This window comes from Jatrophihabitans sp. (genome assembly GCA_036389035.1).
Lineage (GTDB): Bacteria > Actinomycetota > Actinomycetes > Mycobacteriales > Jatrophihabitantaceae > Jatrophihabitans_A.
The window spans coordinates 57074-99834 of sequence record DASVQQ010000015.1 but is presented as its reverse complement, the minus strand read 5'-3'; the positions used below and the strand labels follow the sequence as shown (position 1 = coordinate 99834).

Below are 42761 nucleotides of genomic sequence, written 5' to 3'. Positions count from 1 at the left end.
GGACGTCGTCCTGCGGCGCGCCGAAGGATTTCAGGCCCTTGGGCGTCGTGATGACGTCCAGCACCACCCGCAGCCTGTCCTCGGGCACCCGCCGGTCCAGGCCCAACGCCACGGTGACGTCCAGGCCGTGAATCACGTCATGGGTCAACGAACCCGTGAGCCCGACGCCCAGCGGCGTGCGTGCCGACTCCGCACCCTCAGCCATCACCAACAACAGCTCGTGCGGCGAGGCCGAGCCGTCCTGCCGGGCGCGGCGGTCGGCCATCCGATCGAACCGCCCGCCGGACCTGGCCAGCTCGGCCAGGAACCGCGCCGTCGAGTACCGGTAGAGCATCTCCATGTGCGCGACCACCTCACGCACCCGCCAGCCGGCGCACAGTGTCGGAGCGTTCCAGGACTCCTCCGGCAGGCCGCTCAGCACGGCGGCCAGCTCCCGACGCTCAGCGGTGATCATGTTCCGCAGCCGGGAGTCGGTCATCGGCGCTCCGTAGCGCTCGAGCTCAGCCATCGGAAGGCCGGGCGTCATCAACGCCGGACTGGCGGGTCCCGGCACCCGCGGTGAGGGACGCCAGGTAGCCGGCGAACTTGTCCAGCGATGAGGTGAAACCGACCTGGGCCTGCGGGCTTCGAAACGCCTCGGGGACGTTCGCCTGGTGGATCCGCACCTCGGTTCGGGAGCCGCCGAGGTCGCGGAAGGTCGACGTGGTCGTCACGCCGCTGTTCGACTCGCTCCACACCAGCCGCTCGGGCTCCACGATCTCGACGAAGACACCGCGGGTCGGGTACTGGCTGCCGTCGGAGTCGTTGACCATGATGGTCTCGAACACCCCGCCCGGGCGGGCGTCGACCGTGATGGTGCTCAGCGGCGTGCTCATTCCGACCGGGCCCCAGAAGTGGGTGAGGTGCTCCGGTTCGATCATGCAGCGAAAGACCAGCTCCCTGGGCGCCTCGAAGACTCGGGTGTAGACAAGTTCAGCGGTGTCGGATCGGACGTCGTTCATGGGTCATTCCTTTTCTTGTGCGGGCGTTTCTTGGGCGGTCGGGTGCTGGAGGCGGTGCAGGTGCTCCTCAAGCCTGTCGAAGCGCTCTGTCCAGATCCGCCGGTTCTGCTCGATCCAGCCCAGCGCGGAGTCCAGCGCCTCGCGCTCGAGGTGGCAGGGCCTGAACTGGGCCTGCCGGGTGCGTGAGATGAGCCCGCAGCGCTCAAGCACCTTGAGGTGCTTGGAGATCGCCGGCAGGCTCAGGTCGAACGGCTCGGCCAGCTCGTTGACGGTGGCATCGGCTCTGGCCAGCCGGGCCACCATCGCCCGGCGGGTCGGGTCGGCCAGGGCGGTGAAGGTGGCGTCGAGCTGGTCCTCTGTCACGGTCATGTCTGGCTCCCCTGGCTGGCCTGAGCATTATTTAGCCAGATGGTTATTTAGCTGTCAAGCTAAGTAAGGTAAGGTGGCGCCCGAGTGGTGGACAGTCGACGGGCGCCCCCTATCGGTCCTTACCCGCTCGTCCTAAGGAGGTTCTCGTGCACTCGGTCACCTGCCAGCTCTCGGTGTCACTGGACGGCTTCATCGCCGGGCCGAACCAGAGCCTGGAGAACCCGCTCGGCGAGGGCGGGATGCGCCTGCACGAGTGGGCGTTCTCCAACGCCAGCTGGCGTGCCCAACACGGCCTGGACGGCGGCGAGCGCAACGCCGACTCCGAGGTCATCGAGGAAGCCACCCAAGGGGTCGGCGCCTACCTCATGGGCCGCAAGATGTTCGGCGGCGGCGACGGGCCCTGGGATGAGAACTGGACCGGCTGGTGGGGCGATGAGCCGCCCTATCACGCGCCGGCCTTCGTGCTGAGCCGCCATCCGCGGGAGCCGCTGCGGCTGCAGGGCACCACGTTCACCTTCGTCAATGACGGCATCCACTCCGCGCTCGAACAGGCCCGGGCTGCCGCAGGCGACCAGGACGTCGCGATCGCCGGTGGCGCCAAGACCGTCCAGCAGTACCTGGCGGCCGGCCTGCTCGACGAGCTGCACCTGCACGTGGTCCCGGTTCTCCTCGGCAGCGGCGAGCGGCTGCTGGTCGACGCCGGCAACCCGATGCTGCAACCGGTGCAGGTGGTCGCCGCGCCGACCGTCACGCACCTGAAGTACCGCGTTCTGCACTAGCTTCTAGCGATGGCCCCCACCCGCCGGACGGCGCTGCTCGGTGGCCTCGGCGTGCTGGGCGCCGCGGTCGCGGGACTGGGCGGCGGCCTGGCATCGGGGTTGCTGCCCGGACGTGACCGGCTCGGCCGGCTGGGCGGGGTCACCGACACGGTGCCGGCCGGCGTCCCGGCGCGTGAGCCCGGCCGGCTGGTCACCGGCAGTTTCGTCTCGGCGGCGCGGCGGGGAACGCCGACGTCCTGGAGCCTGGCCTACCCGCCCGGGCATGACCGGGTAGGGCTGTCGGTGCTGATCTCGCTGCACGGGCGCGGCGGTGACCACCGGGACACGTTCGCGGGAAGCCTGCACCTGGACCGGTTCCTGGCCGAGGTGGTGGCGCAGGGCAGCGCGCCGTTCGCCATCGCCTCGGTCGACGGCGGTGATCACGAGTACTGGCACCCGCGGCGCGACACCGACCCGGCCGCCATGGTGATCGATGAGTTCCTGCCGCTGCTGAGCAAGCGCGGGGTGGACACCACCCGGATCGGGTTGCTCGGCTGGTCGATGGGCGGCTACGGCGCGCTGTACCTGGCCGGGCGGCTGGGCCCGCGACGCGCCGCGGTGGCCATCGCCGAGAGTCCCGCGCTGTGGCGCCAGGCCGGCCACAGTGCCGAAGGGGCGTTCGACGACGCCGAGGACTTCGACAAGCACGCGATCTTCGGACGGACCAGCCTGCTCGAGGGCATCGCGCTGCGGGTGGACTGCGGCGCCGAGGACGGGTTCGCCCCGGTCACCCGCGACCTGCGGGCGGCGCTGTCGCCGGTTCCGGCGGGTGGCATCGAGCCGGGCGGCCACGACGCCGGGTACTGGCGCAGCCAGGCTGCGGCGCAACTGCGCTTCGCCGCCACCCACCTTGCCTGACCTGCCCCGCGGCGGCTCTGGCAACCTGGACGCCGTGACCGCCGATCCGCTGTTCGAGCGACTGCTTGCCGAGGCCGAGGCGGCGCCGGTGCAGGGTTGGGACTTCTCCTGGTTCGACGGGCGGGCCAGCGAGCAGCGCCCGTCCTGGGGCTACGCCGAGCTGATGGGACGGCAGCTGGCGGCGGCCCGCTCCGCGCTGGACCTGCAGACCGGTGGCGGCGAGGTGCTGGCCGGCATCCCGACGCCACCGGCGATGCTGTGCGCGACCGAGTCCTGGCCGCCGAACGTCCGGATCGCCCGCCGCAACCTGGCTCCGCTGGGCGGCCGGGTCGTCCAGGCCGCGGACGGGCAGCCGCTGCCGTTTCGGCGCGAGAGCTTCGACCTGGTGGTGAGCCGGCACCCGACCGTGGTGCTGTGGGACGAGATCGCCCGGGTGCTGCGCCCCGGCGGCCGTTACCTGTCCCAGCAGATCGGCATCGGCTCCAACCGGGAGCTGTATGAGTACCTGATGGGGCCGCAGCCGCACCCGGAGGGCAACGGCAGTGAGCGGGTTCTGGCCGCGCTGGCCGCTGCCGGCCTGGTCGCCGAGGACGTCCGGCACGAGTCGTTGGAGGTCCGCTTCGACGACATCGCCGCCGTGGTGGTGTTCCTGCGCAAGGTGATCTGGACCGTGCCGGACTTCTCGGTGCCGCGTTACCGGGATCAGCTCGCTGAGCTGCACGAGCAGATCCAGCGCGACGGGCCGTTCACCTCGCACTCCCAGCGACTGCTGGTGCAGGCTCGCAAACCCGCCGGCTGAAGGAGATTCAGCAGTCCACCGGCGGCAGGTCGCTCAGCGTGACCCTGCTCAGCCCGGCCGCGCCCGACTTCGTGCTGCCGGTACCGAAAATCACCTCGTTGCCGACCACCGCCTGCAGCCTGACGTCCTCGGGCAGGCGAATGCGTGCCCCGCTACGCAGGTCCAACAGGCTGTACTGCGTGTTCACCTCGGTCGCGAGGAGCGGAGAGATCGCCGCCTCGGCAAAGGGGCCCTTCGCGGGATAGCCGGTGAGCTCCAGGGAGCCGCTATCGACCGAAAGAGTGTAGAAAATAGTCCTGCCACTCTCTTCTCGCACGTAGGACAGCTTGCCGCGGCCGTCGAAGCCGAAGTTGTTACCGACGAGCATGCTGGAAATCGTCGGTAAGGACGAGAGCGGCGCGCCGGCGCCATGGATGAGGGCGGCGTCTAATTCCCTGTGGTGGATCAGCGCCACGCCGATGCCGTAGGAGACCAGCCCGGTCGCGCCGGCGGCATGAACCGAGGCGCTGGCCGAGTTCCGAGCGAGGTCCCAGGACTCCAGGGTGGTGGTCTCGGGCTCGGTGGGGACCGTAGCCAGCCAGTACACCTTGCCGGCTGCGATAACCGGCGCTCCCAGCACGCTCTTTCCTTGAGCATTGTGCTGTTGCGGCAGCTCGGCCAGCGTCCGGATGACGTCGGCGCCGCGGTCGTAGAGCAGCACCTTGTAGCTGTAGTCCAAATTCTGCGGACGCGCGACGGCGAAGGTGACCCAGTCGGCTGTGATGGCGCCGGTCGGATCGGCATGGGGGATGTCGCTGCCTTCCGGGGTGTAGATGGGCACGCCCCTGCTGCCCCGGAACAGCGCCACCTCGAGGTCGGAGTAGATCGCTGAGGTCTGGCCCGTGGGTTCATTGCCCTGGAGGGCCAGGTAATCGCCGGTGTCGCCGTTGACGCTGACCACCTGGTTGAGGCTGGGATTCACCTGAACCACGCCGGCCCTGATCGCCTGCAGCCACCGGTCCGGAGCAAGGGCCGTGCACGATGGCATCCCCGCACGCCCTCCGGGGCCGCTCCTCCCGACATTGCTCATAGCCATATCAGTACGACCATTCTGATCTTGCTGATCCTGGTCGGACAGGCTTGCTTGAATTCCGAGGACGGTGCCGGCGATCACGGCGAACACCACCACCGCCGCCGCCAGCAATCCGAAGTTCTCCCGGTACCGGCGTGATCGGCCCGGCCTGCGACCGGCCGCTGTCCGGTTGCCCTTACCGGAGCCGAGATCGAGGGGTGGCGGCTGGGTCACGGTTGCCGCCCGTTGCTCGAACAGCTCGGTCAGCCGGCGTTCGAGGTCATCGCCTCGTGGCGCGTTCATCGGTTGGTCCTGTCAGTGGTGGGGCATAGCAGGGAGACCTCGTTCGAGGTCCGCAGGTCGGCCAGTGCCCGTGACGCCAGGCTGCGGACGGTCCCGCGCCGGCAGCCGAGGGTCTTGGCTATGTCTTCGTCGCTGTAGCCGAGGTAGTAACGCATGACCAGCACGACCCGTTGGCGGTGCGGCAATCCCGCCAGTAGGTGCCACAACTCGTCACCGGACCCCGGATCCGGGTCGGTGACCGGCCGGTCCACATCGGTGGCGGTGAGCACCTCGGTGTTGAATCGGCGGCGACTCCAGCTGATGTTGGCGTTGACGATCGCCCGCCGGGCGTAGGCCAAGGGCTGGTCGATGTCGAGCCGGGCGCCGAAGCGCCGGTGCATGGCCAGCAACACGTCCTGGACGAGGTCATCGGCGCGATCGCGGTCACCGCTGACGAGGTAGGCGAACCGGGTCAGTTCCAGCCCGTGCCGGCGCGCGAAGTCTTCCACACTCTGGCCGGCTGCAGCGTCGAAGCTGAGTTCAGGCATCGTCACCTCCACCCCGGACACCTGACGGGCGGCTGACAGCCGACTCCGCCTCAACTGCATCACCGGGTAAACGGTGACCTGTGTCGTCATACCCCTCAAACGTGAACCGAACCGGAACTGTTGCACATTCAGCGCGCCTATCTGCGCGACAAGGCTGCAGTGCTGGTCGGATGCGGCGCTGGTTGACCATCTCTCCAGCCGGGCGGGACCTTTCCGCATTTACCCCAATCGGTTCCTCTTAGGTCCAGAATGACCGGGTGAGCAACCGTGACCATGAGCCGGGAGGAGTCGACTGGCTCGACCTCGGGCCAGACCCGGACGAAGGCAAGCCGCCGGCCACTCCCCGGCGGCGGTACCTGTGGTACGGCGGGGCGGCCGCGCTCGTTGCGGTAGCGCTGTTGCTCACCCGGACCCAGAACGGCGCCAACGAGGCGGCCACCTCAGCCAACTCACCGTCGCAGGCCGTCTCGTCGAGCTCGCCGTCACGTGCCGTCCCATCGAGTTCCGGCTCGTCAGGCTCGTTCGTGAACCCGACCGAGCTGCCCACCGGCGCGGCGAGCTTGCCGTCCAGGCCCCCGACCCAGATCACCAGCCTCGGGCGTCCGCTGCTCGACGCGCCCACCGACTGGGAGCTGTTCGCCCACGGCCCGGGCGTCGTCTTCCGCATCCAACTCGCGCTCGGACGGATCACCGCCACCGCGGTGCCGGTACCCGTCCACGACACGTCGACGATGTTCTTCGTCGGCTCCGACCGGGCCATCGTCCGCGCGCTGGACGACTCGCCCGGTTATGTGGTGCGCGACGGGAAGCCGGCCGCGGAGCTGCCGCTGTCCTTGACCCGCAGGCTGGTGATGTTGCCGAGCCGGGACCAGCGGCATCTGTGGACGGAAGCGTCTGCCGGCGACCAGACCAGGTTGGCCCTGGTGAAGCTGGACGGCGCCCCGACCGGTGTCACGATCGACATCCCGCAGAACGCCTTCGTGCAGGGTTCCGATGGCGCCGGGAACGTGCTGTTGACGGGCATCGGCGGCTGGTACTACGCCCGGTCCGGCAGCGTGCACCGGATCACCGGCGGCCTGCTGGTGGCCAGCGGCCCCACCCGCTGGCTCACCGTCGAATGCGATGACAGCCTCTCCTGCGCCCATGTCGTCACCGACCGGGCCAGCGGCGCCCGCCGCACCCTGAACACACCGGTCGACCACGGCGAGCAGCCCGGGATGATCTCACCGGATGGCAAGACCGCGGCGCTGCTGAAATATGTCGGCGACGGCGGCATCCACCTACTCGATCTCGGCTCCGGCTTGCAACGCTCGGTCGCGGCGACCACCAGCGAGACGGACTTCCAGAGCGGGGTCCCGTTCGTCTGGTCGCCTGACAGCCGCTGGCTCTTCGTCATCGATGGCGCCAACCGGGTGCTGATCGTCAACCGCGACACCGGTCGGGCCACCCCGCTCGGGACGAAGCTGACGCCAGTCAGCCACCTTGCCCTGCGGCACGGTTCGGGCTGAGGCGCCAACGCCCTGCTTGCTAGCCATACATTGTCATGACCTATCATCGGCCGCCTGGTCGGAACTTGTGCGGACGGGGCTGGCCTAGCCAGGATCTCACTTTCCGGGCCTGGCCGGTGGAGCATGATGGCATGGTGAGCGAACGCGACTCCGATCCGGATCCGGTGCACTGGCTCGACCTCGGCCCCGATCCTGATCTGGACAGCAACCGCAGGCAGCCCCGACGCTGGCGGTGGTGGAGCGCGCTGGCGGTCGCGATGGTGGCGGCGCTGTTGCTTGCCCAGAACCAGCAGGGCGATCAGTCACCGGCCGGGGCCGATCGGGCGGCCGGCGGCGCTCGGACCATCCCGGCCTCATCAGGCTCCGCGCCGGCCGGCCGGCCGGTGCCGGAGTCGCACTCCATGCCACCGGGCTCCGGGTTACCGGGCTCACCCCTGCCCGGAGTGCCGATGGGCGGCGCAGCCGCCGCGGGGCAGGCCGGCGCGAGCACGGTGACGATGACCGACCTCGGCCGGCCGTTGCTCGACGTGCCCGATGACTGGGAGCTGTTCGGCCAGGGCGAGGGCGTTGTGGTGCGGATGGAGTTAGGGCGCGGCCGGATCACCCGCACGTCGATGCCGGTGCTGGGCAGCGCGAGCCCGATCCACTTCGTGGTCGGGCAGGACCGGGCGATCGTCCATCCGATGGACTGGGTGCCCGGTTATGTCGTACACGATTCGAAGCCGGCCACCCTGCTGCCGCCGGCTCTCAGCCAGGCCGCCTCGACGCTGCCCGGACCTGATCCCTGGCATCTGTGGGCCGAGACCGAGGCCGGCACCGGATCGGCGTTGACGCTGCTCACCCTGGACGGCCGCCCGGCCGGCGTGCAGATCCCCATCCCGCCTGACGCGACCGTGCAGGCCTCTGACCGGGCCGGCAACGTGTTGCTGTTCGGCGTCGGCGGCATGTATGACGCCCGGCCGGACGGCATGCACCGGATCACCAGCGGAACGCTGCTGGCGGTCGGGCCCACCCACTGGCTGGCGCTGGAATGCGATGAGCGCTACCGCTGCGCCGGCGCCGTGATCGACCGGGACAGCGGGGCCAGGCGCGCCCTGAAAACCCCGCTGGACTCCTACGAGCAGAACGCCGGCGCCGTCTCACCGGACGGCCGGATGGCCGCGTTGCTGCAGCCCAACGGCGTCCGGGGCAGCAACGTGCACCTGCTCGACCTGGCCACCGGCGCGGATCGGGTGACCGGCGTGCGGACAAGGTCGCACCAGACCCAGGGAGGCCGCGCGTTGGTCTGGTCGCCCGACAGCCGCTGGCTGTTCGTCACCGACGGCGACGGCCAGGTGCTGGCGGTCGATCGCGCGGGCAGGTCGGTCGTGCTCGACGCGCAGGTGGGCCGGCTCGACCAGCTCGCCCTGCGGACCGCCCACCCGTTGAAGCGGTGACCGCGGCTCAGCTGAGCGTGCTGTTGGCGTAGCAGGCCATCGCGTCCCGGTAGTACTCGGCCAGGCCGCCGGCGATCCGGTCGTAGGTGGCCTTGAAGCGCTCGTCCTCGACGTACATCCGGCCCAGGTTTCTGAAGGCGTCGGCGTCCGGGGTCCAGAACCGGCAGACACCCTGGTAGGCGAGGCCGACCTCGGCCTGCACGGCGTCGTCGTCGACCGGCGTGCCGGCGGCCATCAACTCCGCCATCCGGATCATGGCCGCCGTCATCTCGCGCTGCATCCGCTCGATGTCCTGCGGCGTCAGGGTGGCGGTGAACCTGGCGGCCTGCTCCCACTCCTGCGGCCAGCGTTCGCGGGCCTCGTCGTCGTAGACGGACGGGTCGAATCCCTCGAACAGGTTCTCCGGTCGGTTGATCTCGGTCATCGCGGCGTTTCCTTCCGCTTGCGGCTGGTCAGTGGCTTGCGGTTGGTCAGTGGCTTGCAGTTGGTCAATGGTTCGGGCGACAGTGCGGGCGAGCACCCCGAGCCGGTCCCGCTCGCGCAGCAACCGCTGATAGTGCTCGCGCAGGGCCTGGACCGGGTCGAGCTGGCTGTCGAGGATGCCCCTGATCTCGGCCAGCCCCAGGCCCAGCTCGCGCAGCAGCAGGATCTGCTGCAGCCGCAGCAGCTCGGCCTGCTCGTAGTAGCGGTAGCCGTTGGTGCCGATCCGCGCCGGTGGCAGCAGCCCGATCTCGTCGTAATGCCGTAGCGCCCGCGAGCTGACCCCGGACATCCGGGCCACCTCGACGATCGACCAGGACACGCCGCCACCTCCTCTCGGTACTCACCGGCGCCTTGTGGTTCTCACCGACGCCTTGTCGGTATTCACCGGCGCCTTGTCGGTCTGACCGGTGCTCACGTGCTCACGTGCTCACGTGCTCATCGCCGACGGTAAAGGTTGACGCTGGGCGAAGGTCAAGCCAGCTCAGCCGGCAGACCTCACGGTGCGCACCACCGGCACCAGCCGGCCGTCCTGGCTCACCACGGCGATGTCACCCTGCTGGTCGGTGCGGGCCACCGGCACCCCCAGCCGCGCCAGCTCGGCCAGCAGCAGCGGTGACGGGTGCCCGTAGTCGTTGTCCACGCCGGCCGAGATCAGCGCCAGGTCGGCCTGGGCAGCGTGCAGGAACGCCGGATCGGAATACGCGCTGCCGTGGTGCGGAACCTTGAGGATGTCGGCGCGCAGATCCGCGCCGGTGCTGAGCAGGTCGTCCTGGGCCTCGACCTCGGCGTCGCCGGGCAGCAGGATCCGCACGCCGGCCACCGTCGCCCGCAGCACCACCGAGGTGTTGTTCGGGTCCGAGCGTGAGCCGAGGAACACGTGGCTCGGGCCGAGCACGTCGAGCCGGCTCTGACCGGCGTCGATGCGCTGGCCCGCGACGGCGGGCTCGAGCCGCAGCCGGTGGCCGGCCAGCACCGACAGCATCAGCCGGTGACCGCCGGCCGGCTCAGGAAGGGGTGAGCTGAGCACCCGGTCGACCTGGCGTTGATGCAGCACGCCGGACAGGCCACCGACGTGGTCGAGATGATCGTGGCTCAGCACCAGCACCGCGATCCTGCTGACGCCCAGCTCGCGCAGGCAGCGGTCCACCGACACCGGGTCAGGGCCGGCGTCGACGACGACCGCGCTGCCCTGCCCCGCGTTGAGCACCAGCGCGTCACCCTGGCCCACGTCACAGGCCACCACGATCCAGCCGGGTGGCGGCCAGCCCACCAGCACCGCCCGGCCCGGAATCTGGATCAGCACCCCGAGCGCGGTCGCGACCCCCAGCAGCACCCGGGCGGCCGGGCGGCGGCAGAGCAGCACCACCGCGGCGCTCAACGCGGCGAGCAGCAACCCACCCCGGACGCCGGACGGCCAGGGCAGCGAGGCGCCGGGCAGCGAACCGAAGTACTCCGCCACCCACACCAGCCACCGGCAAGGCCAGCCGGCCAGTTGCGCCAGCAGCACCGCCAGCGGCAGCCACAGCACCGAGCTGAGCGCCGCCAGCAACCCGAGGATGGTGGCGGCGGCGACCACCGGCTCGGCCAGCACGTTCGCCGGGATCGCCACCAGGCTGACCCGGCCGCTGATGCCGGCGATGATCGGCACCGTGACCAGGTGGGCCGCGGCGGCGACCGCCAGCGCTTCGGCCAACCCGGCCGGCACCCGCCGCCGGCGCAGCGCCAGCGCCCAACCTGGCGCCACCAGCAGCAACGCCGCGGTCGCGACGACCGAGAGCGCGAAGCCGAAGTCGACCGCCAGGCCCGGCTGCCACAGCAGCAGCCCGAACATGGTGGCGGCCAGCACCGGTAACGCCGCGCGTTGCCGTCCGGTGGCCAGCGCGATGAGCGCGATGCCCGCCATCACCGCCGCCCGCAGCACGCTCGCCGACGGGCGCGCGAGCACCACGAAGCCGACCAGCACCACCATGCTGACCAGCGCGATCACCATCGGTGAAGCCCGCAGCCGCCTCAGCAGCAGCGCCACCGCGCCCACCACCAGCGACAGGTTGGTGCCGCTGACGGCAGTCAGGTGCGAGAGACCGGCCACCCGGAACCGCTCCTCCAGCACCGGATCGAGCCGGCTGGTGTCACCCACCACCAGGCCTGGCAGCAGCCCGCGAGGCAGCTCGGGAAGCCCGGCGGCTGAGCGCTGCAGGCCCGCGCGCAGCTGACCGGCGCCGCGCTGCCACCACGGCGGGCGGCCGAGCAGCTCGGGCTCCGAACGCGCCAGGACGGTGGCCGCCAGCAGGTTGTCCGGCAGGGGCGGGCTCAACCGAGCGCTCAGCCGGACCCGCTGGCCGGGCAGCACCCCGCGCCAGGCGCCGGAGGGTCCCAGCACCAGCACCGCGCCGGACAGCTCGGTGCGCCGGCCTTCGACCGTGACCGCCCGCACCTCGGCGTCGACGGCCATCCGCGGCGAGCCGGCCGCTCCGCCGGAACCCAGCGGCCGCGGGTCACCGCGCACCAGCAGCTCGACGCTGACCTCACCACCGGCGCGGGCCAGGGTGGCCAGCTCACCGTCATGGGCGAGGTGCAGCCGGACGGCCAGCGGGGCCAGCAGCGCGGCCGAGCAGCAGGCGGCGAACGCCCCGATCAGTAGCACCGGCTGCCAGCGGCCGGCGAAGGCCAGCACCGCCGCCGTCAGCAGCGCGACGAGGACCGCCAGGGCGACCGCGACCGCGCTGTGCCCGAGCGCCCAGAGCACCGCCGCCCAGCCGGCCAGCGCGCCGAGCCCCAGTCGCAGGTCCAACGGCTCGTTCATCCGATGCTCACGAGCGACTTCAGGTCGGCGTACTTGCTGTCGCCGATCCCGGAGACGCCGCGTAACTGGTCGACGGAGTCGAAGCGGCCGTGCTCGGTCCGCCAGTCCAGGATGCGTTGCGCCAGCACCGGGCCGACGCCGGGCAGGCCGTCGAGCTGCGACAGGGTGGCCGAGTTGAGGTCGAGCGGTCCGGACGTCGAGGCGTCCGGACCGGCCGGCGCGCCGCCGCCTGCCCCACTACCGCCGCCGGCACTGCCGCCGCCGGCACTTCCGCCGCCTGCCGCGACCAGCCCGACCAGCAGTTGCTCACCATCGGCCAGCTTGCGGGCCAGGTTCACCAGCACCGGGTCCACCCCGCTCAGCAGGCCACCGGCCGCCCGCACCGCGTCATCGACCCGGGAGCCGGCCGGCAACCGGTAGACGCCGGGCTTGCGCACCTTGCCGGCCACGTCCACCACCACCGGTGGTTGCGAGCCGGTGGCAGTCGCCGCCGGACTGCCGCGGCCGCCCAGCGGGGACTTCAGCGAACCGCCCGGCGCCATCGGAGCCGGTGCCGGTGACGGCCCGGCGGGCTCGGACGATGTCGTGTCGGCGGCCAGCATCGGGCGCGGTTGCGCCGCCAGCACCCAACCGCCGGCCACCAGCACGGTCACGGCGGTGACCACCGCCATCGCCAGGACGCCCCGGCGACCGGGGTTGCACCGCGCTCCGGCCAGTGACGAACCGGCCGGGTCCAGCACGCCGAGCCGGGCCGCCACCGGACTGCCAAGCAGCCGGCCGGCAAGTTCGGCCAGCCTGCCGCCCACTCCGCGCCCCTCGTGACCCCGTTGCACCCGGACGACGTTAGGCAGCCGGCGCCGGCCCGAACCGGCACGCGGGGCATCTGTGGGAAAAGCACATAGTTGTGGATGGGAGACTGCCCGATGTGCCTGTGAAGTCCATGCCCACCGCGTCGGCCGTCCCGCCGTCCGGCTCGTCATGGCACCCGGTCAGCTTTGCCAGGCGGCTGTGGAACTCGGGGTACCGGCCGGCCCTGATCGCCACCGCGTTCGCCGCCCTGCTGGCCTGGGGCTTCCTGCTGCTGCCGCCGATGAACACCGACCTGGCCGCCCAGCTGGCCCGCGCCGACTTCGCCGCCGAGTACCCCGTCTCGATCATCGACTTCCGCTGGTTCGGCGGCACCGTCGAGTACGGCTACACGCTGTGGGCCTCGACCCTGATGGCCTACATCGGCACCAAGGTCACCGGCGCGCTGGCCGCGGTGATCGGCACCTGGTACACCACCCGGCTGCTGCACCGGCTGCGCCCGACCCGTCCGATCCTGGGCGGCCTGGCGGCGGCGGTGACCCAGGTGGCCAACGTGGTCGAGGGCCGGATCACCTTTGCCTGCGGGCTGACCTGCGGGCTGATCGCGATCACCCTGTTCACCACCAACCGGATCCCGCGCTGGCTGGCGGTGCCGCTGGCAGTGCTGTTCAGCCTGCTCTGCGGTGGTGCCAGCCCGGTGGCCGGCCTGCTGCTCTGGGTGGCCGGCGGGGTGGCGTTGCTGATGCGGCGGCCGGTCGCGGCGGCGGTGCTGATCGTGCCGTCCGGGCTGGCCATGATGGTCATCTCGGTGATCTTCGGGGACGGCGGCCGCCAGCCGTTCACCTTCCTGGACTTCCTGAAGTCGTTGATCGCGCTGGCCATCGTGCTGGCCGCCGTGCCCCGCCGCTGTCACCCGATCCGGCTCGGCGCCGGCATCGGGATCGTGATGCTGATCGCGGCCTTCACGCTGCCCACCCCGGTCGGCTCGAACTCGACCCGGCTCAGCCTGCTGTTCGCGCTGCCGATCGCGGCCTCGTTCGTGCACTGGCGAACCCGGACGCTGACCGCGCTGGCGCTGGTGGCGATCCTGGCGGTGCAGCTGCCGGTCAACCCCGGGACCATCGCCAGCACCGGCCGGGTCAGTGGCTACAGCGCCTACTACAACGCCCTGATCGAGGGCATCCGGTCCCAAGGCCCGCTCACCGGGCGGGTGGAGGTGCCCGAGCTCGCCGGTCACTGGGACTCGGTGTACCTGGCCCGTGGCGTGCCGCTGGCCCGAGGCTGGCTGCGCCAGACCGACGTCCGGCTCAACGATGCCGTGTTCTACAAGCAGAAGCCGACCGCGGAGTCCTACCGCAAGTTCCTCACCGACAACGCGGTGCAGTACGTCGCGGTGCCCGACGCCGAGCTGACCCGGTTCGGCAAGAACGAGCTGGCGCTGATCCAGACGAACCTGCCCTACCTCACGCCGGTCTGGACCAATGCTCACTGGACGCTGTACGAGGTGCTGGACTTCGCGCCGCTGGTCGACCCGCCGGCCCAGGTGCTCAGCCAGCAGCCGGACGCGATCGTGGTGTCGGCGCCGGCGAACAGCTCCGTCCGGGTGCGGCTGCGGTGGTACCGCTGGCTGGGCATGGAGAGCCAGGACAAGCAGGCCTGCATCGCGCAGGAGGGCCTGTACGTCACCCTGAACACCGGACGCGGCGGCAACTACACGTTCAACTCTCGGTTCCCCATCGGCACCGGGCACTGCCCGAAAGGCTGACGCAGCCCTGGGCGGTGTCCGCAGAGGCGCTCCCGAGCAGGACGGGGCGATCATCGACACGGCGCTCGGTGGTGAGTGCCAGCTGGATCGGGCAGGCACGATGGCACGATGGCGCGGTGAGCAAGCGACGGAAGCAGCGGGAGCAGCCCGCCCCGCCGGGCGAGGCCGCCGAGCCGAGCGCTTGCGACGGTGGCACGGTCGAGTGGCCGTCACCGATTCGCGACGGCGAGTGGGTGGACGCCGCCGGGACGCGATGGCGGCTCCGCGGCGGGCGGTGGCAGGCCCCGGCCAAGCGTGTGGAGCACCTGCTGCGGACACCGGAGGCCAGGGTCCTGCTGTTCTACGCGCCCGACGCGCCGACCGAAGTCGCGCCGGGCGACCGGGATGCGCTGTGGCAGCGGATGCGCCCCTACCTCCGCGAGTCCGTGGTCCGCGCCCCGGGCGACTTCACCGACTTCCAGGTCGGGGAGTTCCGGGACGACGAGCGGCGCCTGCTGCTCATCATCGAGGAGTCGTGCTGACTGGTCGAGACGGTGAGTCCGAACTCAGCGCTTGGTGACCACGACCCCGAGCAGCCCCGGCCCGACGTGCGCGCCGACCACCGCGCCGACCTCGGACTCGTACAGCTGGCCCAGGTTGGGCAACGCCTCTTTGAGCAGGCCGGCGACCTCTGCGGCCCGCTCCGGCGCGGCCAGGTGCTGCACCGCGATGTCCACCGGGTCCGAGCCCGCCTTCTGCACCGTCAGCTGGACCAGCCGAGCGATCGCCTTGGACGCGGTCCGCACCTTCTCCAGCGGCATGATCCGGCCGTCGGACAGGTGCAGCAGCGGCTTGACCGACAGCGCGGTGCCGAACCTTGCCGCTGCCGAGCCGATCCGGCCGCCGCGATGCAGCCACTCCAGCGAGTCGACGTAGAACAGCGCCGACGTCCGGCCCAGGGCGGTGCGGGCCGCCTGCTCCACGTCCTGCGGCTCGGCGCCGGTGGCGGCGGTCCGGGCCGCGGCCAGCACCGCGAATCCCAGTGCCATCGCCGCCGAGCGCGAGTCGATCACCCGGATCACGTCCGGCTCGAACTCGGCCGCCGCCAGCCGTGCCGAGTCGCAGGTGCCCGACAGCTCCGCGGACAGGTGCAGCGAGACCACCGTGGCGGCGCCGGCGTCCAGCGCGGAGCGGTAGACCTCGACGAACTCGGCAGGCGTGGGGCGTGAGGTGGTCACCGCCGTCCGGACCCGCAGCGCGGCGCACACGTCGGCCGGGGTGACGTCCTGGCCCTCCAGGCCGGTCCGCCCGCCCAGTTGCACCTGCAGCGGGACCACCTGCACGCCCAGCTCCTCGGCCAGCCCGGTGGGCAGGTAGGAGGTCGAGTCGGTGACCACCGTGACCTGCTGCTGGACCGCCATCTGTCGAACGTTAGACGACGAAGTTGATCAACCTGCCCGGGACCGTGATAACTCGCCTGCTGGGTCGTCCCTGCAGGGCCGCGACGACCTTCTCATCGGCCCGGGCGGCGTCCTCCATGGCGGCGGAATCGGCGTCGGGGGCGACCGAGATCACCGAGCGGACCTTGCCGTTGACCTGCACCGGCACCTCGATCCGCTCCTCCACCAGCATCGCCTCGTCGACCTCGGGAAAGTCGTGCCAGGCCAGGGACTGCTGGTGGCCCAGCTTGGCCCACAGCTCCTCGGCGGCGTGCGGAGCCAGCGGGGCCAGCATCAGGGCCAGCGCCTCGGCCACCACCCGCGGGGTGCCGCCGTCCGGATAGGCCTGGGTGACGGCGTTGTTCAGCTCGGTGATCCGGGCGATCGAGGTGTTGAACCGCAGCGTCTCATAGCCTTCCCGGACGGCGGCGATCGTCCGGTGCAGCAGCCGGTTGAGCTCGGCCGGCACCTCGACGTCGGCCACGTGCGGCTGGCCGGTCTGCTCGTCCAGCACCACCCGCCAGATGCGCTGCAGCAGCCGGTACGGCCCGACGATGGCCTTGGCGTCCCACGGCCGGGATTGATCCAGCGGACCGGAGAACATCTCGAACAGCCGGAAGGTGTCGGTGCCGTAGCCGGCTGTGAACTCGTCCGGGGTGACCACGTTCTTCAGGCTCTTGCCGATCTTGCCGAACTCCCGGTTGACCGGCTGGCCGTTGTGGAAGAAACCGCCGTCGCGCTCGATCACCTCGGCCGCCTCGACGTAGAAGCCGTCGGCGTTGGTGTAGGCCGGCAGCTGCAGCATCCCCTGGTTGACCAGCCGGTGATAGGGCTCGCGGCTGGAGACGTGGCCCAGGTCGAAGAGCACCTTGTGCCAGAACCGCGCGTACAGCAGGTGCAGCACGGCATGCTCGACGCCGCCGACGTACAGATCGACACCGCCCAGCGGGCGCTGCGGCGAGGGGCCCATCCAGTACCGCTCCACCGCCGGGTCCACCGGCGCCGTGGAGTTCTCCGGATCCAGGTAGCGCAGCTCGTACCAGCAGGAGCCGGCCCAGTTGGGCATGGTGTTGGTCTCGCGGCGGTAGGTCTTGACGCCTACGCCCAGGTCCAGTTCGACGGTGACCCAGTCGGTCAGCCGGCCCAGCGGCGGCTCGGGATCTGAGTCGGCGTCATCGGCCGGGTAGGACTTCGGGGTGAAGTCGTTGGTCTCGGGCAGCAGCAGCGGCAGCATCTCAGCCGGCAGCGCGACCGGCTGGTCGTTGGAGTCATAGACGATCGGGAACGGCTCACCCCAGTAGCGCTGCCGGCTGAACAGCCAGTCGCGCAGCCGGTAGGTGGTGGCGCCGCGGCCGGCGCCGGTGCGCTCCAGGTAGGCGATCGTGGCGGCCTTGGCCTCGGCCACGCCCAGGCCGTTGAGATCCAGCTCGCCGTTGGCCGAGTTGATCGCCGGCCCGTCGCCGGTAAAGGCCTTGCCGGCGAAGCCCTCGCTGGGCTGCACCGTGCGCACGATCGGCAGGCCGAAGGACTCCGCGAAGTCCCAGTCCCGCTCGTCCTGGCCGGGCACCGCCATGATCGCTCCGGTGCCGTACCCCATCAGGACGTAGTCGGCGACAAAGATCGGCAGCTGGGCGCCAGTTACCGGGTTGGTCGAGAATGCCCCGGTGAACACGCCTGATTTGACCTTGGCGTCGGCGCCCTGCCGGTCTGCCTGACGATCCAGGTCGGTCTTGGCGGCGGCTTGCGCCTGGTAGGCGGTGACTGCCTCGGCCGGCGTGGCATAGCCGCCCGTCCACTGCGCGGGGGTGCCGTCGGGCCAGGCCGGCGGGGTCAGCTCGGCGACCAGCGGGTGTTCCGGAGCCAGCACCAGGTAGGTGGCTCCGAACAGCGTGTCCGGACGGGTGGTGAACACCGTCAGCTCAGCGGCCGGGGTGCTGAACCGGACGTGCGCGCCGATCGAGCGGCCGATCCAGTTCTTCTGCATCGTGCGGACCTTCTCGGGCCAGTCGATGTGGTCCAGGTCAGCCAGCAGCCGGTCGGCGTAGGCGGTGATCCGCAGCATCCACTGGGCCAGCGGCTTGCGGAACACCGGAAAGTTGCCGCGCTCGGAGCGCCCGTCCGCGGTCACCTCCTCGTTCGCCAGCACGGTGCCCAGGCCCGGGCACCAGTTGACCGGCAGCTTGGCGACGTAGGCCAGCCGGTGCCGGTCCACGACGTCGCGGCGTTCGACGTCGTTCAGCTCGGACCAGGGCTTGCCGTGCTCGTTGCTGCCGGCCGCCGGCTCCCGGGTGCCGGCATCGAGCTCGGCGATCAGCTCGGTGATCGGCCGGGCCCGACCGGCGCCGCCGTCGGCCTCGTGGTCATAGAACGAGTTGAAGATCTGCAGGAAGATCCACTGCGTCCAGCGGTAGAACTGCGGATCGGTGGTGGCGACCACCCGGCGCTGGTCATGGCCCATCCCCAGCGCGCGCAGCTGCCGGCGGAAGGTGACGATGTTGTTGTCGGTGGTGGTCGCCGGATGCTGGCCGGTCTGCAGCGCGTACTGCTCGGCCGGCAGGCCGAAGGCGTCGAAGCCCATGGTGTGCAGGACGTTCTCGCCGCACATCCGCCGGTAGCGGGCGTAGACGTCGGTGCCGATGTAGCCCAGCGGGTGCCCGACGTGCAGCCCGGCGCCCGAGGGGTAGGGGAACATGTCCAGGATGTAGGTGTGCGGCTTGTCGGCGACCCGCTCGAAGCCCTCGCTCAGCTCACCGCACGGGTTGGGGGCGTCGAAGGTGCCGCGGTCGGCCCACTCCTGCTGCCACTGGGACTCGATCCGGTTGGCCAGGGCAGCGGTGTACCGGAACGGCGGGGCGTCGGTGTCGCTGGGCTGCGCGGTGTCGCTGGGCTGCGCGGTGCTCGCGGTCATGGTGGGGGACTCTCCCGATCTGGTGCATCGTGGGTGCTGGGCCGGCCGCGGCGGGCCCCGGACAGACGAAGAGCCCCTGCGGAAAAGCAGAGGCTCGAGCCGCACTGGTCGTCGGAGAGGACTCAGCGCGGCTCGATAAGAAGCAGGTTCGTGCCCATGGCGGCCATACTACCCGGCGGCCGCTCAAGCCTCAGGCGTCGGCGTCGGAGTGCTCGCCCTCCGGTGCCAGCAACGGGATGACGGGTCCGGGCGGGCCGGCGTTGTGCGCGCGCAGCGTCCAGCCGTCGCCGCTGTCGCGCAGCTCGGTCCAGTGACAGTTGGCCAGCGGGCCGAGGATGGAGGGGGTCTGGGGCAGCCCGAGCAGCGCCGCGGCCAGGCACATCGAGGTGGCGCCGTGGCTGACCAGCACCGTGAGCCCGACCTCCGGCAGTTCGTCGAGCGCCTTCACGGCCCGGGTGGCGACCTCTTGCCGGCTCTCACCGCCCCGGCGGGTCACGTCCCGCCCGGCCAGCCAGTCGGCGAACTCCTCGGGATAGCGGGCCTGAACCTCGTCGCGGGTCAGTCCCTGCCAGTGACCCAGGTGGCGCTCGCGCAACCGCGGGTCATACACCAGCTGCTGACCGGTCAGCGCCACGATCTTCCGGGCGGTCTGCTCGGCCCGCAGCAGGTCGGAGGAGACCACCAGATCGGGGCTCATCGCCGCGACCAGCGCCGCGGACTCCAACGCCTGCGCCTGCCCGACCAGGTCCAGCGGCGGGTCCTCCTGCCCCTGGTACCGGCGCTCGGCGTTCCAGGCGGTCCGGCCGTGCCTCAGGATGACCAGCCGGCGCAGCACTAGGCCTCGTCTGCCTGGCTGGCTCCGGCACCTTGGCTGGCTCCGGCGCCTTGACTGGCTCCGGCGCCTTGGCTGGCTCCGGCGCCCTGCGGGCGGCCGTCACCCTGCGGGCGGCCGTCATCGAACTCGATCTGCGGGCAGTCCTTCCAGAGCCGTTCGAGTGAGTAGAAGACCCGCTCCTCGGCATGTTGGACGTGCACCACGATCTCGGCGTAGTCCAGCAGCACCCACCGGCCGTCGCGCTTGCCCTCGCGGCGCAGCGGCTTGGTGCCGGCCAGCCGCAGCTTGTCCTCGACCTCGTCGACGATCGCCTCGACCTGGCGCTCGTTGCTGCCGGTGACGATCACGAAGACGTCTGTGATGGCCAGCCGGTCGCTCACGTCGATCAGGACGATGTCGGTGGCGAGTTTGTCCGCGGCAGCGTGCCCGGCGATGCGCGCGAGCTCGATGGCGGTGTCGGTGGCGGTCACGATCGCCCAGAATACCGGGCGATCGGGACCGCCTTTACCGCGTTGACGGGCACCGGTTCATCCCGCTCAGTCGACGAGCCGGATTACCCCGTAGTCATAACCCTTTCGCCGGTACACGACGCTGGGATGCCCGCCGTCGGCGTCGGAGAAGAGGTAGAAGTCGTGACCCACCAGCTCCATCTCGAACAGGGCCTGGTCGATGGTCATCGGCTTGGCGGGGTGCTCCTTCTCACGGACCACCCGCCCGGGGCCGTCGGGCAGCTCGTCCTCGGTTGCCGGGCTCTCGGGCTCGGCGACGCTGGGCAGCCGCTCGTGCTCGATCAGCGCGCCGGTGGCGGCGGCGACCGAGGTGGGCGTGTGCCGGCCGTGGTGCACCCGGCGGCGGTCGGCGGCCTGCCGGAACTTGCGTGCCAGCCTCTCGACGGCGAGGTCGAGGGCCTTGTAGAAGTCAGCTGCGCAGGCTTCGACCCGCACCACCGGGCCGCGGACCCGGCAGGTTATCTCGACTCGCTGGCAGATCTCGGACTGCCTGGGATTCTTCTCGTGGAGGAGTTCGACGTCCGCCCGGATTATCCGGTTGTCAAATCGCTCGACTTTCGCCAGTTTCTCAGCTACATGCTGCCGGTAATGATCGGGCACCTCGACGTTTCGGCCCCTCACGACAATATCCACGCGACCTCCTGGCTGCTCGGGCGTCGCGAGCGGTGCCGGCTGGCGGCCTTTCCCTTCCGGCTGGCCCGCCAATCCCTGCTCGCTGCCTATTTCGGTAGGTCATGTAAACGCTAGTCCTTCGTCGTGCGTCTGCCCAGTTGAAACGTGCCGATGAACGCCGTTCGATGAGGCGGGCGGCGTTGCCCGGGCCCGGCGAAGCTTGGTGGCGGCGATCACCGAAGCGCCGCACACCTGCCAGCCGGCCGCCTGAAGCGCCCGCGACGCCTCGGACAGGGTCGCTCCGGTGGTGACGATGTCATCGACGAGCAGCACCGGCCGGTCGGTGGTGGCCGGAGCCGCGCGCATCCGGTTGGCCAGGTTCGCCGCCCGGTCGCCCGCCGACAACCCAACCGAGTCGCGGCCGCGACCGGCCAACCGCAGCACCGGCAGCACCTCCAAGCCGTTCTGCGGGGCGACCTCGGCGACCAGCCGCAGCAGGTGGTCACCACCGCGCTGGCGCGCCGCTGCCCGGGTGGAGGGAACCGGCACCAGGATCGCGCAGCCTGCCGGGCCGCCCAGCCGGCCGCACGCGACGTCGACGGCGTCGCTGAGGTAGGCCGCCAGCGGTCCCACCAAGACTCGCTGGTTGCGCTCCTTGAAGGCCAGCAGCGCGCTGCGCAGGCCCCCGCCGTACTCACCGGCGGCCACTACCGAGGTCGAGCCCGCCAGCGCGACCTGCTCAGGCTCGGACTTCGGCTGGCAACCTGGGCACCACACCCGCCCGGCCAGGCCGCAGCACACGCAACTCGACGGCAGCACCAGATCCATCAAGTCGGGCAAAAACCTCATAAAACAAGCTTGCCTGACGCGGGGTGGCAATAGTGGCCGCAGAGGCGAAAATGTGGACGAACTGCTCTGGTTGTGGACAGCTACCCGGCCCGCCCCTGCGTTCCGGTGCGGCTTGCTCCGGTCAGGTCGTCATGTGGACGCGTAGCGGTTTCGCACGCCCCGGCGAGCGCGACCGCTACGGGTTAGGGGGCGTAGATCGGGTTGGCGCCCGGCGTCGGGGTATTGCCCGGGAACGAGGTCCAGGAGCTTCCCTGCTGGGTCCAGATCGAGTCACTGGCCGAGACCAGCGGTGACTGCTGGGGGGCGGCGGCGATGGAGGTGGGCGGTCCCGGCAACCCGATGTTGGTCAGCCCGCCGAGCGCCGAGCCGTCCGACATCACCTGCCACACCCGGGCCTCGTCGTTCGGCGCCTGGGCCACCAGCAGCAGCTTGGTGGCATCGGCCCAGGCCAGGTCGCGGACCGCCAGGCCCGCCGGGGTCAGCGGCTCGAACGAGTCGATCCGGACGTCGCTGGACGAGGTGACCACCGAGCCGATCCAGGCCGTCATGGCTCCGCCGGCCGCCCGCAGCACCGCGGCCAGCCGTACCCCGTCCGAGCTGAACCGCAGCGCCAGCACCTGGCCCGGCGGCAGGCCGGCGACCGGCGAGGTGATCGAGACCTGCTTGGGAACCCCGTCCGGACTGATCCGATAGATCGCGCCCCGGGGGCCGACCCCGACCCAGACGTCGGCGGCGTGCGGTCGCCATTCCGGCCGACTCAACGCCCCGGCGGGCAGCCTGACCCTGGCCAGCCTGGCGGTGGACCCCATCTGGAGCACGTTGCGCGCCACCGCGGCGACCTGCAGCTCACCGGCGGCGTTGCGGCGCAGCGCCACCGAGCTCAGGCCGCGGCCGGCCTGGCCGAGCGCGCCGGTGACCGGCTTGTTGTCGATGCCGTCGATCACCGCGCCGTCGCGCACGAAATAGGACCGGGCGCCGGGGGTCACGCTGTCCGGCCCGTCGGCGGAGAAGTTCACCACCGCGAAGGTCGTGCCCTGGGCAGCCGGAATGTTCACCGAGCGTCCGGAGTCGGTCAGCCTGAGCTGGGCGCCGGGCACGAACCGGATCTGGGTCAGGGTGTAGGCCAGTTGGGCGGCCAGCCGGTTGCGCCCGCCGGCGTCCAGCTGGTTGGTGCCCGGCATCTCCACGACGATCGGATCGCTGTCCACCACGGTGGGCCGTCCGGCCTGGTCGGGCGCCTCGTTGATCACCGCCTGGGCCAGCTCCGGACGCGGCCCGGCCAGCAGGGCGGCGAGCAGCCAGTTGCCCAGCGCCTGCCCGCTCAGCGCGCAGTAGCGCAGGTCAGGCACCAGGGTGGTCTCGGCCAGGTCGTAGAAATACAGCTTGCGGGGCAGGTAGGACCGCTCGAAGGACGACTGCTTGATCAGCACCCCGGGCTGCAGCTGGTCGATCCGCCACTGCCCGTCCACCTGGATCAGGTCGAAGGTGAAGGTCTCCGGGTCCCCGATGCCGGTGCCCTTCAGCGACGGGCTGAACACGCCGCTAGCATCGAGCTGGCCGACCCGGCGGCCCGAGACCTCCACGGTGGCGCCCGCGCCGGTCTTGGTGGCCACCCCGACGGTGGTCTCGTCGACCACGGTGACGGTGCTGTCCTGCCACTTGCGCGCCGCGGCGTTGGTCAGGAACTGCCTGGCCTGTGAGTGCCCGGCATCGGCGGCCACGGCTGCCGACAGGAAGCCGTCGACGATGTCGCGCTCGTCACCGCCGGGCTTCGGGGTGATGTTGGCCTGTGACACGCCGGGGCCGTCCCGGTCCAGGGTGCGCACCACCAGCGGCGCGGAGTCGGTCGGGACGCCGGTGCAGCCGGCCACCAGCCCGAGAGCCAGCAGCAGGCCGATCAGCCCCCTCTTCATGCCAGCACCTCCGGCTCCGGCTCGGGCTCCAACGGCAGCGGCGAGCTGTCCAGGGGGCCACCGGCGACCCGCGGCAACGTCATCCGGAACACCGCGCCGCGGCCACGCGCGCCCCAGGCCTGCAGCCAACCATGGTGCAGCCGGACATCCTCCAGGCTGATCGCCAGACCCAGCCCGGTGCCACCGGTCAGCCGGCTGCGCGACGGGTCCCCGCGCCAGAACCGGTTGAACACCAGGGCCGCCTCACCCGGACGCAGGCCGACGCCCTCATCGCGCACGGTCACCGCCACCGAGGCGGCGTCGGCGCCGACCCGGACGGTCACCGGCCGGCTCTCAGCGTGGTCCAGGGCGTTGCCCAGCAGGTTGCGCAGCACCCGCTCGACCCGCCGGGCGTCCACCTCGGCGATCACCGGCTCATCGCCCAGGTCGGCCCGCAGCTGCACCCCGTGCCGCAGGGCCAGTGGCTCGGCCGAGAGCACCGCTCGCTCCACGATGCCGCGGATGTCGATCTGCTCGGTCTCCAGGTGCGCCGCGCCGGCGTCGTAGCGCGAGATCTCCAGCAGGTCGGCCAGCAGGCTCTCAAACCGGTCCAGCTCGTTGGTCAGCAGCTCGACCGAGCGGGCCAGCTCGGGGGCGAAGTCCTCCCGGCTGCCGTAGAGCAGCTCGGCGGCCATCCGGATGGTGGTCAGGGGGGTGCGCAGCTCGTGCGAGACGTCGGAGGTGAACCGCTGCTGCAGCCGGGACAGGTTCTCCAGCCGCTGGATCTGCTGCTGCAGGCTGTTGGCCATGTCGTTGAACGACTCGCCCAGCAACGCGATGTCGTCCTCGCCCCTGACCGTGATCCGCTCGGACAGCTGGCCGCCGGCCAGCCGGCCGGCGGTCTGGGCGGCCACCCGGACCGGCCGCACCACCTGGCGGGTGACCAGGGCAGCGATCGCGGCCACCAGCAGCACCAGTGCCAGTCCGGCCAGCAGGACGGTCCGCTGCACCAGGCTCAGCGTCCGCTGCTCGGCGCTCAGCGGGAACAGGTAGTACAGCTCGAAGGCGCCGGCCTGGGTGTTCACCGGCTGGCCGACGATCAGGCCGGCCACCTCGCCGGGGTGGTTCGGGATCCGGATCGGCGCGTACTGCACGGCCAGGGCGCCGCGGTCGACCTCGCGGCGCAGCTCGTCCGGAATCGGCTGGCCGCCGGGCAGCTGCCGGTTGACGGCCTGGTCGGTCGAGCGGACCACCTTGGTGAACAGGTCCGCGCCCAGCGTGCCGGTGGACCTGGTGGGGTCGGAGGTGATCTGGTCGACCGCCTGCCGGATGCCGTTCAGGTCACCCGGGGTGAGCCCTTCGAACTGCGCCACCGCCGCTTCCAGGCCGAGCGAGGCCTGGCTGATCGAGGCGGCCCGCTTGGCCTTCAACACGCCCTTGCCGATCTGGTCCACCAGGAACACCCCGATCAGCAACACGATCAGGCCGGTGACGATGGCGGTGGTGGCCGCCACCCGCAGCTGCAGCGAGCGCCGCCAGGTCGTCAGCAGTCGTGACACGCCCGGGCGCGACCGGCGGCTCAGCCAGCCGGTGGCTGTGTGCAGTCGCTGGCTCAACCGGGCCGGCATGGCGTCGAGCCCGCCGGAAATCCAGCCTGGGGCGGCTGGGCTCACGGCGGCCCCGCTTTGTAACCGACGCCGCGGACGGTCAACACCACCTCGGGACGCTCGGGATCGCGCTCGACCTTGGACCGCAGCCGCTGCACGTGGACGTTGACCAGCCGGGTGTCAGCGGCGTGCCGGTAGCCCCAGACCTGCTCGAGCAGCACCTCGCGGGTGAAGACCTGCCGGGGCTTGCGGGCCAGCGCCACCAGCAGGTCGAACTCCAGCGGGGTCAGCGAGATCTGCACGCCGTCGCGGACCACCTGGTGGGCCTGCACGTCGATGCTCACCGCCGAGTCGGGCGGGCCGATCAGCAGCGTCTCGCCGCCGGCCTCGTCGTAGCGGCGCAGCCGGGCCCGCATCCGGGCCGTGAGCTCCTTGGGCTTGAACGGCTTGACCACGTAGTCATCGGCGCCGGACTCCAGGCCCAGCACGATGTCGACCGTGTCGGTCTTGGCGGTCAGCATGATGATCGGGGTGCCGGACTCGGAGCGGATGGCGCGGCAGACGTCGATCCCGCTCATGCCGGGCAGCATCAGGTCCAGCAGCACGATGTCGGGCTTGACCTCGCGAAAGGCTGCCAACGCTCGCGAGCCGTCGGGCACGAACGCGGGCTCGAAACCTTCCGAGCGCAGCACGATGCCGAGCATCTCTGCGAGTGAGGAGTCATCGTCGACTACCAGTACGCGAGGCTTCATGGTCCCTATCGTGGCGCCTAGGTTGCTTGACCGCTGGCAGGACGCCCCACGGCCGCAGCCGTCTCTATTTTAAGCGCGGATCACAAGTTGGTGTTCGCCACGAAGACCTGCCCGTTGCCCGACACGGCGCAGGCCGCCTCTCCGGGGGCGACGTAGACCGATTCCCAGCGCCGGAGCGTCCGGCTCTGCGGGCCGCAGTCCACGGTGACCGGGCCCTGGCCGCTGAGCACCAGGTGCGGGCCGTCGGCGGGCAGCAGCCGCACCGGCCCCGCGGCAAGATCCAGCACCGTCAGCCGGAAGTCGGGCACCGGCACCTGAAAGACCCGCCGGCCCTCGGCGGGAAGCTCCGGCTGCCAGCGCGGCTCGGCCAGGCTGGAAAAGTCGGCGACCCGCAGCAGTTCCGGGATGTCGACGTGCTTGGGGGTCAGGCCGCAGCGCAGCACGTTGTCGCTGCTGGCCAGGATCTCGATGCACATGCCGCGCAGGTAGGCGTGCACGTTGCCCGCGCCCAGGTAGATCGCCTCGCCCGGGGCCAGCCGGACGTAGTTGAGCAGCAGCGCCAGCACCGCGCCGATGTCGCCGGGAAAGTCCTGCGCGGCCAGCACCGAGGCCCGGGCCGCGCCGCCCCAGGGACCGTCCTGCTCGGCGAGGCGCCGGCAGCCCTCGACGGTGGCCTCGACCAGCCGTTCCCGGGGTTGGCCGCTCAGGCTCAACAGGGTGGTGAAGGTCGCCCGCAGGCCGTCCCGGCCGGCCAGCAGCGGCAGGTAGCCGGCCAGCTCCGGCACGTCCAGGGCCTCGAGCAGCTCCAGGGTGGCCGGCACCGGACGGAACCCGCAGAAGGCCTCGAACTCGGACAGGGCGTAGGCCAGCTCAGGTTTGTGGTTGGCATCGCAGTAGTTGCGCCCCGCCGAGCCGCGCGGGGCGCCGGTGGCCTCCTCCGCCGCGAAGCCGGCCTCGGCCTGGGCCCGGCTGGGGTGCACCTGCATCGACAGCGCCCGGTCGGCGGCCAGCACCTTCATCAGGAACGGCAACCGGGGACCGAAGGCCGCCAGGTTCGCCTCACCCAGCCACCGTCGCGGGTCTCCGGCGATCAGCTCGTCCAGCGCCGGCCGGTCGGGGTGCTCGGCCCACCGCGACGGCTCGGCCGGGTGCGCGCCCATCCACAGCTCGGCAGCCGGACGCCCGGTCGGCGGGATGCCGAGCAGCGCCGGAATCGCCTCGACCGAGCCCCAGGCGTACTCCCGGATCGCGTTGTCCAGCGCGATCACCCGCGGCTGCCCAGCCACCGAGCCCGCCGAGCCCGCCGAACCCGCCGAGCTCACCGAGCTCACCTGGCTGGGCTGGCCGTGCCCTCGACCAGTTCGGGCTGATAGAGGTCCGGCTCCAGGTAGATCACCCGCGCTGTCGGCTCGGCCGCCCTGATCCGGGCTTCGGCGGCGTTGATGGCCGCGGCGCACTCGGCCATCGAGCTGCCGGCCGCCATCGACACCTTCGCGGCCACCAGCACCTCCTCCGGGCCGAGGTGCAGGGTCCGGGAGTGGATCACCCGCTCGATGCCCTCGCCGACCAGGGCCGCCTCGATCCGTGAGATCGCGGCCGGGCTGGCCGACTCGCCGAGCAGCAGGCTCTTGGTCTCGATGATCAGGATCACCGCGACCGTGATCAGCAACACCCCGATGGAAACCGTGCCGATGCCGTCCCAGATCGGCTCGTCCGTCAGCATGGTCAACCCGACGCCGCCCAGCGCGAGGAAAAGCCCGACCAGGGCCGCCAGGTCCTCCAGCAGCACCACCGGCAGCTCGGGGACCTTGGCCCGCCGGATGAACTGCGGCCAGCTGGCGTCGCCCTTGACCTTGCGCGACTCGTGGATGGCGGTGCGGAACGACCAGGTCTCCAGGCCGATCGCTCCCACGAGCACCGCGATGGCGATCAGCGGCGAGTCCAGCTCATGCGGGTCGGTGATCTTGTGGATGCCCTCGTACAGCGCGAACATGCCCCCGATGGTGAACAGCACCAGGGCCACCAGGAATCCGTACACGTAGCGGTCGCGACCGAAGCCGAACGGGTGCTCGGCGGTCGCCTGCCGCCGGGATCGCCGGCCGCCGACCAGCAGCAGCCCCTGGTTGCCGGAGTCGGCCACCGAGTGGACCGACTCGGCCAGCATCGACGACGACCCGGTGATCAGGAACGCGATGAACTTCATGACGGCGATGCCCGCGTTGGCCAGCAGGGCGGCGACGACCGCCTTGGTGCCGCTGGCGGCGCTCATGTCCGTACTCCGCGGCCGAGGCGGCGGGCTTCAACAGCAGCACAGCGGTTCAATGTGGCAACTCCCCTAATCTCGGTGCGGACGGATCGATTCCACGGGCCAATGCCAGGTAGGTCGCGGCGAAGTCGCCGGTGGCCGAGGCGGCGGCGAACCGGACCAGCGGCGGCGCGTCCGGCACCAGGATCCGGGAGCTGCCGATGCCCCGGCTGGCGGCCAGCCCCGCCAGCGCCGACCCGGCCTTGCGGCCGGCGTCATCGCCCAGGCCGTCCCACTGGGTGTCCTGCGGCTCGCCATAACGGTCATCGTCGCCGATCAGCACCAGCCGCGGGCGCACGCTCGGCTCGGAGATCCGGTCGGCGAAGAAGTCGGCCTCGGTGGTGGCGAACTCCAGCAGCGAGCCGATCCGGGCCACGTCGTCGGGCAGCGCCGCGGCCATCGCGGTGGAACCGCCGATCAGCTGGACGGCGCCGGCGAACCGCCGGGCGGCCACGGTCGCGGCCTGGCCGATGCCGGCGATCACCGGCACCGACTCGGCCAGCTCGGCGGCCAGCAACTTGGCCGGCCCGGTGTAGGCGGAGGAGTCCGGCCGGTCGGTCTCGGCGACGCCGTCCAGGCTGTCGGCGACGCTGGCCAGCAAATGGGCCGTGGCGGCCAGTCCCAGGGCGTCCAGGGCCTGCAACGCCGGCGTGGCCAGCGCCCACCAGGCCGCTCGCGGCGGCACCGAGGCCAGGTGGCTGACATCGGCGACCGGATGCCGGGCCGCCGCGGCCGCCACCGGGGATCGGACCGGAGCGGCCACCGCGATCACCATTCCGCGCCGGTCGGCCTGGGCGATCAGCTCGGCGAGCCGGGGATGCCGGCCGTCGGCCGAGACCACCAGCAGCGCGTCGGCCGGCCCGGCCCAGCGGGGCAGCGCGGGGTTGCGCCAGTCGATCACCGGCGCCTCGGCCGAAGCCAGCGCGGCCAGCAGGCTGGACAGGTACGGGGCGGCGGCGTCCGGAGCCACCAGGACGGCGCGCGGTGGCGTCGAGCCGCGCAGCCGGTCGACGCCGAACTCGCCGGCGGTGTCGATGCCGCGGCGCACCTGGGCCCCGGCCCCGGCCAGCGCGCGCAGCAGGCCGCCGCGATCGGCCCGGATCAGCGCCTGCGGGTCATCGAGCAGCTCCTGCTGGAAGGAGTTCACCCGGCGGTCCCGTCATCGGCCGCCTCGTCCTCGGCCCTCTGATCAGCTGCCGTGCCGTCGGTGGCGGGCACTCCGAGGCCACGCGGGCCGGGCACCGCCTCGTCGGCCAGCAGCACCGCGATGCCGTCGGACACCGGGAACCGGCTCAGGCAGGACGTGCAGACCAGCTGCTCCAGCCCGCTGCCGGTGGTCTCCAGCCGCAGCGGGGCATGGTCAGCGCTCGGGCAGGCCAGGATCGAGAGCAGGTCAGCCGAAATAGACACCCTGGGCCTCCTAGGACCGGATCACGGCCAGCGCCTCGTCGCGGACTGCGTCCAGCGTGGCACTGGTGGGAGCTTCGACGTTGAGCCGGAGCAAGGGTTCGGTGTTGGAGGCCCGGACGTTGAGCCAGGAGCCGTCGGCCAGGTCGATGGTCAGCCCGTCCAGGGTGTCGGTGGCCACCGTCCGGTCGGCGAACCGCTCGCGCACGGCGGCCACCTTCTCGTCCTGGTCGACCACCTTGGAGTTGATCTCACCGGAGGCGTGGTAGCGCTGGTAGCCCGCGGTCAGCGCGGCCAGCGTGCCGTCCTGCTCGCCCAGGGCTGCCAGCACGTGCATCGCCGCGAGCATGCCGGTGTCGGCGCGCCAGAAATCGCGGAAGTAGTAGTGCGCCGAGTGCTCGCCGCCGAACACCGCGTCGGTGACGGCCATCTCGGCCTTGATGTAGGAGTGCCCGACCCGGGTCCGGATCGGCCGGCCACCGTGGGCGGCGATGATCTCGGGGACCGCCTTGGAGGTGATCAGGTTGTGGATGACCGCCGAGCCCGGCGCCTTGGCCAGCTCCCGGACCGCGACCAGCGCGGTGATCGCGCTGGGCGAGACCGGGTTGCCGTCGGCGTCGATGACGAAGCACCGGTCGGCGTCGCCGTCGAAGGCCAACCCGATGTCGGCGCCCTCCTCGACGACCCGGCGTTGCAGGTCGACCAGGTTGGCCGGTTCCAACGGGTTGGCCTCGTGGTTGGGAAAGCTGCCGTCGAGTTCGAAGTACAGCGGCACGATCCGCAGCGGCAACGGCTCGAGCACCGCGTCGCCGAGCACCGCCGGAACGGTGTAGCCGCCCATGCCGTTGCCGGCGTCCACCACGACCTTGAGCGGCCGCGACGTCGACAGGTCCACCAGCCCGCGCAGGTAGCGGGCGTAGTCGGCCAGTAGCTCACGGCTGCTGACGGTCCCCGGCTCGGCCGCCGGCGCCGGCAGGCCGTCGGCGAGGTAGCCCTGGGCGGTGGTGCGGACCTGCACCAACCCGGAGTCCTGCCCGACCGGCTGGGCGCCGGGCAGGCACAGCTTGATGCCGTTGTAGCGCGCCGGGTTGTGGCTGGCGGTGAACATCGCGCCGGCCAGTCCCAGCTGCCCGCTGGCGTAGTAGAGCAGGTCGGTCGAGGCCAGTCCGATGTTGAGCACGCTGGCGCCCTGGCTGGTGGCGCCGTCGGCGAAAGCGGCCAGCAGCTCGGGCCCGGACTCGCGCATGTCATGACCGGCGGCCAGCTCGCGAACGCCGGTGACCGTCACGAAGGCAGCGCCCAGCGCGCGGGCGACCTCGGGGTTCAGCTGGTCTGGAACGATGCCCCGGACGTCGTAGGCCTTCACGATGTCGGAAAGGTTGATCACCTTGCAGACGCCTCTCCTGGAGGTGGTCGGAAGCTGAGCAGCGGCTTGCTCAGCGCGTGGAGCAGGCGGTTCGGGCTCCGTCGCGGGGTCGTGATCTGCCAGCCTAGGCGAGCGGCCGGCGAGGCCGCAGACCGGTGGTGACTCAGACCGGCGGTGGCACCACGCGCAGATGGCCCCGCCGGCCGGTCAGGCCGTTCTCGTCGGTGACGGCCACCTGGCGCGGCGTCTCGATCCGGGCTGCCTCCCGGACGGCGTCGGCCAGCGCCTCGAGGTCATCGGCGTGCGGGATCGGTGACGGGAACTCACCGGCGTGCCGGACCACCTCCCAGCCTCGGGGCACCGTCAGCCGGACGGCGTGCTCCTCGCACAGGTCATAGGAGTGCGGCTCGGCGAAGGCGGCCAGCGGGCCGACCACTGCCATCGAGTCGGAATAGATGTAGGTCAACGTCGCGACGGCAGACTGACTGCAGCCAGTGCGGGTACAGCGACGGACATGCCTCACAACGGCCGACACTAGCCCCCGGCCCAGGCTTTGCCGGTGAGCGCCGATCGCCGCCGCGTGTCGCAGGCCGTACCGCACTAGGCTCGCCAGGCATGGGCACCGATCCGAAGTCGCCGGCCGCACGACGTCCGGCCCGCCGCCGGGACCGGCACGGTCGCGGCCTGCGCGGAATGCTGGCGCCCAGGCCGGTGCCGATCGCGCACAGCCGGGGTGACGCCTTCGACGCGATGGTGCTGCACGCGGTCGATCACCTGCAGCCGCGGCTGGCCGAGCAGCTGGCCCAGGTCGAGTTCGCGGTGGAGGACGTGCCCGACGTCAGCCACCGCGGAACCGCCGACTTCGACTTCGACGAGGACATCCTCGATGACAACGCGGTGCCGCTGTCACGGCTGTACCGCAACGGGGTGGCCGGCATCTCGGCCCCGGTGATCGTGGTCTATCGACGGCCGCTGGAGAGCCGGGCGGCGCAGAGCGAGGACCTGGCCGACCTGGTGCACGACGTGGTGGTGGAGCAGCTGGCCAGGCTGCTGGGCCGATCGACTGATGAGATCGACCCGCCTACAGCTGAGTGAGCTGGTGTGTTTCAGCTGGCGCGGCGCTTGACCCGGCGGCGCTCCCGCTCGCTGAGGCCACCCCAGATGCCGAAGCGCTCGTCGTGCTCGAGGGCGTACTCCAGGCATTCGCCCCGCACCTCGCAGCCGACGCAGATCTTCTTGGCCTCTCGGGTCGAGCCGCCCTTCTCGGGGAAGAACGCCTCGGGATCGGTCTGGGAGCACAGGGCGCGCTCCTGCCAGCTCTGCTCTTCGGGAAGCCCGAAGATGTCCGACAGGTCCGCTTCTGCCAGGTGCGTGGTTTCGGTCACGGTGCTCTCCTACTACAGATTGATTAAGGACCTGCCTGCGGGCTCAGAGTCCGTATCGGCTCACGTGATGGGCGCATAAGCCGTACGACACACTTGGAATTACACCCGTGTCGTTACCCATTAGTCAAGCTGAAGTCTGCTACTTGAGCAGATTGATGCCGCCGCAACCGTTACCGGGCGGCTTTTAGGACGATTCGGCTAGCTTTAGGAAGGCGAGGGAAGCCGGCCGTAGGAGGTGCTGCGCTGCCTGGCGGGGCGGCCGGCGAGCGCGGCGACCGCTTCGAGTTCGGCGACCGAACGTCGCGATCCGTGCTCGGAACCGGCCATCCGCGAGATGGTCTCCTCCATCAACGTCCCACCCAGGTCATTGGCCCCGCCGCGCAGCATCTCGGCCGCGCCGGCCTCACCGAGCTTGACCCAGCTGGTCTGGATGTTGGCGATCTTGCCGTGCAGCATGATCCGCGCCATCGCGTGCACCGCCTTCACCTCGCGCTGCGAGGCGCCGGCCCGGGCCAGGCCCGCCAGGTAGATCGGCGACTGGTTGTGGACGAAGGGCAGCGGCACGAACTCGGTGAAACCGCCGGTCTCGTCCTGCAGCCGGCCGAGCAGCCGCAGGTGCGCCACCCAGTGCCGGGGGTGATCGACGTGACCGAACATCATCGTCGAGGTGGTGGGGATGCCGAGCCGGTGGGCGGTGGTGATGACCTCGACCCACGCCGAGGTGGGCAGCTTGCCCTTGGTGAGCACCCAGCGCACCTCGTCGTCGAGGATCTCGGCCGCGGTGCCGGGCAGCGAGTCGACCCCGGCCTCCCGGACCCCGATCAGGAACTCCTCGATCGACAGGTTGGCCCGGGCGGCGCCGTTGACGATCTCCATCGGGCTGAAGGCGTGCAGGTGCATCGAGGGCACCGCCCGCTTCACCGCCCGGGCCAGTTCGAAGTAACCGCTGGCAGGGAGCTTGGGGTCGATGCCGCCCTGCATGCAGATCTCGGTGGCGCCGTCGGCGTGCGCCTGGCGCACCCGGTCGGAGATCTCCGCGGTGGACAGGGTGTAGGCGTCGGCGTCGGTTGCCCGCTGGGCGAACGCGCAGAACCGGCAGCCGGTGTAACAGATGTTGGTGAAGTTGATATTGCGGTTGACGACGTAGGTGACGTACTCGCCCACCGTGTCGCGCCGCAGGTCATCGGCCAGCGCGGCGACCGCCGCCAGCCCGGCCCCGTCGGCCTGCATCAGGGTCAGCGCCTGCTCGTCGGACAACCCGGCCGGATCGCGCTCGGCGGCGCGCAGCGCCTGGGCCACCTCGGAGTCCAGCGCGCTCGATCCGGGTGAGAAGACCCGGTCGCGCAGGGCGTTCCAGTCGCCGTAGACCTCGCTGAAGTCACTGCGCCGGTCGCTGCTGCGGCCGTCGGTGTCGACCGCGGCGTGCAGGTCCACCCGGCCGCTGGACTCCCAGGCCGAGTCCGGCTCCTGCCAGGGCAGGCCGGTCGGGCTCAGCACGCCGCCGTCCGGCCGGGTCCGGGCCAGTCCGGTGGCCGGGTCGGCCAGCGCCCGGACGTGCGGCAGCACCCGGGGATCCAGCCACGGCGCCTCGGCCAGCACGTAGGACGGCTGCGCGGTCAGCCGCTCGGTGAGCGCGAAGCCACGCCCGGCCAGCAGGTCGGTGAGCTTGTCCAGCTCGGGCCACGGCCGTTCCGGATTGACATGGTCGGGGGTGAGCGGCGAGACGCCGCCGAAGTCGTCCACCCCGGCGTCGAGCAGCAGCAGGCACTCGGTCAGGTCGACCAGGTTCGGCGGGGCCTGCACCCGGAGCTTCGGCCCGAGCACCAGCCGCGACACCGCCAGGGTGGCCAGGTACTCGTCGAGGTCGAGGTCGGGGTCTTTGCGCATCGCGGTGTCGTCCTTGGCGCGGAAGTTCTGCACGATCACCTCTTGGATCGCGCCGAACTCCCGGGCGCTGGACCGGATCGCGAACAGCGACTCGGCCCGTTCCTGCCGGGTCTCGCCGATGCCCACCAGGATGCCGGTGGTGAAGGCCACGTTGAGCCGGCCGGCGTCGGTCAGCACCCGCAGCCGCACCTCGGGGTCCTTGTCAGGGCTGCCGAAGTGCGGCGCGCCGGGCTCGGTGAACAGCCGCCGGGCGGTGGTCTCCAGCATCATCCCCATGCTCGGCGCCACCGGCTTGAGCCGCTGCAGCTCGTCCCAGCTCAGCACCCCCGGATTGAGGTGCGGCAGCAGCCCGGTGCGCTCGAGCACCGCGATCGCCGCCGCCCGGACGTAGTCCAGCGTGGAGTCATAGCCCCGCTCGCCCAGCCATTCGCGGGCCTGTGGCCAGCGGTCCTCGGGCCGGTCGCCCAGGGTGAACAGCGCCTCCTTGCAGCCCAGCGCCGCGCCCTGCTCGGCGATCGCCAGCACCTCCTCGATCTCGAGGTAGGCGGCCGGCAGCCGGTGCGGCACGGTGGCGAAGGTGCAGTAGTGGCAGCGGTCCCGGCACAGCCGGGTCAGCGGGATGAAGACCTTGCGCGAGTAGGTGATCACGCCGGGGCGCCCGGCGGCGACCAGGCCGGCGTCGCGCACTCCGGCGGCGATCGCCATCAGCTCGCTCAGCTGGCTGCCGCGCACCGACATCAGCACCGCCGCTTCGACGGCATCCAGCGCGGCGCCGTCGCGGGCTCGCCGAAGCGCCCGGCGGATGGCCGACTCGGACGGCTGCTGCTGGCTCACGCCTTTGAGCCTAGCCACCAGGGCCAGCGGCGTTCGCCAGGTGCGGTGCGCGGGCAGCCCGCCGAAAGTCGCCGGGCGCGCCTAAGCTGGCCATCGTGCCAGTGACGTCCAGATGTGCGGGCAGGTCCCGGTGACCACGCTGCCCGGCGACACCGAGCAACTGGCCCTGGCAGTGTGCCGGCTGGCCCTGAACCCAGCCCGTGGCCGGTTGCGCCACCCGCACCATGTCGGCATCGCCGTCCGGGCGGCGCTGTTCACCGAACTGGCCGGCTCCGGCCGGCTGATCGGGCTGCACCACCCGCAGGCGATCGGCGAGGCCGTCACCGGCAACCCGCTGACCGACGCGCTGCACCGGGCGGTGGCCGGCCGCCGGCCCACGCCTTGGCGACGCTGGTACGGCCACATCGACGCCGACCGCAAGGCCGCCACCAACGCCCTGATCGAGGCCGGCCGGTGGCGGTCGGAGGGCCGCCGGCTGGTCGATGTCGATCCGTCCTCGACGGTGCTGCAGCAGCAGCAGGTCGCCACGCTGCTGGCGGCCAAGCAGGCTCCGGAGACCCTGGACCTGGCGCTGCTGGTGCTGCTGGCCGGCGGTTACGGCGCGGGCTCGGTGCGGCCCGGTCCTAAGCGCAGCCGGCGGCTGGCCAAGCCCTGGCTGGAGCCTCACCTGCAGATCGCCGGGCACGGCGGCGACGCCACCCTGGCGGCGCTGCGGGGGGCCTTCCGGGCGATGCACCGGGCCAACACGCTCCCGTTCACGTCCCGCTGACCCGCGTCGCCCGCGACCCGCTGACTCGCCCGCCCCGATCTCAGCCGGCCCCCGCCGTCGCCCTGCCGCCTCCCGCCGAGTGCGTTCGGCTCCTGATGAATTAGGTTTCTCCGGTGCGCATCACGGTGTTGGCAGGCGGAGTCGGCGGAGCCCGGTTCCTGCAGGGCGTCCGGGCCTACGCCGCCGGGCTGCCCGGCTCCGAGGTCACCGCGATCATCAACACCGGTGACGACGTCACGATGCACGGCCTGCGGATCTGCCCCGACCTCGACAGCGTGATGTACACCCTGGCCGGCGCGGTGGACGCCGAACGGGGCTGGGGCCGCGAGGGCGAGAGCTGGCGGATCATGGACGAGCTGACCGAGTACGGCGCCGAGCCGACCTGGTTCAGCCTCGGCGACCTTGACATCGCCACCCACCTGGTCCGCACCCAGATGCTGGCCGCCGGCTACCCGCTCTCCGACGTCACCGCGGCGCTGTGCCAGCGCTGGCAGACCGGCGTCCGGCTGTTGCCGATGACCGACGAGCGTTGCGAGACGCATGTGGTGATCACTGATCACGGCAGCCGCCGGGCCATCCACTTCCAGGAATGGTGGGTCCGGCACCGGGCCGGGATTCCGGCGTTGGAGTTCGTCCAGGTCGGCCTGGAGTCGGCCCGGCCGGCAGCCGGCGTGGTGGCGGCCATCGAGCAGGCCGATCTGGTGCTGATCGCGCCGTCCAACCCGGTGGTCTCGATCAACACCATTCTCAACGTGCCGGGCATCGGCCAGGCGCTGCGGTCAGGGCCCGCTCAGGTCATCGGGCTGTCGCCGATCATCGGCGGCGCGCCGGTCCGGGGCATGGCCGACGCCTGCCTGCCGGTGCTGGGCGTGCAGACCTCGGCAGCCGGGGTGGCCGGGCTGTACGGCGCCCGGTCAGACGGCGGCGTGCTCGACGGCTGGCTCGTCCACACCGGCGACACCGCCGAGCTGCCCGGCCTCACGGTGCTGGGCCGGGACCTGCTGATGACCAGCCCCGAGGCGACCGCGGCGATGGTCGCCGACGCGGTGAGCATGGCGGGCCGGTGAGCGCTGCGCATGGCGGGCCGGTGAGCGCTGGGCCGGGCGTCGAGCTGCTCGCGGTACGGGGGATGCCGGAGCTACGCCCGGGCGACGATCTGGCCGCCGAGATCATGCGGTGCGCGCCGTGGCTGGCCGACGGCGACATCCTGGTGGTGACGTCGAAGGTGGTGTCCAAGGTCGAGGGCCGGTTGATCAGCACCTCCGGAGATCCGGCCGAGCGCGAGGTGGCGCGGCAGCAGGCGATCGCGGACGAGACGGTGCGGGTGATCGCCCGCCGGGGGCCGCTGCGGATCGTCGAGACCCGGCACGGCCTGGTGATGGCCGCGGCCGGCGTCGACGCCTCGAACCTGGCCGGCGGCGAGCTGGCGCTGCTGCCGCTGGACCCGGACGCCTCGGCCCGCCGGCTGCGCGACACCCTGGCCGAACGCGCCGGGCTGCGGGTCGCGGTGATCATCTCCGACTCGATGGGCCGGCCGTGGCGCCACGGCATCACCGACGTGGCGATCGGGGTGGCGGGGCTGAGCGCCGTCCGGGACCAGCGCGGCGAGCGGGACCGGCACGGCAACCTGCTCGAGGTCACCGAGGTCGCGGTGGCCGATGAGCTGGCCGCGGCCGCGGACCTGGTGAAGGGCAAGCTGTCCGACATCCCGGTCGCGGTGGTGCGCGGGCTGGCCCACTCCGACTATCCCGACGACGGCCGCGGCTCGGCCTCGCTGATCCGCCGCGCCTCGGACGACCTGTTCGGAATGGGCACCGCCGAGGCGCTCGCGCTGGGCCGCGCCCAGGCCGGCGCCGGCGCCGGCGCTGAAGCCGGCGATGCCACGGGCGATGGTCAACCCCGCCCGGACGTCTCGGCCCTGCACGCCGACGTGCTGGCGACGCTGGCGGCGATGCCGCTGGACCCGGCCGACGGCACCGGCCAGGCCGCGATCCGAGAAGGCTTCTACGGGTTGCTGGCTGCCCGTCCGGACGCCACCCGGCTGGCCTGCGTCCCCGGTCACATCACGGCCAGCACGTTGCTGCTGGACTCCGACGCCAGCCGGGTGCTGCTCACCCTGCACCCGAGGGTTGGCGCCTGGGTGCAGCTCGGCGGGCACATCGAGGACACCGACGAGTCACTGCTGGCCGCCGCGGCCCGCGAGGCGGCTGAGGAGAGCGGCATCGCCGGCCTCGTGCTGGACCCGCTGCCGGTCAACCTGGACGTGCACTCGATCACCTGCGCGCTGGGGCTGCCCACCCGGCACTACGACGTCCAGTTCGTCGGCCGGGCGCCGGCCGGCGCCGAGCCGGTGATCAGCTCCGAGTCCGACGACCTGCGCTGGTTCGGGGTCGGGGACCTGCCCTCGGACGTCTCACCGGAGCTGCCGGGCTTCATCGACCGGGCTGTCCGGCGGGTGGCGGGCGAACCGAGGACTGGCGGTGGGAGCCGATGACTGAACAGCCCAAGCCCGAACAGGTGAGCGACCCGTTGCGGCAGGTGCTGGACTGGCCGGTGCCGCACGCCGCGGCGGCGGTGCTCAGCCGGGCCGGCGTGCTGGCTGAGGTCGGCGACACCTCGATGCGGTTTCCGCTGGCGTCGGTGACCAAGCCGCTGGCCGCGCTGGCCGCCCTGGTCGCGGTCGAAGAGGGCGCGATCGAGCTCGACCGTCCGGTGCTGGAGTACGCCCCCGATCGGCTGGGCGAGGAGCTGGCTGCCGAGCTGGGTTCGATGACCCTGCGGCACCTGCTCGCGCACGCCTCCGGGCTGGCCCCCGATCGTCGCCGCCGGGGCGCCGATGTCGGGGTTCGGCGGATCTACTCCAACGTCGGCTACGACCTGGTCGGCGAGCTGGTCGCCGACGCGACCGGAATCGCCTTCGACGACTACCTGCACGAGGCGGTGTTCAGCCCGCTGCGGATGCGCACCGCTGTGCTGGAAGGCTCACCGGCCTTCGCGTGCACCGCCTCGGTGGCCGACCTGGAGATTTTAATCGGCGAGCTGCTGACCCCCGGCGGCCTGCTGCACGCCGACACCCTGGCCGATGCCCGATCCGTCCAGTTCCCGGGCATTCTCGGGGTGCTACCCGGTTATGGCGGCCAGCGCCCGAACGACTGGGGGCTGGGCTTCGAGATCCGCGGCCTGAAGGACCCGCACTGGACCTCGCCGCGCAACTCCCCCGCCACCTATGGCCATTTCGGCCGCAGCGGCACCATGTTCTGGATCGACCCGCAGGCCGGGCTGGGCCTGGTTGCGCTGGCCGACAAGGGCTTCGGCCCGTGGGCGATCAAGGCCTGGCCGCGGCTGTCGGAGGCGGTGCTGGACAGCTACAGCTAGCTGGTCGTGGGGACGAGCCGGCTGGGCTTGGACCGGTGCAGTGGGCCGCCCAAGTCTTAAAGCCGCTAGCGCGTAGCACTTGTGCTAACTTAAATGCATGACGGGTTTGCGGGAGCTGCGGCAACAGGCCAGCGAGCTGGTCCGGCAGGCTGAGGCCGGTGAGACGATCACGGTGACGGTCTCCGGCCGCGAGGTGGCCGAGTTGGGACCGGTGCGACGCAACCGCTGGCGGCGGGGCGCCGAGATCGCCGAGGTGTTCCGCGGCCCGGGCGACCAGGAGTGGGCGCGGGACCGGGATTCGGTCGATGACCGCGTGGTCGACCCGTTCACCCGATGAGGGTCGTGCTGGACACCAGCGTGTTGCTGGGTCCTGATCCTGGTCTGATCGACGCCGACGTCGCCATCTGCGCGGTGTCGCTGGCCGAGCTTCACTTCGGTGTGCTGGTCGCGGCCTCGCCGGCGGTGCGGGCCGAGCGCCTCCGCCGGCTGGGCATCATCGAGAAGACCTTCGACGCGCTGCCGGTCGATGACGCCGTGGCACGCGAGTACGGCCGGTTGGCGGCGGCACTGGCGGGCCGGCAGCCGAAGGCTCGCGCTGCCGATCTGCTCATCGCCGCGACCGCCGCCGCGCACCAGGCGACGCTGTGGACTCGCAACCCGAACGACCTGGCAGGGCTCGAAGGCCTTGTCGACCTTCACCAATCGGCTTGAGCCCTCGTCGGATCATCACCGTCCTGGCCGAGGTCAGGGGCTGGTGAGGAGGACGAGTCGCTGGGTCGCCCGGGTCATCGCCACGTAGCGGTCGACGGCTGCTTCGATGGCACCGGCGCCGCCTGACGTCTCCGCGCCTGATGCCTCCGCGCCTGATGTCCCGGTGCCTGAGGCCGCCCGGTCGATGAGCACCACCAGATCGAACTCCAGCCCCTTGACCAGCTCCGGGGTCAGCGACCGGACCCGCGGCTTGCCTTCCAAGGCTGCTCGCAAGGCGGGATCCTCGATCGAGGATGTGCTTACGACGCACGCTGTTCCTTCACCATGCTCGGCGAGCCAGCTGTCGAGGATCACGCTCAGCTCCGAAACCGATCCGCGCCGCACGGGGACGCCGGCGCCGCGGATGGAGGTCGGCACGTTCGCGTCCGGGAGCACGGCCCGGATGACCGGCTCGGCCTCGGCCATGATCTCTTTCGGCGTCCGGTAGTTGATGTTCAGGGTGGCCACGCTGATCCGGACCAGTCCGATCCGGGCCAGCCGCTCCTGCCACGACTCGGGAAACCCGTGCCGGGCCTGGGCGCGGTCCCCGACGACGGTGAAGCTGCCGGACGGGCAGCGCGGCAGCAGCATCTGCCATTGCGCATCAGTCAGTTCCTGAGCCTCGTCCACCACGATGTGCGCGAACGGGCCGGCGAGCAGGTCCGGATCGGCGCCGGGCAGCGCGGCCTCGTCGACCAGGGCGTCGCGCAGATCCTGCTGGCGCAGGCTGGTCATCAGGAGCAACTCGGAGTCATCGGCCGCGATGAGGTCATCGACCACCCGGGTCATCTGCTCCCGTTGGGAGGCGAGAGCCGCGGCGCTCCGGCGTTTGCGCCGCGACGCCTCCGGGTCACCGAGCCGCCGCCGCGCCGCATCCAGCAACGGCAGGTCGGACTCCGTCCAGGCCTGGGCGTCTTCGCGTTGCAGCAATCGAACCTCGGCGGCGCTGAGCCACGGAGCGCACCTGCGCAGGTAGGCCGGCACCGACCACAGGTCAGCGACCAGGTCAGCCGCGTCGATCAGCGGCCACGCCCTGTTTAAGGTGGTGAGCAGTTCCTCGTTCTGCAGCAACGACTTGCGCAGCAGGTGGGGCGAGGCGTCGCCGTCGTGCTTGTCCATCAGGATCACGAGCAGTTCCTCGAAGACCTGCTCGCGCGCCTCGTTGTGCGGGGTGCCCGGCTCGGCCGCTTCGAACGCCTCGGCCCACTCATCGGCGCTCAGCCAGCTGTCGGACCAGTGCGTCTGGACCGCCATCGGCTTGGTGGGCGGCTCCTCGTAGAACCGGACGGCCGTCTCGATCGCCGTCACCAGGTCCGCCGACGACTTCAGCTGGGCCACCCGCGGGTCGGCCTCGATCCCGGCCACAGCTCCCTCGGCGACCAGGTCGCGCAGGGTGCAGGTCTGCACGCCCTCCTCGCCGAGGCCGGGCAGGACGTCGGCGACGTAGTCCAGGTAGGGCTGGTGCGGGCCGATGAACAGCACGCCGCCGGTGGAGTGACCGCTGCGGCGGCCGAGGCGAGGGTCGGAGTAGAGCAGGTAGGCCGAGCGGTGCAGGGCCACGACGGTCTTGCCGGTGCCCGGGCCGCCGTCGACGACGAGCGCGCCGCCGGATCCCGCGCGGATGATGGCGTCCTGGTCGGCCTGGATGGTGGCGAGCACGTCACGCATCCGGGGCGAGCGGCTGCTGCCCAGGCTGGCGAGAAAGGCGGATTGGTCGTCCAGCGCGGGGTGTTCGGCCATTCCGGCCATCCCGTCGGTGCTGAACACCTCGTCCCAGTAGTCGCTGATCCGGCCGCCGGTCCAGCGGTACCTGCGGCGGCTGGCCAGGCCCACCGGGTTGGCATGGGTCGCTCCGAAGAACGGCTCAGCCGCGGCGGAGCGCCAGTCGAGCAGCAGCCGGTGACCCGCGGGGTCGGTCAGGCCGAGCCGCCCGATGTACACCGGCTCGGGGTTGTCCGTGCTGACCATGTGCCCGAGGCACAGGTCCAGGCCGAAGCGACGCAGGGCGCGCAGCCGAGCGTTCAACCGGTGGATCTCCAGGTCCCGGTCCAACGCCTGCTGGCCGGCGCCACCCGGCGCCTTGCGCGCGGCATCGAGCCGGTCGGACAGGTCGGCGATCGACTGCTCGAGGCTTTCGGCGATGGCCGCGAAGTGCTGCTCGTCGCCGGCGATCAGCCGTGGGTCGGCCTTGGCGCTGAGGTGGTCGGGAAGGTCGAACGCGCTGGTGGTAAGGGGGTTCACGTGCAGCTCCGATCCGAGGCCCTGGCCTCGGTCGGCGATTCTGCGGCGCCACCCGGGTCTTGCCGCAAGCCCCCCGGTGCGCTATAAGTTGAAAGTGGCAAGGAGACAATGACCTCCTTGCCTTTCGTCTTCTCAGATCCCGGACATGTCCTGCGGGCTGTACCGCGGGCCGTACTTGGGCGGCGTCAGGCCGCTGAGCAGGATCAGCCGGATCACCCGGGCGCGCTGCCCGGCCCACGGCTCGAGCAGCTCCAGCATCGTCGCGTCGTCGGTGCGGGGCGCACCGGTCAGGGCGAAACCCACAATGTTGGAAAGGTGAAAGTCCCCGACACTGACGGCGTCCGGGTCACCGAGCGCCCGCACTGTGGTCTCGGCGACGGTCCACGGCCCGACGCCGGGCACCAGCGCCAGCCGCTGCCGCGCCGCGGCGATCGACTGGCTGGCAGCCAGCCCCACGCACTCCTCCAGCCGGCCGGCCACCGTCGCCGCGGCCCGGACCGCCCGGTAGCGCTTGGCGTCTACCCCGAACCGG

Annotated in this window: 42 protein-coding genes (1 of these 42 cut by a window edge); 15 read left to right on the top strand and 27 right to left on the bottom strand. The window is 71.5% G+C overall.

All coding sequences use genetic code 11. The features are described from left to right. From VF557_11365 to VF557_11355, 3 genes are all read right to left on the bottom strand, one after another. Positions 1-508 (bottom strand): maleylpyruvate isomerase family mycothiol-dependent enzyme (locus tag VF557_11365; GenBank protein HEX8080801.1); only part of this gene is annotated, 508 nt, incomplete at its 3' end. Continuing rightward, the gene (locus VF557_11360) at positions 501-1001 is read right to left on the bottom strand and encodes an SRPBCC domain-containing protein (GenBank protein ID HEX8080800.1); all 501 of its coding nucleotides are present in this window, start codon (positions 999-1001) and stop codon (positions 501-503) included. The genes VF557_11365 and VF557_11360, both read right to left, overlap by 8 nt. 3 nt (positions 1002-1004) lie before the next feature. After that, entirely contained in the window at positions 1005-1370 is a 366-nt protein-coding gene (locus VF557_11355; protein ID HEX8080799.1) for a metalloregulator ArsR/SmtB family transcription factor, read from the bottom strand. A 146-nt stretch (positions 1371-1516) separates the two neighbouring features. Between VF557_11355 and VF557_11350 the strand changes: the two genes are divergently transcribed. Genes VF557_11350 through VF557_11340 form a run of 3 tightly spaced genes read left to right on the top strand, consistent with a single transcriptional unit; the run spans position 1517 to position 3845 of the window. Further along, positions 1517-2149, top strand: a complete 633-nt coding sequence (locus VF557_11350) for a dihydrofolate reductase family protein (protein HEX8080798.1) — start codon at positions 1517-1519, stop codon at positions 2147-2149. Between the two features lie 9 nt (positions 2150-2158). Next, complete coding sequence (locus VF557_11345; protein HEX8080797.1) at positions 2159-3046, top strand: alpha/beta hydrolase-fold protein; 888 nt, start codon at positions 2159-2161, stop codon at positions 3044-3046. Positions 3047-3080: 34 nt separating this feature from the next. Next, positions 3081-3845 carry a class I SAM-dependent methyltransferase gene (locus VF557_11340; protein HEX8080796.1) on the top strand — a complete coding sequence of 255 codons (765 nt, stop codon included), beginning with the start codon at positions 3081-3083 and terminating at the stop codon, positions 3843-3845. 7 nt (positions 3846-3852) lie between these two features. Here the strand turns inward: VF557_11340 and VF557_11335 are convergent, their stop codons facing one another. Together VF557_11335 and VF557_11330 are read right to left on the bottom strand one after the other, a co-directional pair. Next, positions 3853-5130 carry a hypothetical protein gene (locus VF557_11335; GenBank protein ID HEX8080795.1) on the bottom strand — a complete coding sequence of 426 codons (1278 nt, stop codon included), beginning with the start codon at positions 5128-5130 and terminating at the stop codon, positions 3853-3855. 65 nt (positions 5131-5195) lie between these two features. Then, on the bottom strand, positions 5196-5726 hold the full coding sequence (locus VF557_11330; protein ID HEX8080794.1) for a SigE family RNA polymerase sigma factor: 531 nt from the start codon (positions 5724-5726) through the stop codon (positions 5196-5198). Between the two features lie 257 nt (positions 5727-5983). On the opposite strand from VF557_11330, the gene VF557_11325 reads away from it, so the two are divergent. After that, positions 5984-7234 (top strand): hypothetical protein, encoded by a 1251-nt coding sequence (locus tag VF557_11325; GenBank protein ID HEX8080793.1) that lies wholly within the window; start codon positions 5984-5986, stop codon positions 7232-7234. Positions 7235-7365: 131 nt separating this feature from the next. After that, positions 7366-8670: a hypothetical protein gene (locus VF557_11320; GenBank protein HEX8080792.1), complete on the top strand. Its 1305-nt coding sequence runs from the start codon at positions 7366-7368 to the stop codon at positions 8668-8670. A 7-nt stretch (positions 8671-8677) separates the two neighbouring features. Here VF557_11320 and VF557_11315 read toward each other — a convergent pair whose 3' ends face one another. From VF557_11315 to VF557_11305, 3 genes are all read right to left on the bottom strand, one after another. Then, complete coding sequence (locus VF557_11315; GenBank protein HEX8080791.1) at positions 8678-9472, bottom strand: MerR family transcriptional regulator; 795 nt, start codon at positions 9470-9472, stop codon at positions 8678-8680. Positions 9473-9634: 162 nt separating this feature from the next. Further along, positions 9635-11956, bottom strand: coding sequence for a ComEC/Rec2 family competence protein (locus VF557_11310; GenBank protein ID HEX8080790.1), 2322 nt, complete (start codon positions 11954-11956; stop codon positions 9635-9637). After that, the gene (locus VF557_11305; GenBank protein HEX8080789.1) at positions 11953-12789 is read right to left on the bottom strand and encodes a ComEA family DNA-binding protein; all 837 of its coding nucleotides are present in this window, start codon (positions 12787-12789) and stop codon (positions 11953-11955) included. The genes VF557_11310 and VF557_11305 overlap by 4 nt, the downstream gene beginning before the upstream one ends. 92 nt (positions 12790-12881) lie before the next feature. On the opposite strand from VF557_11305, the gene VF557_11300 reads away from it, so the two are divergent. Together VF557_11300 and VF557_11295 are read left to right on the top strand one after the other, a co-directional pair. Beyond that, on the top strand, positions 12882-14528 hold the full coding sequence (locus tag VF557_11300) for a hypothetical protein (GenBank protein HEX8080788.1): 1647 nt from the start codon (positions 12882-12884) through the stop codon (positions 14526-14528). A 116-nt stretch (positions 14529-14644) separates the two neighbouring features. Continuing rightward, a complete protein-coding gene (locus tag VF557_11295; GenBank protein HEX8080787.1) occupies positions 14645-15049 on the top strand; it encodes a hypothetical protein in 405 nt (134 codons plus the stop codon). 24 nt (positions 15050-15073) lie between these two features. On the opposite strand, the gene VF557_11290 is transcribed toward VF557_11295, so the two are convergent. The 5 genes from VF557_11290 to raiA form a co-directional block, all read right to left on the bottom strand. Further along, positions 15074-15928 carry a DegV family protein gene (locus tag VF557_11290; GenBank protein ID HEX8080786.1) on the bottom strand — a complete coding sequence of 285 codons (855 nt, stop codon included), beginning with the start codon at positions 15926-15928 and terminating at the stop codon, positions 15074-15076. 10 nt (positions 15929-15938) lie between these two features. Then, complete coding sequence (gene leuS, locus VF557_11285; protein ID HEX8080785.1) at positions 15939-18854, bottom strand: leucine--tRNA ligase; 2916 nt, start codon at positions 18852-18854, stop codon at positions 15939-15941. A 190-nt stretch (positions 18855-19044) separates the two neighbouring features. Further along, positions 19045-19689, bottom strand: coding sequence for a histidine phosphatase family protein (locus VF557_11280; GenBank protein ID HEX8080784.1), 645 nt, complete (start codon positions 19687-19689; stop codon positions 19045-19047). Further along, positions 19689-20159 carry a ribosome silencing factor gene (gene rsfS / locus VF557_11275; protein ID HEX8080783.1) on the bottom strand — a complete coding sequence of 157 codons (471 nt, stop codon included), beginning with the start codon at positions 20157-20159 and terminating at the stop codon, positions 19689-19691. The genes VF557_11280 and rsfS overlap by 1 nt, the downstream gene beginning before the upstream one ends. 66 nt (positions 20160-20225) lie before the next feature. Next, entirely contained in the window at positions 20226-20798 is a 573-nt protein-coding gene (gene raiA, locus VF557_11270; protein HEX8080782.1) for a ribosome-associated translation inhibitor RaiA, read from the bottom strand. Between raiA and VF557_11265 the strand changes: the two genes are divergently transcribed. Then, complete coding sequence (locus VF557_11265; protein ID HEX8080781.1) at positions 20703-20945, top strand: hypothetical protein; 243 nt, start codon at positions 20703-20705, stop codon at positions 20943-20945. The two genes, raiA and VF557_11265, sit on opposite strands and share 96 nt — an antisense overlap. Here the strand turns inward: VF557_11265 and VF557_11260 are convergent. The 10 genes from VF557_11260 to VF557_11215 all read right to left on the bottom strand — a co-directional run bounded on the left by VF557_11260 (position 20931) and on the right by VF557_11215 (position 31511). After that, on the bottom strand, positions 20931-21659 hold the full coding sequence (locus tag VF557_11260) for a phosphoribosyltransferase family protein (protein HEX8080780.1): 729 nt from the start codon (positions 21657-21659) through the stop codon (positions 20931-20933). The two genes, VF557_11265 and VF557_11260, sit on opposite strands and share 15 nt — an antisense overlap. A gap of 182 nt (positions 21660-21841) precedes the next feature. After that, on the bottom strand, positions 21842-23572 hold the full coding sequence (locus VF557_11255; GenBank protein ID HEX8080779.1) for a hypothetical protein: 1731 nt from the start codon (positions 23570-23572) through the stop codon (positions 21842-21844). Further along, complete coding sequence (gene mtrB / locus VF557_11250; GenBank protein HEX8080778.1) at positions 23569-25224, bottom strand: MtrAB system histidine kinase MtrB; 1656 nt, start codon at positions 25222-25224, stop codon at positions 23569-23571. Before mtrB ends, VF557_11255 begins: the two co-directional genes overlap by 4 nt. Continuing rightward, complete coding sequence (gene mtrA, locus VF557_11245) at positions 25221-25910, bottom strand: MtrAB system response regulator MtrA (GenBank protein HEX8080777.1); 690 nt, start codon at positions 25908-25910, stop codon at positions 25221-25223. Before mtrA ends, mtrB begins: the two co-directional genes overlap by 4 nt. Before the next feature lie 80 nt (positions 25911-25990). Then, positions 25991-27232, bottom strand: coding sequence for a mannose-6-phosphate isomerase, class I (gene manA, locus VF557_11240; GenBank protein ID HEX8080776.1), 1242 nt, complete (start codon positions 27230-27232; stop codon positions 25991-25993). 5 nt (positions 27233-27237) lie between these two features. Beyond that, the gene (locus tag VF557_11235; GenBank protein HEX8080775.1) at positions 27238-28179 is read right to left on the bottom strand and encodes a cation diffusion facilitator family transporter; all 942 of its coding nucleotides are present in this window, start codon (positions 28177-28179) and stop codon (positions 27238-27240) included. 49 nt (positions 28180-28228) lie between these two features. Continuing rightward, positions 28229-29362 (bottom strand): SIS domain-containing protein, encoded by a 1134-nt coding sequence (locus tag VF557_11230; GenBank protein ID HEX8080774.1) that lies wholly within the window; start codon positions 29360-29362, stop codon positions 28229-28231. After that, a complete protein-coding gene (locus tag VF557_11225; protein HEX8080773.1) occupies positions 29359-29625 on the bottom strand; it encodes a Trm112 family protein in 267 nt (88 codons plus the stop codon). The genes VF557_11230 and VF557_11225 overlap by 4 nt, the downstream gene beginning before the upstream one ends. A gap of 10 nt (positions 29626-29635) precedes the next feature. Next, positions 29636-31009, bottom strand: coding sequence for a phosphomannomutase/phosphoglucomutase (locus VF557_11220; GenBank protein HEX8080772.1), 1374 nt, complete (start codon positions 31007-31009; stop codon positions 29636-29638). A gap of 142 nt (positions 31010-31151) precedes the next feature. Beyond that, positions 31152-31511: a DUF3499 domain-containing protein gene (locus VF557_11215; GenBank protein ID HEX8080771.1), complete on the bottom strand. Its 360-nt coding sequence runs from the start codon at positions 31509-31511 to the stop codon at positions 31152-31154. Between the two features lie 92 nt (positions 31512-31603). On the opposite strand from VF557_11215, the gene VF557_11210 reads away from it, so the two are divergent. Then, entirely contained in the window at positions 31604-32083 is a 480-nt protein-coding gene (locus tag VF557_11210) for a metallopeptidase family protein (protein HEX8080770.1), read from the top strand. A gap of 11 nt (positions 32084-32094) precedes the next feature. On the opposite strand, the gene VF557_11205 is transcribed toward VF557_11210, so the two are convergent. Continuing rightward, entirely contained in the window at positions 32095-32355 is a 261-nt protein-coding gene (locus VF557_11205) for a WhiB family transcriptional regulator (GenBank protein HEX8080769.1), read from the bottom strand. 222 nt (positions 32356-32577) lie between these two features. Then, complete coding sequence (locus VF557_11200) at positions 32578-35094, bottom strand: bifunctional FO biosynthesis protein CofGH (GenBank protein HEX8080768.1); 2517 nt, start codon at positions 35092-35094, stop codon at positions 32578-32580. Positions 35095-35224: 130 nt separating this feature from the next. On the opposite strand from VF557_11200, the gene VF557_11195 reads away from it, so the two are divergent. The 6 genes from VF557_11195 (at position 35225) to VF557_11170 (ending at position 39949) form a co-directional block, all read left to right on the top strand. After that, positions 35225-35863: a GPP34 family phosphoprotein gene (locus VF557_11195; GenBank protein HEX8080767.1), complete on the top strand. Its 639-nt coding sequence runs from the start codon at positions 35225-35227 to the stop codon at positions 35861-35863. Between the two features lie 113 nt (positions 35864-35976). After that, the gene (gene cofD / locus VF557_11190; protein ID HEX8080766.1) at positions 35977-36930 is read left to right on the top strand and encodes a 2-phospho-L-lactate transferase; all 954 of its coding nucleotides are present in this window, start codon (positions 35977-35979) and stop codon (positions 36928-36930) included. Continuing rightward, positions 36927-38357 carry a coenzyme F420-0:L-glutamate ligase gene (locus VF557_11185; protein HEX8080765.1) on the top strand — a complete coding sequence of 477 codons (1431 nt, stop codon included), beginning with the start codon at positions 36927-36929 and terminating at the stop codon, positions 38355-38357. Before cofD ends, VF557_11185 begins: the two co-directional genes overlap by 4 nt. Then, positions 38354-39238: a serine hydrolase domain-containing protein gene (locus VF557_11180; GenBank protein HEX8080764.1), complete on the top strand. Its 885-nt coding sequence runs from the start codon at positions 38354-38356 to the stop codon at positions 39236-39238. Before VF557_11185 ends, VF557_11180 begins: the two co-directional genes overlap by 4 nt. Before the next feature lie 97 nt (positions 39239-39335). Further along, positions 39336-39575, top strand: a complete 240-nt coding sequence (locus tag VF557_11175) for a type II toxin-antitoxin system prevent-host-death family antitoxin (GenBank protein ID HEX8080763.1) — start codon at positions 39336-39338, stop codon at positions 39573-39575. After that, the gene (locus VF557_11170) at positions 39572-39949 is read left to right on the top strand and encodes a PIN domain-containing protein (protein HEX8080762.1); all 378 of its coding nucleotides are present in this window, start codon (positions 39572-39574) and stop codon (positions 39947-39949) included. The genes VF557_11175 and VF557_11170 overlap by 4 nt, the downstream gene beginning before the upstream one ends. 33 nt (positions 39950-39982) lie before the next feature. On the opposite strand, the gene helR is transcribed toward VF557_11170, so the two are convergent. Then, positions 39983-42229 carry an RNA polymerase recycling motor ATPase HelR gene (helR, locus tag VF557_11165; protein ID HEX8080761.1) on the bottom strand — a complete coding sequence of 749 codons (2247 nt, stop codon included), beginning with the start codon at positions 42227-42229 and terminating at the stop codon, positions 39983-39985. A 132-nt stretch (positions 42230-42361) separates the two neighbouring features. Further along, positions 42362-42761, bottom strand: the end of a protein-coding gene (locus VF557_11160) for a hypothetical protein (GenBank protein ID HEX8080760.1). It continues 533 nt past the right edge of the window; only the last 400 of its 933 coding nucleotides appear in the window; its start codon lies beyond the right edge, outside the window; its stop codon occupies positions 42362-42364.

Coding starts and splice junctions, on each gene's coding strand:
- VF557_11290 (HEX8080786.1), bottom strand. CDS start 15,928: ATGGCGGTCCAGCAGCAGGTCACGGTGGTCACCGACTCGACCTCCTAC.
- VF557_11175 (HEX8080763.1), top strand. CDS start 39,336: ATGACGGGTTTGCGGGAGCTGCGGCAACAGGCCAGCGAGCTGGTCCGG.
- VF557_11255 (HEX8080779.1), bottom strand. CDS start 23,572: ATGAAGAGGGGGCTGATCGGCCTGCTGCTGGCTCTCGGGCTGGTGGCC.
- mtrA (HEX8080777.1), bottom strand. CDS start 25,910: ATGAAGCCTCGCGTACTGGTAGTCGACGATGACTCCTCACTCGCAGAG.
- VF557_11360 (HEX8080800.1), bottom strand. CDS start 1,001: ATGAACGACGTCCGATCCGACACCGCTGAACTTGTCTACACCCGAGTC.
- VF557_11310 (HEX8080790.1), bottom strand. CDS start 11,956: ATGAACGAGCCGTTGGACCTGCGACTGGGGCTCGGCGCGCTGGCCGGC.
- VF557_11345 (HEX8080797.1), top strand. CDS start 2,159: ATGGCCCCCACCCGCCGGACGGCGCTGCTCGGTGGCCTCGGCGTGCTG.
- VF557_11320 (HEX8080792.1), top strand. CDS start 7,366: ATGGTGAGCGAACGCGACTCCGATCCGGATCCGGTGCACTGGCTCGAC.
- VF557_11330 (HEX8080794.1), bottom strand. CDS start 5,726: ATGCCTGAACTCAGCTTCGACGCTGCAGCCGGCCAGAGTGTGGAAGAC.
- leuS (HEX8080785.1), bottom strand. CDS start 18,854: ATGACCGCGAGCACCGCGCAGCCCAGCGACACCGCGCAGCCCAGCGAC.
- VF557_11170 (HEX8080762.1), top strand. CDS start 39,572: ATGAGGGTCGTGCTGGACACCAGCGTGTTGCTGGGTCCTGATCCTGGT.
- VF557_11235 (HEX8080775.1), bottom strand. CDS start 28,179: ATGAGCGCCGCCAGCGGCACCAAGGCGGTCGTCGCCGCCCTGCTGGCC.
- VF557_11260 (HEX8080780.1), bottom strand. CDS start 21,659: ATGAGGTTTTTGCCCGACTTGATGGATCTGGTGCTGCCGTCGAGTTGC.
- VF557_11355 (HEX8080799.1), bottom strand. CDS start 1,370: ATGACCGTGACAGAGGACCAGCTCGACGCCACCTTCACCGCCCTGGCC.
- VF557_11180 (HEX8080764.1), top strand. CDS start 38,354: ATGACTGAACAGCCCAAGCCCGAACAGGTGAGCGACCCGTTGCGGCAG.
- VF557_11210 (HEX8080770.1), top strand. CDS start 31,604: ATGGGCACCGATCCGAAGTCGCCGGCCGCACGACGTCCGGCCCGCCGC.